Genomic DNA, 57671 nt, shown 5'->3' with positions numbered 1-57671 from the left:
TGTTCGCCTTCCCACAACAGGCCGCCCAACCACAGGGGACAAGGGTCATCCGCCGGCGCGAAAGCGTGCACATCCACCCCGATGCCGGTCCGCGGAAGAATCATTCCGGCTCCAGCCATCAGCCTTCCACCCACCTGATGCCCAGGGGACCTTCGAGCAGCCCTTCGGCAATGATCAGGTCAAGCGGCGTGGTGATCTTCAGGGACTGGCTGGCACCGCGCACAACATGGACCGGCACCCCCTGGAGTTCCACCAGCATGGCGTCGTCGGTGACCGCCGCGGACTGCTTGTCGTCGAACATGCCGGCGGCGTCATGGGCGCGGCGCAGGGTAGCCACATCAAAACCCTGTGGAGTCTGGACAGCCCGGAGCTCTTCCCTGGGCGCAGTTCCCGTGACGACTTCAGGGGCGATCCGGGTGTCGGAATCGTCGGTGGCCTTCACGGTTTTGATGGTGTCCACTACGGGCATGGCTGGAATGACGGCTTTCGCACCGGAAGCGAGGGCTTCGGAGACGCGCTGGAACACGCGCTCCGGAGTGAGCGCACGTGCAGCATCATGGACCAGCACGGCCTCCGTTCCGTCCTCCAGGGCAGCCAGTGCTGCCCGGACGGAATCCGCACGGGTGCGTCCGCCGTCGACCACCGTCACCTCAGGTCCGCCGTCCACCAACTCGACGGTGAAATCGGCTATGAGCTCGCGCAGTTCCGTATCGCCCTTAGGCACGGCGATGCAGATCTGGCGGGCGACATCCGCCGCGACCACTCCGCGCAGGGCGTGCATCAGGATGGCTTCGCCACCCAAAGGGACCAAGGCCTTGGGCTTGCCATAGCCGAGGCGTTCACCGGAACCGGCGGCGACAATGACCACAGCCGTGACGGAACGCTGCGTAGGGTTACTCATGCTGACAAGCGTACTTTGTGGCAAAAAGAAACCCGGCGGCGCTTTCGCACCGCCGGGGATCAATTCTTAGGAAGCCAAGACTTCGTCGAGAACGCTCGCTGCCTTCTCTTCATCTGTCTTTTCAGCCAGGGCAAGTTCCGAAATCAGAATCTGCCGTGCCTTGGCCAGCATGCGCTTCTCGCCTGCGGAAAGGCCGCGATCGTGATCACGGCGCCAAAGATCGCGGACGACCTCCGCCACCTTGATGACATCGCCCGAAGCAAGCTTCTCCAGGTTTGCCTTGTAACGACGTGACCAGTTGGTGGGTTCTTCAGTGAACTCAGCGCGGAGTACGTCAAATACGTGCTCCAGGCCTTCCTTGCCCACTACGTCCCTGACCCCAACAAGGTCAACGTTCTCTGCTGGAACTTCAATGGTCAGATCACCCTGAGCCACCTTGAGCTTGAGATACATCTTCTCTTCGCCCTTGATGATGCGCATCTTGATTTCCTCAATTTTTGCTGCACCGTGGTGAGGGTAAACTACTGTCTCGCCGACCTCAAAAACCATGTGGACTTTCCCCTTTCCCGCAGACTAGTCTATCACGATTAAGGCATACGACTGGCATCGAGGGGCCACTCCTGCCGCGTAAATAAAGGGAAACAGGCCTCATGGGGTCACAAACCACCCCTTGACGAAAACCCTGAAAGATGCTTGGAGCAACCACCTGACAGGCTGGTCCTCCCTCGTTGCGTCCGCCACAAAGGCTTCCCGAATCCTTGTTTCGGCCTCTTTGCCGATAGGCTATGGCTGAAAAGTTTTCCAATGACTCTTGAGGAGTAGGTGTCGTGCGCAATTCTGCGATGAACACTGTCCAGCGCGGCAAGCTGGCGATTGCGGCGGCTGCAATCGGCGTCGGCCTTCTGTCCGTTACCGGCTGTGGCTTCGTCAACGCCCAGCAGACCAACCACCAGTACTCGGCTTCGGACGGGATCAAGGCAGATCTCGGCCAGCTGCAGCTGCGCAACATCCTGATCGTCGCTTCGGGAGAGAACGAGCCCGGCCGTGTCATCGGCGCCGTGTTCAACAACGGCAGCTCCGACGCCACGCTGACCATCAACGGCGCGAACGGCGCACAGACCGAGATCCCGGTCAAGGCCAACTCCGAGACCTACCTGAACACCGGCGCCGACGCCGCGATCCTCAGCACGGCAGGCACCATCCCCGGCGGTCTCACCCCAGTGACTATCCGCAGCGGATCGGATTCCGCCACGGTCAACGTCCCCGTTGTTGACGGCACGCTTCCCGAATACCAGGAATACCTGCCTACCACCCCGAGCCCGACGGCCACGCCGTCCTCCACCGCAACCTCCACGGAGTCCGCGGCAGCCGGCCACTAAGGACCGGCCCCACCAGGCACACCAACAAAAGGAAGGGTTCCGCCGCGGCGGAACCCTTCCTTTTGTTGTAGCTTGGGACGCCTACGGCTCGAACTTGTAGCCCAGGCCGCGCACGGTTACCAGGTAACGGGGGGCCGAGGGATCGGGCTCCACCTTGCTGCGCAGCCGCTTGACATGAACGTCCAAAGTCTTGGTGTCGCCCACGTAATCGGAGCCCCAAACCCGGTCGATCAGCTGGCCCCTGGTCAGGACCCGGCCAGAGTTGCGCAGCAGCATTTCCAGCAGCTCGAACTCCTTCAGGGGCAGGGACACCTGTTCACCGTTAACGCTGACCACATGGCGCTCGATGTCCATCCGCACGGGACCGGCCTGCACGGTCGAGGTGATCAGTTCCTCCGGCTCACCCTGCCGGCGCAGGACTGCCCGCACCCGGGCAACCAGTTCGCGGGACGAGTACGGCTTGGTGACGTAGTCGTCGGCGCCGAGCTCCAGGCCTACCACCTTGTCGATTTCGGAATCCTTGGCCGTCAGCATGATCACCGGCACACTGGAACGCTGGCGCAACTGGCGGCACACCTCGGTGCCCGGGGTTCCCGGCAACTGGAGGTCCAGCAGCACGAGGTCGGCTCCATTGCGGTCAAACTCCACCAGTGCGTCGCTGCCGTTGTCCACTACCTCGACGTCAAAACCCTCTTTGCCCAGGAGGTAGGACAGGGGGTCGCTGAAGGACTCTTCGTCCTCCACTATCAAAATCCGGCTCAAGCGCTGGCTCCTTGTTCTTGGGCGCCCGGTGCGCCCTTGGTGTGAATCGCCCGGGGTTCATTGGCGGCCGGGGCCGCCGAGAGTTCTGAGGCGGCCGGTGCGGTGTGGGCCGAAGCCGGCGTCCCGCCGTCGTCATCCTGCCCTTCCATCTCCGGCAAGCGGATGGTGAACGTCGATCCCTGGCCCGGCTGCGACCAGACGGTCACCTCGCCGCCATGGTTGGAGACCACGTGCTTGACGATGCTCAGGCCCAGCCCGGTTCCGCCGGTGTGCCTGGACCGGGCAGCATCCACCCTGTAGAAGCGCTCAAAGACGCGTTCCTGGTCTTCGGGAGTGAGGCCCTCGCCCTGGTCGGTGACCGAGATAGCCACCACGCCCTCTTTGCTGCGGACCCCCACCCCTACGCGGGTATTGTCCGGCGAGTACCGGATGGCGTTGTCGATCAGGTTGCGCAAGGCGGTGACCAGGAGATCCCGGTCCCCGAACACCATGGCCTCCGAGTGTCCGCCCACCACGATCTGGATGTTCTTGCTTTCGGCCGGAAGCTGGGAGCGGTCCACGGCCTCCGTGATGACTCCGTTGATGTCCACGGGCAGGCCCTGCTGTGCCACGTTGGCGCCCTGCAACCGGGAAAGTTCGATGATGTCCTGCACCAGCGCAGCCAGGCGGCCGGACTCCTTGTGCATGCGCTTGGCGAATCTCCGGACGGCATCCTCGTCGTCGGGAGATGCCTCCAGCGCCTCGGCCAGCAGGGAAATCGCCCCCACAGGCGTCTTGAGTTCATGGGAGACGTTGGCCACGAAGTCGTTACGGATTTCCTCGGTACGGGTAATTTCCGTGCGGTCGTCTGCCAGCAGCACGATGTATTCCTGGCCGAGCATCGCTGCCCTGACCTGGACCACAATGGCGCCCTTGCCCAAGGGTCCGCGGGGCAGCTCGTACTGTTCTTCCAGGATCACGCCATCGCGGCGGACCTTCGCTGTCATGTCCAGAAGCTGTTTGTGGACAACGGTGTGGCCACGCACCAGGCCATACGCATAGGCGGCAGGGCTGGCCCGCACGACGCCGTCAATGGCATCCACCACCACGAACGCCCTGCCTACCACGGACAGGACTTCGGCCGCGCCCTCGGGAAGCAGCGGTTCGGTGACATCCAGGTCAACGATCCGGCGCTGCCGTTCACTGATGCGGAACGCGAGCATGCCAAAGACGCCAAGGGACAGGCCAACCAGGCCTGCCACGACACCTATGAGCAACGGATCCACCTGTCCAGCTTATGCTCTGGAAACAGGACAAAGCATGGATTCCATGCCAAACGCGGGCGGTTCAACTAACGTTCATCTAAAGATGCGCAACCGTTCACGGTTGGCTGTCAAAGTTACTGGTTGGATTGCCAATGGTCTGAAATCCACCGCCCGCCGCGGGAACCGGATTTCCAAAGAAAGGACGCCTTAGTGCGCAAGGTTTTTCAAGAGGAGCTCACCCAGGTAGGTGACGACCTCATCGAGATCTCCAAGCTCGTCCACGAAGCCATCACGAAGGCCACCACTGCCTTCGAGGGCGCCGATGTCGATCTGGCCCAGGACGTCATCGCTGCCGACGCCCGCATCGATTTCCTCCAGAACAGCCTGGACGAGCGCGCCATCGATATCCTGGCGCTCCAGGGTCCGGTAGCCAGCGACCTCCGCATGATCGTCGGTTCGCTCCGGATGAGCGCTTCGCTGGAGCGCATGGGTGACCTGGCCCGCCACGTGGCGCAGCTGGCCCGCCTCCGCTACCCCGCCACCGTCATTCCCGCGTCGCTGACCCAGACCTTCAAGGCCATGGCCCAGCACGACATCGACATCACCGCCAAGGTGATCGAGCTCCTGGAGACCCGCAACCTTGAGGTTGCGCGGGACATCCTGAAGATCAACATCGCCGTGGACGACCTCCACCTCAGCGTCTTCAAGGCCATTGCCGCCCCGGAGTGGAACGAATCCGCCTCCACAACCGTGGACGTAGCCCTTGCCAGCCGTTACTTCGAGCGTTTCGCCGATCACGGCGTCTCCGTAGCGCGCAAGGTCACCTACCTGGTGACCGGCGAATGGCAGCCCGAGGGCTTCTAACCCAAGCAAGTTAAATACGACGGCGGCCGGGTCACGCAAGGTGACCCGGCCGCCGTCATTGGTACTACTTTTTGCCCTGGTTGGCGACGGCGAGGATGGCTTCGGCCGCGGCGTCGGGGTCCAGGTAGGTTCCACCGGCGGTGACGGGCTTGAAGTCCTCGTCCAGTTCATAAACCAGCGGGATGCCCGTAGGAATGTTCAGCGAAGCGATGGCGTCGTCGCTGATGCCGTCCAGATGCTTCACCAGTGCCCGCAGCGAGTTGCCGTGGGCGGTAACCAGGACGGTCTTGCCGGCCTTGAGGTCTTCCTTGATGTCCGATTCCCAGTACGGGAGCAAGCGGACCAGGACGTCCTTGAGGCATTCGGTGCGCGGCAGGGCGTCGCCGAGGTCCTTGTAGCGGACGTCGTTGGCCTGGGAGAACTCGCTGTCGTCGGACAGGGGCGGCGGCGGGGTGTCGTAGCTGCGGCGCCATTCCATGAACTGCTCTTCGCCGAATTCGGCGAGCGTCTGGGCCTTGTCCTTGCCCTGGAGCGCCCCGTAGTGGCGTTCGTTGAGGCGCCAGTCGCGCTTGACCGGGATCCAGCCGCGGTCGGCCTTGTCCAAGGCGATGTTGGCCGTGTTGATGGCCCGCTTGAGGAGCGAGGTGTAGAGGACATCCGGGAGGATGTTGTTCTCCACCAGGAGCTCACCGCCGCGTACTGCTTCCTTGCGGCCTTGGTCGTTCAGGTCAACGTCCACCCAGCCGGTGAACAGGTTCTTTGCGTTCCATTCGCTGTGGCCGTGGCGCAGCAGAATCAGCTTGTAAGTCATGGTTTTCATCCTAGCCGAGGGGTCCGATTCCCTGCCGGGCGTTACGTTTGCCGACGTACTCGGCCGGGGCGGTACGCGGGCCGCGCCCGTTCCCGCTGAGCGCACCCCGTGTGCACACACACCGCACCCGTTCCCGCTAAGCGCACCCGTAACCGCGGGGGCGGAAGGCGGCAAAGGGTGCGCCGGCCACGCTGAACGTACACACGCCGCACCCGTAACCACTGCAGGATAAGGTTGGGGCCGTGGTACAGAAAGCTGAACGGGTAAGCCCGGCCCGCAGTCGAAGCGGCAAACCGGTCGGCAACATCACCCGCGGCACCACGAATCCCAACCGCATGCGACGTCTGGACAGGTGGCTTGCAGGTCCGCAGGCGTGGCGGCTCCGCACCGCCGTCGAGCCCTTGGTAGTGGACCTTGGCTACGGCGCGTCGCCGGCCACCGCGGTCGAACTCTTTGAGCGTCTGCAGGCGGTGCGCCCCGACGTGCGCGTGTGCGGCATCGAGATCGAGCCGGAACGGGTCCGCAATGCCAAAGCCCTGGAGCGTCCTGGCTTGAGCTTCCACGTGGGCGGATTCGAGATTCCGATTGCCGGGCAACCCGTCCTGGTCAGGGCTTTCAACGTGCTGCGCCAGTATGAGGAGACGGACGTCGCCGCCATCTGGCAACTGGTCCAGTCCCGGTTGGCACCGGGCGGGCTGTTCATCGACGGCACCTGCGACGAGATCGGACGCCGGGTCACCTGGGTAGCTTTGGACCACGAACGGCCGCTGAGCCTCAGCTTGTCCGTCCGCTTCGGAAGTTTCGATGTTCCCTCCGATGTAGCGGAGCGGCTTCCCAAGGCGTTGATCCATCGCAACGTTCCCGGTGAGCCCATCCACACTTTCCTGCAGGCCATGGACAAGGCCTGGCTGGAGGCGGCGCCACTGGCGTCTTTCGGGAACCGGCAGCGGTGGACGGCCATGTGCCGTTCACTGCGCGACGCCGGATGGCCGCTTCAGGACGGGCCGTCGCGGTGGCGTTTGGGTGAAGTGACAGTGGCCTGGGACGCGGTGGCACCGGGCCAGGCCGCGGGTTGACGGTCCAGCGGCCGGAAACGCGGTTTACCAGGGCCACCGGCCCGAAACGCGGTTTACCAGGGGCCGTAGGGACCCACGTTGCGGTTGCCGCCACTGCCGGCCTCCCGGAGTGCGGGGCGGACGTCAGCCAAGTAGACACATGCTGCCGTGACTGCGGCGATGCCGAACAACCCAAGGCCGCTGCCGCCGGTCAGGACCGTCAAGGCACCGATCGCGAAAGCGATGCCGGTGAGGGCTAGCCAGAACGTCTTGGTGCGCTTGGATGCGGCGACGAAGAGCGAAGGCCTGTGCCGCAGGCAGTCAGCGAAGGCCCAGATCTCCAGTGCGAGGGCCACCAAGCCAAGGATGAAGTAGACCGCGTTGGTGACAATCGCGATCAAGAATTTTCCGTCCACGCCCTTTAGCCTAACCGTCCAACTGCTTGAGCGCTTGCTCCAGGTCCGACCAAAGGTCCTCGACGTTCTCGATGCCCACGCTCAGGCGGACCAGATTCTCCGGAACGCTGAGCGGCTCGGCCGTGTGCCGCCGTCGGCGTTCAATCAGGGACTCCACGCCACCCAGGGACGTTGCGGGCAGCCACAGCCGCAACGCGGCCACCAGTTGATCGGCCGCTTCGGCGCCAGTACGGGCGTCGTCCCCGGCAATCTGGATGCAGAGGATGGAGCCGAAGCCCTTCATCTGGACCTTCGCCCGCTCGTGGCCGGGGTCCGATGCCAGGCCCGGGTAACGGATGACTTCCACGCGCGGATGGGTGCCCAGTCGCTCGGCAAGGACAGCGGCAGAAGCCTGCGACCGCTCAATCCTCAGCGCCAAGGTCCGCAGCCCACGCAGCGCCAGCCATGATTCGAACGGTCCCGCAATGCCGCCGTGGATGATCCGGTGATGAAGCAGGCTGGCCCGCAGGTCAGGATTGGAGGTGACCAGGGCGCCGAGGACGACGTCTGAATGTCCGGCCAGGTACTTGGTCACCGAGTGAAGAACGACGTCGGAACCCAGGTTCAGGGGCTGCTGCACCAACGGCGTGGAGAACGTATTGTCCGTCACCACCACTGCGCCCACGGCGTGTGCGGCGTCGGTGAGTGCGCGGACGTCGGCGATCCCGAGCATGGGGTTCGTGGGGCTCTCCAGCCACAGCATGTCCGCGGGCTTGCCGCTTTCCGGGGAAATGAGCGCCTTCACCGCTTCCGTGTCCGTGATGTCCACAGTGCGGAGCTCCAGGAAGCCCTTCTCCGCCAGCTCGGTGGCCATCACCAGCGAACCCGCGTAACTGTGCGACGGCATGACCACGACACCACCGGCAGGCACCAGGGACAGGGCCGAACTGACCGCGGCCAGGCCCGAGGCATAGAGCAACCCAGGGAGCGTGGCGCCTTCGAGCTTGGCCAGGGCGTCCTCGAACGGATCCCACGTGGGGTTCGCGTATCGTCCGTAGCCGCGGTCCCCGTCGCCGAGGGGTCCCGTTCCGAAGTATGTGGAGGACAGGACGATCGGCGGATTGACCGGTTCATCATGTGCGCGCTCGGGGCGGCCTGCGGCCACCACAACGGTTTCAGGGGACAGATCCGCAGCATGCTGGTCCGGGAGGCTCATGGTTTCAGCGTAGCCGCGCTGCGGGTTGTGGATGAAAGAGATGACGTGGGCACGTGATCGGTAGGCTAGTCAGGTGAGTATTCAGAGCCCAGGTCTTTTCATCGCTTTTGAAGGCGGGGACGGAGCAGGCAAGTCCACCCAGGCCGCCCGGCTCTTCGACGCCCTGGAGGCACGCGGGCTTTCCGTGCTGCGGACCCGGGAACCCGGCGGCACGCCTATCGGCGAAAAGCTGCGATCCCTTGTCCTGGACCATGGCCACGGAACCATCGACGCACGCACCGAAGCCCTCATGTTCGCAGCTGCCCGTGCAGCCCACGCCAGCCAGGTCATCCGGCCCTCGCTGGCTGCCGGAACGATTGTCATCACCGACCGTTACATCGACTCGTCCGTGGCGTACCAGGGCGCGGGACGGGGCCTGGGGGCCGCTGAAGTTCTTTCCCTTAACCAGTGGGCCACGGAAGGCCTGCGTCCTGACCTCACGGTGCTGCTCGACGTCGAACCTTCACACGGCCGCCAGCGCCGCACGGCGGGCGACGCCACCGAAGACCGGTTGGAATCGGAGCCTGACGATTTCCACCTTGCCATCCGCAAAGCGTTCCTCGACCTCGCAGACCAGGAACCGGCACGCTACCTGGTGCTGCCGGCCAACCAAGGGATCGACGCCCTGGCCACCCGGATCCTGGAGCGGGTGGAGTCGCTGCTGAACCAACCCGTGGGCGATCGCCGGTGACTGTTTGGGACGACCTCCAGGGCCAGGCTCCCGTGGTGGCGCAGCTCCAGCAGGCGGCGCAAGGGGAAACCGGGCTGACGCATGCGTGGCTGTTCACGGGTCCGCCCGGGTCCGGCCGCTCCAACGCTGCCAAAGCATTCGCGGCTGCGTTGAACTGCGAACAGGACGACGTCACCCTGCGCGGCTGCGGTGAGTGCGCAGCCTGCCACACCATCCTTGGTGAAACCCACTCCGACGTGACCTTCGTGCGGACGGAAAAGGTCACCATCACCATCGACGAAGCCCGCGAACTCGTGTCCAAAGCCGGTGACCGGCCCTCCACGGGCCGTTGGAGGATCATCGTCGTCGAAGATGCGGACCGTATGGCCGAGCGCACCACCAACGTGCTGCTCAAAGCCATCGAAGAACCCACGCCCCGGACCATCTGGATGCTGTGCGCCCCCTCCCCCGCGGATGTGCTGGTCACCATCCGGTCCCGGTGCCGGCCCGTCAGTTTGCGCCTTCCGCCGGCCTCTGACGTCGCAGCCCTGCTGGTGCGGCGCGACGGCGTGGACCCCCAACTGGCCGACCGGGCAGCGCGGGCAGCCCAAAGCCACATCGGGATCGCCCGCCGGCTTGCCCGGGACGCCGATGCCAGGGAGCGACGCCTGGAGACTGTGCGCATCCCGTTGGGACTCCGGGGTGTCACCGCTGCCGTCATGATGGCGGAGAAACTGGTGAAAATCGCCACCGATGAGGCCAACAGCTCCAACGAGGAACGCGACGCCGCAGAGAAAGCAGCCCTGCTGGCCAGTTTGGGGGCTCCCGATTCCGGGACGCTTCCCCCGTCAATGCGCAGCCAGGTCAAACAGCTTGAGGACGACCAAAAGCGCCGCGCCAAGCGTTCCATCACGGACTCGCTGGACAGGACGCTGACCGATCTGTTGTCGTTCTACAGGGACGTGCTGATCATCCAGCTGGGGAACGCCGTGGAACTGGTCAACGTTGAGCTCAAGAGTGAGCTCGAAGAGTTCGCCGGTCGTTCCACGCCGGAAACCACCCTGGCGCGGATGGATGCCATCAACACAGCCCGTGTCCGAATCACTACCAGCAACGTGGCGCCGCTCCTGGCGGTCGAGTCCATGGCAACCAGCCTGATCCAGCAATAGGAGAACGCATGATGTCCGCACCCCGCCGGCCTGCCGGTGCCCCGTCAAGGGACCGGTCCGACCAGCAGCTCGCGGGCTCCGACGCCGCCGTCAGAAGGGGCACACGGCGGGGGTTCGCGGCGCTGTGCCTTGCCATCGCTTCCATGCTGGTCCTGAGTGCCTGCTCGTTGCCGTTCCTTCCGCAGCCCACAGCCAAACCCACCACCAGCACGGTGGACCCGTCCATCGCGGCATCGGCGCCTGAAGGCCTGGAGAAGTACTACTCCCAGACCGTGGAATGGAGCTCCTGCGAAGGCGGCATGCAATGCGCCACCATCCAGATACCCATGGACTACGACGACCCCGACTCCGCGGACATCGAGCTCGCCGCCATCAAGATGACCAGCACAGGGACCAAAAAGGGGTCCGTGCTGGTCAATCCCGGCGGACCTGGCGGGTCCGGCGTCGATTTCGTCAAGGACGCCGGCAACACCCACTTCACGCAGAAACTGCGCACCAACTTCGACGTGGTGGGCTTCGACCCGCGGGGCGTCAAGCGCTCGTCCCCCGTCACGTGCCTGACCGATTCGGAAAGGGACGCCGCCCGCGAGATGGTTTTCCGCAAGGAAACCGACGCCGGCTTGGCCGATGCCCTGGCCTTCAACAAGTCCGTGGCGGATAAATGTGCGGAAAAGACCGGCCCGGTGCTGGGCGAAATCGACACCGTGAGCGCAGCCAAGGACCTGGACATTCTGCGGGCCGTGGTCAACGACGCCAAACTCAATTACCTGGGCTACTCCTACGGCACGTTCCTGGGATCGACCTACGCGACCCTCTTCCCGGACAACGTAGGCCGGCTGGTGCTGGACGGTGCCGTGGATCCCTCCATCAGCAACGAGGAACTCACCGCCGGGCAGGCACGGGCCTTCGAGAAGGCACTGCGCGCCTACGTCGCCAGCTGCCAAAGCCAGAACCAGTGCCCGCTCAGCGGTTCCGTGGACAACGGCATCCAGGAAATCCGGGAACTGATCAACGCCGTGGAGCAGAATCCTCAAACGGCCAAGGACGGCCGCCTGGTCACAGGGTCGGAGTTCGTCAACGGCATGTACTTGCCGCTCTACGACGACCAGAGCTGGCCTGCCCTCACCCAGGCGCTGGAGAGTGCCTTCTCCGGTGACGTCTCCCAGATGCTGCGCATCGCCGACCTCGGAGCCGACCGCGACCAGTCCGGCAAGTACACCTCCAACTCGGCCTTCGCATTCAACGCCATCAACTGCCTGGACTACCCGATGGTGTCGGACACAGCAGCGATGCGGGCCGAAGAAGCACGGCTGAAGCAGGAGTCCCCCACGTTTGGCTCCTACTTCGCCTACGGCGGCATCAATTGCCAGGATTGGCCTTACCAGCCCAAGCGGACGCCCGCACCCGTGGAGTACACGGGTTCGGAACCGATCGTGGTCATCGGCACCACGGGCGACCCAGCGACCCCCCTCGAATGGTCGCAGTCGCTCCGGAAGCAGCTGGACAACGCTGCCTTGGTCACCTGGGAGGGTGAGGGGCACACAGCCTACGGGCGCTCCAACACCTGCGTCAGCACCGCCGTCGACGATTACTTTGTTGACGGCAAGCTGCCGCAGGACGGGCTGCAGTGCTAGCCGCTTAGCGGCAACTCAGAAGTGCCGGGCCTCGTGCTTCTCCAGCAGGAGCGGGAGCTGCTTGATGGAATCCACGACGGCGGTGGCGCCTGCAGCGCGGAGCGTCGCCTCCGAGTGGGAACCAGTGAGGACACCGGCCATCAGTGAGGCCCCGGAACGGACGCCGGACAGCATGTCCGAACTCGTGTCGCCCACCACTGCAACTTCGCGGACATCGTCCAGGTCCAGGGCCAGGACAGCGGTAAGGATCATGTCCGGGTACGGCCTCCCCCGGCCGGCGTCTGCAGGGCAAAGGCTAAGGTCGGCCAGGCCCATCCACCCCAGGGACTCAAGCACCATGTTTTGCGTGTGGCGGCCAAAACCAGTGGCAAGGCAGACCTGCATCCCGGATTCACGCATCCACACGATCGCTTCTTCGGCGCCTGGAATGGGCCGGACGCCACCATCATCGATCATCTCGTCGTAGGCGCCCTCGAAGACCTTGTTGGCGCTGGCAGCTGTCGCTGGGTCCTCAAAAAGATGGCCGAATACCGTCAGCTTGGAGAACCCCATGGTGTCCCGGGCATAGCCGAGCATGCTTTCAAAACGGGCGCTTCCGGGCTCGATGCCATGTTCCACGAGCGCGCGTGACATGGCCCGTTCTGTTCGGCCGTCGTCGGTGATGGTGGTGCCCACCATGTCCACGACTGCCAGCCTCAACCGGTTCGGCCCTGTAATGGTGTCCCTGATCGATGCTTCCCCGGTCATTGCGCGGCCCCTTTGAGTGTGTGCCGGCTACCCGGCGACGGTTTGATTCCCCACAGCTTGCGGCGGCAGGGAGAAGCCGGCCTGAACCCGGCCCGACAACCGGGTGAACATCCCCGCAACGGCCGCCTTCGCCGTCGTTTTGACCGCGGCGCAGTGCCTCCATTACAGTTATGTCTTGCGTGATCGCCCGGGAAACCGGTAGATGGACGCGGTGCTTCCTTAGCTCAGTCGGTAGAGCGTTTCACTCGTAATGAAAAGGTCATCAGTTCGATTCTGATAGGAAGCTCGGTTGAACCCCCGGAAATCTGCGGATTTCCGGGGGTTCTGCTTTTCCTGCCGTCGCGCTTCAACGCCGCAGTCCGGCGCACAACGTTCAGCCTTGCCGGCAGGTTCCGGTTTCAGCCTCCGGCGCACAAGCGTCCGACGGCGGACGGTCACCCGGTAGACTGGGCCACACTATGGATGACCCTCCTTCACATATGCCCAGGCCCCTCTGCTCATTGACCGGACTGCCGGTTTCCACGGGAGAGGGGCGCCCGAATGTATGAGTGGATCATGCTCGGCATAGGCCTTGTCCTCACTGTCGGCACCGGATTCTTTGTTGCTTCCGAGTTCGCGCTGGTCAATCTTGACCGCGCTGAATTGGAGGCACGCCAAGCCCGCGGCGAAAAGCGGCTGGGGCCAACCATCAAGGCCCTGAAAATCACCTCCACGCACCTCTCCGGCGCGCAGCTCGGTATCACTTTGACCACGCTGCTCACCGGATACACCTTCGAGCCAGCCATCAGCAGCATGCTCAGCGGACCCTTGCAATCGCTGGGCCTGCCCGCAGCCTTGGTTCCCGGGGTCGGTGCCGTGGTGGGCATCTTCGTCGCAACCGTGTTCTCCATGGTGATCGGCGAGCTGGTTCCCAAGAACTTTGCGCTGGCACTGCCTTTGGCAACTGCCAAGGTTGTAGTTCCCTTCCAGGCCCTGTTCACCGCGGTGTTCAAGCCGGCGATCCTGCTGTTCAACAACACTGCCAACAAGATCATCCGTTCCTTCGGCATTGAGCCGAAGGAAGAGCTTTCCGGCGCCCGCTCGGCAGAAGAACTTTCATCGCTGGTACGCCGTTCTGCGACTGAAGGCCTGCTGGACCAGGACCACGCCGAACTGCTGAACAGGACCCTCCGTTTCTCTGAGCACACTGCCGGTGACGTCATGACACCGCGTATTCGGATGGTTGCCGTGGACGCTGATGACACGGCGGCGGAGATCGTAGCCCTCGCATCAGCCACTGGGTTCTCGAGGTTCCCGGTGATTGGCAGGGACCGGGACGAGGTTCTGGGTGTCCTGCACGTGAAGCAGGCCTTCGCCGTTCCGTTGGACCGGCGTGAAGCAGTGACCGCCACGGACCTGATGACCGAACCGCTGTATGTACCTGAGTCAAAGGACGTGGACGCTTTGCTGGTTCTGCTGCGCAAGCAGGGCCTGCAGGTGGCCATCGTCTCGGACGAGCACGGCGGAACCGCGGGAATCGTCACCCTCGAAGACCTGGTGGAAGAAATCGTGGGCGAACTCGAAGACGAACACGACCGTGCCCGCGCCGGTGTGGTCCGTGTTGGCCGATCCATTACCTTTGATGCCTCGTTGAGGCCCGATGAACTGCTCGACCGGACGGGCATTGTGGTTCCGGAAGGCGATGAGTACGACACCGTCGCCGGTTTCATGTCCGACCAGTTGGACCGCGTGCCGGAGCTCGGCGACGAAGTTGCCGTCTCCGGAGGCGTCCTTCGTGTGGAACGCGTAGCGGGCGCCCAGTTGGGACGGATCCGTTTCACGCCGGATCCCGACGCGGTAGAAACCAGCAGACACGACCAGATCGTTGACAAGATCTCCGAGGAGCTCGGCCATGAGTGAGTACCTTCCCGGCATCATCTGGCTGGTGATCCTGCTGGTGGTCAACGGCTTCTTTGTTGGCGCCGAGTTCGCTGTGATCTCGGCCCGTCGTTCACAGATCGAGCCCAAGGCCGAGGCCGGCAGCAAGGCCGCAAAGACGACCCTGTGGGCCATGGAACACGCCACCCTCATGCTGGCAACCAGCCAGCTGGGCATCACCGTGTGTTCCCTGGTGATCCTTAACGTCTCCGAACCTGCCATCCATCACCTGTTGGAGATCCCGCTTGGGCTGACGTCACTTCCGGCGGAGGCCATTGGCATCATCGCATTCGTGGTGGCCTTGCTGCTGGTGACGTTCCTGCACGTGGTCGTCGGAGAGATGGTCCCGAAGAACATTTCCTTCTCCGTGCCGACCCGGGCAGCCCTGATACTCGCTCCCCCGCTGGTCCTCGTGGCCAGGATCTTCAAGCCCGTGATCTGGACCCTGAACGGGATCGCCAACTCGGTGCTCCGCCTCTTACGGGTGGAGCCGAAGGACGAGGCCACCAGCGCCTACACGCTGGACGAAGTGGCCAACATCGTTGAGCAGTCCACGCGTGTAGGTACGTTGAATGACACCAGTGGAACGTTGACTGCGGCCTTCGAGTTCACGGCCAAGACCGTGGGTGACGTTGAAGTGCCGATCGCCAACATGGTGCTCCTGCCCGCTACGGCTTCGCCGGCGGACATCCGAAGGACGGTCGCGGAACACGGCTACTCCCGGTACATCCTGACCGACGCGAACGGAGAGCCGTCCGGGTATCTCCATTTGAAGGACGTCATGGACCTGACGACACCGGAGAAGTTCAACCGACCGGTACCCGAGAAACGGATCCGTCGCCTCGCCTCGGTGTACGTGGGAAGCGAACTTGAGGATGCTTTGGCTTCCATGCGCCGCAGCGGTTCGCACGTGGCCCGCGTTTTCAACTCCGAAGGTGCCACCACCGGCATGCTGTTCCTTGAGGACATCATCGAAGAGCTGGTCGGTGAAGTCCAGGACGTGACGAGCGCCTGATAACGCATTACAGCCCCGGAAGACGTCAGCAGACCAGGGCGCGGTACTTTGCCCGGCGGGCCTGCAGTCCGGGCGTCCCGGCACGGAGCCCGTGAAGTTCGACGGCGATCGCCTCACCCACGCGGCGGCAGAAGGAAACGGGTTCCTGCGCGGCATCCGGCACTTCGGAAACCACCACATCCACCACGCCCGCGGCGGCCAGCGCACCAGACGTGATGCCCTGGCTTTCGGCGAGCGCCGGGGCGTGGGATGTGGTCCGGTGAACGATGGCGGACGCCCCTTCGGGAGGCAGCGGAGCCAGCCAGGCATTCCGGGCCGCAATGGTCCGGTCTGCAGGCAGGAGCGCGAGGGCCCCTCCTCCTGTTCCCTGCCCAAGGAGGACGGACAGGGTGGGTGTTGCGAGGCTGATCAGGTCGTGGAGGGACCGGGCGATTTCTGCGGCGAGCCCGCCCTCCTCGGCTTCCTTGGACAGCGTGGCGCCTGGAGTGTCGATGACGGTGACCAGCGGAAGCCCGAGTTCCCGGGCCAGCCGCATGCCCCGCCGGGCGTCACGGAGGGAGGCAGGGCCCATGGCCTTCCCGGACACCCCGTGGCGTCCATGCCCGACCACCACGCAGGAGCTGCCGCCGAACCGGGCCAGGGCAATCTCCACGCCGTTCTCCTTGGCCCCATCCCCGGCGCCCCGCAACAGCACCACACCGTGGGCCGCTTCGCGCAGCAACTCGGCGGTGGACGGCCGGAGCGGATCCCGTGAGGCCACAACGGAATCCCAGGCTGGGCGGTCCTCAACGCACAGGGGTGTGGCAGTGGCTTCCAAACCCGCGGTCGTATCCGCTCCGGAGGCAGGAGTGCACAGCACCTCCAGCACCCGGCCAAAGTAGCTCCCAAGTTCCTCCGGGGGAACCACGGCATCCACCAGCCCATGATCGAACAGATTTTCCGCGGTCTGAACGCCTGCGGGGAACACCTCACCGTGCAGCGCCTCATAGACCCGGGGACCGAGGAAGCCCAGCAGGGCACCTGGTTCGGCTGCGGTCACGTGGCCCAGGGACCCCCAGGAGGCCATGACCCCGCCAGTGGTTGGGTGCCGCAGGTACACCAGATACGGCAGGCCCGCTGACCGGTGGGCCTGGACCGCCGCGACAATCTCCACCATCGCAAGGAAGGCGGTGGTTCCCTCCTGCATGCGGGTACCGCCGGACGCCGGCATGGCCACCAGCGGCAGGCCACGTTCCGTTGCGCGTTCGACGGCGGCCACCAGCCTTTGTGCCGCATCGCGCCCGATGGAGCCGGCCAGGAAAGCGAAATCGGAAACCACCACGGCAACGCGATGGTTCCGGATGAGGCCTTCGCCGGTGAGGACCGATTCGTCGCTGCCGGACTTCTGCGCAGCGGCTGCAAGGTCGGCAGCGTACCCCGCCGCGGAGTCAAAGCCGGCCGCCCCCCGAACGGGACGGTCCCACGACACGTAGGTCCCGGCGTCGAGCATGACATCAAGCAGTTCCCGGGCGCCGAGGCGGCGGGCGGTAGCGGTGGCGGTCATTCAGTGCTCCTCCCCCGCAGCGAGCCATGCCCGAATGCCGTCATTGTGCTGGTTGAGCAGCGGCGGCGCGGTATGGGTGCGGCGGGTGGACTCGGCCCCAACCACGTTGTCGAAGAAGCGCAACGGCGATCCGGGCAGGGTGACGGGGCCCAGCACCGGATGGTCAACCTCCGCCAGCAGGCCCTGGGATGCTACCTGCGGCCATTCGTAGACTTCCTTCAGGGAGCGGACCTTCCCCGCCGGAATCCCGGCAGAAGCGAGTTTGGCGAGGAGCGGTTCGGCCTCGTGTCCAGCGAAAGCCGATTCCACGAGCTCAATGACCTGCGTACGGTTCCGCACCCGGTCGGCGTTGGTGGCCAGGCCGTCGGCGGCCGGATCCAGCCCGAAGGCCTGGGCGAAGGCGCTCCACAGCTTCTCGCTGCCCACGCTGATCTGGACACTCCCGTTCCGGCAACGGAAGAGCCCGTAGGGGGCGATGGACGGGTGGTGGTTGCCCTGGGCTTCCGGCGCTTCTCCAGCGACGGTGACCTTGGTTCCCTGAAACGCGTGCACCCCCACGAGCGATGCCAGCAGCGATGTCCGCACCACTTGTCCCTGGCCCGTCCGTTCTCTTTCCAGCAGGGCGGCGACCACCCCGTAGGCTCCGTACATTCCGGACAGGAGGTCGGCTATCGGCACGCCAACGCGTTGCGGATCGTCGGGACCGGAACCCGTGAGCGACATGAGCCCGACTTCGCCCTGGAGGATTTGGTCGTAACCGCTGCGATGGGATTCAGGGCCGTCATGGCCGAACCCTGTGATGGACAGGATCACCAGTCCCGGATTGATGGCGTGCATGGCTTCCGTGCCGAATCCGAGCCGGTCAAGGACGCCTGGCCGGAAGTTTTCCACCACCACGTCGGCGCGCTCCAGGAGCTGCCGCAGGATGGTCCGTCCGTCATCGCTCTTGAGGTCAAGGGCAAGGGACTCCTTGTTGCGGTTGCAGGACAGGAAGTAAGTTGCCTGCGGGTCGTCCCCGGGGCCTACAAAGGGTGGCCCCCAGCCCCGGGTGTCGTCACCTGTGCCGGGATTTTCGATCTTGATGACCCGGGCGCCGAGGTCGCCCATCATCATGGCCGCGTGGGGTCCTGCGAGCGCACGGCTCAGGTCCACGACGAGCCGGCCGGCAAGCGGGCCGCCCGTCGCCTGCCGGACGGGTGCAGTTTCCAGGGTTTCGGTTGGTGCAGTCATGGGAATCCTTGATGTTCAGTTGCCCAGGCGGGACAGGAGGACAGCGACGGCGGCAGAGACTCCGCCGGCCAGGGAGCCTTCCAGCTCCGGGGCGAAGAACGGCGAATGGTTGATGGGGACCGGTCCCGGGCCATCGAAGGCCGAGGCGGGTGTGCCGCCGAACATCCAGAACACGGACGGCACGCCGATGGCTGTCCCCAGGTGCCCGAAGTCCTCGCTGCCCATCATGGGCGGCGTCACCTCGACCGAGCCGTCCCCGAGCTCGAGGCGCAGTGCGTCGAGAACCGCAGGGACGGCGTCGGGATCGTTGTAGCACTGAGGGAAGCGGTACAGCTCCTCGATGTCCGGCGAGGGCGCGCCCGAGGCGGTTGCCTCTGCCTCGATGATCCGGCGGACTGCGGACAGGACCTGCCCGCGCACGTCTTGGTCGAAGGTGCGGATGTTGAGCGTGAACTCGGCTGCCGCGGGGATGATGTTCTCCTTGAGGCCCGCGTGGAAGGTGCCCACGGTGACGACGGCAGACTTCCGCGGGTCCACTTCCCGGGACACGATCGTCTGAAGCCGGGTGACCATGTGTGCGGCCATGACGATCGGATCGATGGAATCCTGCGGCTGGGATCCGTGGGACTGTTGGCCTCGCACCGTCACGCGCAGCGAATCAGCCATGGCAGCTACCGGGCCGCTGGAGATGGAGATGGTCCCCACAGGCCGGGGCATGACGTGCTGCCCGAACACCACCTCCGGGCGCGGCGCCTTGTCCCACAGCCCGTCCTCCAGCATGGCCAGGGCACCTGCTGCGGTTTCTTCGCCAGGTTGGAAGATCAGCACCAACGTCCCGGACCAGGCGTCCGGGTTTCCGGCCAGGACTTCTGCTGCACCCAACAGGCTCGCTACGTGGGTGTCGTGGCCGCAACCGTGCATCACCGGGACGGCAGCTCCGTCCAGCACACCGGTGTCCGTGCTGGCGTAGTCCAGACCCGTGGCTTCTTCGATGGGCAGCCCGTCCGTGTCTGCCCGGAAAGCGACCACCGGCCCCTCGCCGTTGCGCAGGATGCCCACCACGCCTGTGCCGCCGCAGCGGAAGTGGTCGATGCCGAGCCGGTCCAGTTGCTCTTCGATCAGAGCTGCCGTGGCATGTTCCTGCATGGAAAGCTCCGGATGCGCATGGAGCCGTCGATACAGGGCGTGAAGGGCCTGGGTCTGGACTGCGTCCAGGTGGAGAGCGGTTGCTGTGCTGGTCATGTGGTTTTCCTTCCGGTGCGTGCGGGGTCTGATCGGGGCGGCGGTCTACTCGATGTGGATCGGCTTGGCCTCGCTGACCTGCTTGCCGCGGAAGAACCACGCCAGCAGGATGGTGCCGAGAACCGCAATGGCCGTGGACACCATGGCGAGCGATGGCACCAGCGGCAGGACCACGAACACCACGACGGCGGATACAAGCAGGGCGAATACGGTGGTGCGCGGCTGCTTCATGGACACGATCGCCTGCACCAGGACCGCACCCAGGACCGTGGGCAGGACATACAGGCGGGTGACCGTCAGGACTGACGGCGGGATAACGCTGATCAGCCAGCTGCCCAGCAGTCCCACGAAGATCGCCAGCGAGACCAGGTGCACCACGGCGGCACCGCAGATGGCAACGACGGCGGCGAGTTCGGCCCGCTTGCTGCCTGGCTTGGCACCGATGTTGGTTTGGGCGATCAATGCCGCCGGAAGGAGCTTGTTGGAGATGTTGCCGATCATGAACGCCTGGTACATGGCCGCCGGCCCCAGGATCGGGTAGTACGTCAGGGGTTCGACGATCCAGATGATGCCGAAGGTGGCCGCCACTGCGGCGAAGGCGATCCACAACTGGGCGGGGCCAATGTCCAGCCCGGTGCCGAAGACCAGGTACAGCGGTCCTGCCACGGAGACCAGCAGTCCGCCGATCATGGTGATTTGTCCCCAGCGGGAGGTGGTCCGGTTGAAGTCGGCCATCGCCGTGCCGGTTGTTGTTGCGGGAGTGGAAGTCAGGGAAGACATGGGAGGTGTTCCTTTCAGTGCCTGGGTTTTCTCGAGTGAAGGACGACGGCGGCTGGTTGCCTTAGGCGCCCACGGCAGGACCGGCGGCGGCAAAGGCAGCACCCAGGCCGATCACGATCGAGAAGCCCAGGCCCCACTCACGCAGCCAGCTTTTGCCGAGCTTCCTGGCCAGGAAAAGGCACAGGCCCATGACGGCTGCTGAGACTGCGAAGGACAGGACGTGGATGGTGGACTTGGGCAGCTCAGTGAGGCCGAGGCAGGAAAAGGCACCGATCAACGCAGCGGCGGGAACGATGGCCATGGCTGCGGGATTCACGGACCGGATCTTGGCATCGCCCTTGCGCAGGATTGGGGTAAGGATCAACGTGGCCAGCATCCACATGGCACCGCCGATGCTCATTGCGAAGAACGCCACCGCGAAAACGCTCTGGGTGTAGCTCTCGTCGCCGAGCTTGGCGCCCATCGAACCGGCTGCGATGCCCGCGGCGGAAACGTCGTACGCCGCGGAGCCGATCAAGCCGATGCGGGAGAGCACTGCCGGGGCTCCGAAGAGGCCCAGGAGGGCGATCGCCACCAGGGAGACCGCCAGGGAGGGGCCGATCGCGGACACGGCACCGGAGCGGAACGACGTCCTGATGTCCTGGGTGCTCATGTCCACGGAAGGGGCGGCTTTGCGGGCCGCTTTCATGAAGATGACGGATTGGATGATGATGACGCCGAAGACGCCGGCCACGCAGATCCAGAGGACAGGATTGTTGGCGATGGCCAGGATATCGGCGGAGTCGGCAGCGAGCGGCTGTGGTGCGAAGGGTTGGTGCATGGGAACCTCCCGGTGAAGCCCAGAAGCAGGCATTTTTTCGAACCTCGTTGTACGGCGTGTGCTGAACAGCACGGCATGCGTCTGGGGAATCCTGCCCGAGGACCGAATCGGCCATCGGGTTGAGAACAGCTTTGACTATGAGCCTGATCACAAACAATGGTTGACGGAATCAGCCAGCTCCGTGGCCGAATCAGTCAAACTGCGGGTTTGCCCGGCCGCATGCTTCCACCCGTGTTGTGTGACCGGGCACACTTTCACGCAGTACACCCAGCAAAGGAGCACCATGCCTGACACCATTGGCGGGCTGTCCGCCGTCGAACTCACCGCCGCCATCCGCGCGAAGCGGATTTCAGCGCGGGAGGCCCTGGCCGCCCATCTGGACCGCATCTCGGAAGTCAACCCGGTCATCAACGCCGTGGTGACGCTGGATCCGGAAGGTGCCCAGGCGTTGGCGCACCGTGCAGACCAACTGACTGCCTCCGGAGCGGACCTGCCCCCGCTGCACGGACTGCCCATGACCCACAAGGACACCAACAACACCGCAGGTATGCGTACCACGCAGGGGTCCCTGGCCCTGCGGGACTTCGTGCCCGGCACGGACGACCTCATCATTGCGCGCCTGAAGTCAGCCGGCGTGGTGACCACGGGCAAGTCCAACGTCCCCGAGTTCGGCGCCGGTTCGCACACTTTCAACGACCTCTTCGGAACCACCACCAACCCCTATGCGCCCACGTTGAGCGCCGGCGGCAGCAGCGGCGGGGTTGCCGCCGTCGTTGCTTCCCGCATCCAAAGCATCGGCGACGGCAGCGACATGGGCGGCAGCCTCCGCATCCCGGCCTCCTTCTGCAACGTGGTGGGCTTCAGGCCGTCGACGGCGGTCATCCCCATGCCGTCCGACGTCAACGCCTACGCGTGGCTGGGCCGGACCGGGCCGATGGCGCGCACAGTGGAGGACATCGCGCTGTTCATGTCCGTCACCGCAGGTCCGGATGCCAGGGTTCCGCACCCCGCAGGCCTGGACCCCGAGGTTTTCCGGTCCTCATTGGACACGGACATGCGTGGCGTGCGGATTGGCTGGTCCCGGGATTTTGGGATCGGCATTCCCGTGGAACCCGAAATCCTGGAACATCTGGAACGGCAACTGGCGGTATTTGAGGACCTTGGGGCGATCGTGGAAGAAGCCTCACCGGATTTCAGTGAGGCAGACCTCGTCTTCGGGAACACCCGGGCCTTGGATTTCGCCGCCGGGCTGGGCCCGATCCTGGAGCGTGCCGGGGACGTCATCAAGCCCGAAGTCCATTGGAACGTGAACAAGGGCCTGGCATTGACGGCCGAGGACCTGATTGAAACAGCCGCTGCCAGGACCCGGCTGGAGCTCGGTGTGCAGGAGTTCTTTGGACGCTATGACATGTTCGCGAGCCCCTGTGCACAGGTACTGCCGTTCGATGCCGCCCTGCGGTACCCGGCCTCGGTGGCAGGGGTGGAGTCGGAGACCTACCTCGACTGGATGCGTTCGGCCTGCGTCCTTTCTGCCACCGGCCTTCCCGTGCTGAGCGTTCCCGCCGGATTCAGCTCTGCCGGACTGCCGATCGGACTGCAGTTGGCCGGCAACCACTACTCGGACATGCAGCTGCTTCGCTGGGGCCGGGCGTTCGAGCAGCAGACGGGGTACGCCGCCGTCGAACCTGCTGTTGACGCTACCGGTTCCACCACGACGGCGGCACTTACGACCGCGTGATCCGCCCGCCGCGCTTGCGGGCATCGAGGAGGATGGAAACGTCCACCCCGGCCGCGAACTGTGCCCAATCCGAGGCGGTAATGAAGCGGTACAGGGCTGACATGTCCCCCACGGTGACGTCCGCAACGATCTGGTAATCACCGGCGATGGCCGCGGCATAACGGACCGTGGGCAGCTCGGCCAGGCTTTTTCCGAGCTGCTCCACGTGCTGCGGCGAGGCCCGGATCCACAACAACGCCTCGACGGCCAGCCCAAAGGCAGTCGGTTCAACCACTGCCCTCAACTGGACCTGGTTGTTGGACAGAAGCCATTCACTGCGGCGTCGGGCAGTCGCCTCGGACACCCCCACCCGCCGGCCCAGGGCCTCGAAGCTCATCCGGCCGTCCACACACAGGGCATCGACCAGTTCGGTATCCTGGCGGTTCAGTTGCTGCTGGGCTTCCAGGATGCCGGAGTCCTGGGTCAGGACCGAACGGAGCGCTTCTGCCCGCTCCGCGCTAAGGACCTCCGGGCGCCAACCGCGGATCGTACGGAAGTACCGCAGGACGGGGTAGCTCGTGGAATCCCGCAAACCGATGGTGGAGGGAAGTTCGTCGGACAGCACGTCGCCCATCCGGTTCGGATCGGTGAGGATCTCCGCCACACAGTCCCCCGTGCCGGTGGTGGTGTAGACGAACGTCGTGTCGTGGCGCTGCGCCAAAGCCTGGGCCGCGGCACGGACCGTTCCCGGGTTGCAGCGCATTTCCACGAGCACCGCGGCCGGGCGCGGCCTCACCCCGACCACCGCCACGGCGCCGGACTCAAGGAGCTGGGCACCGCGACGGGCAACAGTCCGCTCGGCCTCCCCCAGGACAGCTGCCATCTTGCGCCACGGGCAGCGCGGATCCAGCTGCAGGGCCGCAACGATTTGCCGCTCCAAGGGGTCAAACAGCACTGCTCGCGCTCCGTTCGGTTGGCCCTGGCCACTGGATCAGGGGTCTCAGGACAGACTATAGGCGCGGCTGGGTCGGTTGTGGTCCCGGGGCGAGACCCGGCAAACGCGGTGAATAGCCGGTAACCCAAAGTGCACCTCCCACCCCTTTGGCAATAGGGTTGCCACATGGGGACGAATACGTTGAACTCCGGTGGTCAGCTCGACAAGCAGTCCCGCATCCTTGACGCGGCGATGGAGCTGCTCTCCCGACACGGCATTTCAGGTGTGAGTATGCGTGCTGTGGCGCGTGAAGCCGGCGTCGCGCTGGGTCTGGTCAACTACTACTTTGACGACAAAACGACCCTGATCCGGGCCGCGCTCCGACGCGTTGACGAGCACGATCTCCTGCTGGTGGCCGTGGACCAGGCCACCGACCCCCAGGAACAACTCCGCCAGGCCCTCCGCCGCGTGGCCGGCGCGGATCTGCTGACCACCGGATACTTGTCCCTGCGTCTACACCTGTGGGCCTTGGCGCAGGCTGACGAAGGCTACGCCGAAATCAACGCAGCCGCGTTCGACCGGTACATCGACGGCCTCGCCACCCTGGTCTCCAACGCCAATCCAAAACTTTCCTGGGAAGAGTGCCGGGACCGCGGTGCGGACATTGTCGTGATCCAGAACGGCATGTGGTTGACGTCTCTCCTGGGCATCGACAAGGCCGCCATCCAGCGAAGCATCGCACGCACGGAAGAAATCGCCTTCGCTCCGGCCCGGGACGCCAAGTAGCACCAGCAAGCCCCGCAGGTCACAAACCGGCAGATTGATATATCTCGCTTCAAAACCCTTGAACGATCGTTCAAAGTGCTCTACTGTCTTTCTATGACCTACGACACACTCGTTCCTGGCTCTTAGCGAAAGCACCACCCACCTCCCGGCAACGTTTCAGTACGCAGGCCGGGATCGCGCCGCACCACACGACGGCCGCGCAGCAATACCCGCCCCACAGCAACGGCCCCACCAGGCGCAGCTGTGCCGTGCCCACATTCAGGGACGCGCGGGACGTCAACACCCCAGCCCACGCTCTCAGCCGGGCATTGGCACCCACTACCGAGGGAGAACCATGTCAACAACAGCATCCACGCTCTTCATCAACGGCTCATGGGAGGCGGCCGCCTCCGGTGCTTCACGGGAGATCCGCAATCCGGCAGACGGTGAAGTGGTCGCCACAGTGTCAGAAGGTGGCAAGGAAGACGCCGAACGCGCCATTGCCGCGGCCCGCGCCGCGTTCGACTCCGGAGTCTGGTCCGGAACACCTGCCCCGGAGCGCGGGACGTTCCTCTTGAAAGTGGCAGCGGGACTTCGCGAACACCGCGAAAAGTTCGCCCGTGCCGAGTCGCTGGACACGGGAAAGCGGATCGTGGAGAGCCGCATCGACATCGACGACATCGCAGCCTGCTTCGAGTACTTCGGCAGGCTTGCCGGCCAGCAACCGGGCCGCGTGGTTGACGCCGGGAATCCCGATATCGTCAGCAGGATTGCCTATGAACCCGTAGGCGTGTGCGGCCTCATCACGCCGTGGAACTACCCCCTGCTCCAGGCCGCATGGAAGATCGCCCCGGCCTTGGCGGCCGGCTGCACCTTCGTCCTCAAGCCGGCCGAATTGACTCCGTCCACCAGCATCCTATGCATGCAGCTCATGAAGGACCTGGGCCTGCCCGACGGCGTCGCGAACCTCGTCACCGGACCCGGCCGCAAGGTGGGCGCACCGCTGACGGAACATCCCGACGTCGACCTCGTCTCCTTCACCGGTGGCCTGGAAACCGGCAAGAGCATCGCCGCTGCCGCCGCCGCAACTGTCAAGAAGGTCGCGCTGGAACTCGGCGGCAAGAACCCCAACGTTGTCTTCGCTGACGCGGACTTCGATGCCGCCGTCGACAACGCCCTCAACGGCGCCTTCCTCCACTCAGGCCAGGTCTGCTCGGCAGGTGCCCGACTGGTGGTGGAGGAGTCCATCGCCGAACGCTTTGTGGACGAGCTGGTGCGCCGCGCCCAGGCGATCCGCTTGGGCGGCCCCTTCGACGAGGACGCCGAGACCGGTCCGCTGATCTCCGCAGACCACCGCGACAAGGTCCACGAGTACGTCCAGCGCGGCATCGCCGAAGGCGCGCGGCTGCGGACCGGCGGTTCCGCACCTGAAGGCGGAAAGTACGACGCCGGGTTCTACTACCAGCCGACCATCCTGGACCGCGTCACCCGGGGAATGTCCGTGGTCACCGATGAGGCGTTCGGCCCGGTGGTGACGGTGGAGACCTTCCGCACCGAGAACGAGGCCGTGGCCATCGCCAACGACACCATCTACGGACTGGCCGGTGCCGTCTGGACGCAGGACGCCGGAAAAGCACAGCGCGTGGCAGGCAGGCTGCGCCACGGCACGATCTGGATCAACGACTACCACCCCTACCTCCCCCAGGCGGAGTGGGGCGGGTTCGGCGCATCGGGAGTGGGCCGGGAGCTCGGCCCCACCGGACTGGCCGAGTATCAGGAAGCCAAGCACATCTACCAGAACACCAACCCCCAGGTCACTGGTTGGTTCGCTGACCACGGCAAGGAGAACTAGATGCACTTCGACAACATCGAGAACCTCGGCGAGCGCTCTTTCGACTACATCGTGATCGGCGGCGGGTCCGCCGGGGCAGCGGTAGCCGCCCGGCTGAGCGAGGATCCGGATGTCACGGTCGCGCTCGTTGAAGCAGGCCCGGACGACCGCAATCTGCCCGAAATCCTGCAGCTGGACCGCTGGATGGAACTCCTCGAATCAGGCTACGACTGGGACTACCCGATCGAACCGCAGGAAAACGGCAACTCCTTCATGCGCCACGCCCGTGCCAAGGTCATGGGCGGCTGCTCCAGCCACAACTCCTGCATCGCCTTCTGGGCTCCCCGCGAGGACCTGGATGAATGGGAATCCAAGTACGGGGCAACGGGATGGAACGCCGATGCCGCCTGGCCGCTGTACAAGCGCCTGGAAACCAACGAAGACGCCGGTCCGGATGCCCCGCACCACGGGGACTCGGGTCCTGTACACCTGATGAACGTCCCTCCCGCCGATCCCGCCGGCGTCGCACTGCTGGACGCCTGCGAACAGTCGGGCATACCCCGCGCGAAGTTCAACACGGGCGCCACGGTCATCAATGGAGCGAACTTCTTCCAGATCAACCGCCGGGCGGACGGCACGCGCTCCTCCAGCTCAGTGTCCTACATCCACCCGATTATCGACCGGCCCAACTTCACCCTCCTGACCGGTTTGAGGGCCCGGCAACTGGTGTTCGACACGGACAGGCGCTGCACCGGCGTCGATGTTGTGGACTCCGCTTTTGGCCGCACGCACCGGCTCTCCGTGAACCACGAGGTGATCCTGTCCACCGGCGCAATCGACTCCCCCAAGCTGCTCATGCTGTCCGGTATCGGCCCGGCCGCACACCTTGCCGAACACGGTATTGAAGCACTGGTGGACTCCCCCGGCGTGGGCGAAAACCTGCAGGACCACCCTGAGGGCCTGGTACAGTTCGAGGCCAAGCGGCCCATGGTGGAAACCTCCACCCAGTGGTGGGAGATCGGTATCTTCACGCCCACGGAGGATGGACTGGACCGCCCCGACCTCATGATGCATTACGGCTCGGTGCCGTTCGACATGAACACCCTCCGCCACGGCTACCCCACCACCGAGAACGGCTTCAGCCTCACCCCGAACGTCACGCACGCCCGCTCCCGCGGCACCGTGCGGCTGCGCAGCCGGGACTTCCGCGACAAGCCCATGGTGGATCCTCGCTACTTCACTGACCCTGAGGGCCACGACATGCGCGTGATGGTTGCCGGCATCCGCAAGGCCCGCGAGATCGCCGCCCAGCCAGCCATGGCTGAGTGGACGGGACGGGAACTCTCACCCGGCATCGATGCGCAAACCGACGAGGAGCTGCAGGACTACATCCGCAAGACCCACAACACGGTCTACCACCCGGTGGGGACCGTTCGGATGGGAGCGTACGACGACGACATGTCACCTTTGGATCCTGCGTTGCGGGTCAAGGGGGTCACCGGACTCCGGGTCGCCGATGCGTCCGTCATGCCGGAGCACGTGACCGTCAACCCCAACATCACCGTCATGATGATCGGCGAGCGCTGCGCCGACTTGATCAAGGCTGCACGTGGCGAGGCCAACGCTGCCGCCGCTACTACCGAAGAGGAGGAATTCACGCCGTCGTACGCCTGAGAAGGGTGCCCTCCGGGGCCCCTTCCATTGGGGGAAACCACCACAGCAAATCCTGATTCGCCGCGCCCCAGGGCGGCCGATCCCATCTTGCTTTTCTGATAAGGAGTCCATAGTGGAACCCAGCAAGAGTAATGATTCAAGCGGCATGGATGAGTTTGGCTATACGCAGACCCTGGACCGCAGCATTGGCAAGTTCGCCAGCTTTGCTGCCGGCGTCAGCTACATCTCCATCCTCACCGGTGTTTTTCAACTGTTCTATTTCGGCTTCTCCATGGCCGGCCCTGCCTATGCGTGGTCCTGGCCAATCGTCTTTGTCGGCCAGCTCATGGTGGCCCTCTGTTTTGCCGAGCTTGCGGGCCGATATCCCGTGGCCGGGTCTGTCTATAACTGGGCCAAGCGGCTGGCCTCGGGGACGTCGGCGTGGCTTGCCGGGTGGCTGTTGCTTCTCTCCTCCATCATGGCCCTGGGTTCTGTAGCACTGGCGCTGCAGATCACCCTCCCGCAACTCTGGTCCGGCTTCCAGATCGTGGGGGACGGAACCGGGCCGTTCGACTTCGCCATGAACGGTGTGGTTCTGGCGACGATCATGATCACCATCTCAACGCTGATCAACGCCTTCGGAGTGAAGCTCATGACGCGCATCAACAGCATCGGTGTCTTCGTTGAGCTGATTGCGGCCGTGCTGTTGATCCTTGCGCTTGGCTGGCATGTGGTGCGCGGTCCCGAGGTATTCTTCGATACCGCCGGCTTTGGAGAAGGCACCGACCTGGGCTTCTTCGGTGCCTTCCTTATCGCCGCCATGGCCTCCGGCTACGTGATGTACGGATTCGATACGGCCAGTTCCCTGGGCGAGGAGACGAAGGACCCCAAGAAAACGGCCCCCAAGGCCATCATCCGGGCCGTGACCGCCTCCTTCCTCCTGGGTGGGTTGATCCTGTTCTTCGGCATCCTTGCCGCACCGGACCTCACTGACCCCAAGGTTGGTGCGGCCGATGGCGGGCTCCAGTACATCGTCCTCAGCGTCCTGGGCGGCCCTTTTGGCAAGGCGTTCCTGGCGTGCATTGTGGTCGCTGTGATCGTCTGCACCCTGGCCGTCCATGCAGCGGCGATCCGCATGATGTTCGCCATGGCCCGGGACAACAACCTGCCCTTCAGCCGGCAGCTCAGCAAGGTTGATCCCGTCCGCCGCACCCCCACCGTGGCCGCCATCGTCATTGGAGTGCTTGCCATCCTCCCGTTGCTCATCAACGTCATGCAGCCCGCGATCTTCACCATCCTGTCCAGCATCAGCATCGTGCTGATCTACCTGTCCTACCTGCTGGTGACAGTACCCCTGCTGCGCAAACGGTTCCTGAAGAAGTGGCCCCTTGCCACCGCGGACGGCTCGGAGCCCGGGTTCAGCATGGGCAAGTGGGGGCTGCCGGTGAATATCCTGGCCGTGCTCTGGGGCGGCGCCATGACAATCAACTTGATCTGGCCGCGGCAGGAGATCTACAACTCCGTCCCGCCCTTCGAGTGGTACCTGCAGTGGGGCGGAGTGATCTTCGTGGCCGCCGTGACCGTGGGAGGCGCGCTGCTGTACCTGCTGAAGATCAGGCACCAGACGGGCGTTCTCGCCGAGCACGCCGCAGCGGTCGCGGCCCATCCCTCATCGGGTGAGGAGCCGCAGCCCGCAGGCCAGTCAGCAAACCCGCCCGCCGCCGTCGTGCCTTAACAACAAGTGCCCCGCCCCCAACTAGGTCGCAGAAGTGCGCGTTATGAGCCCTCATAACGCGCACAAATGCTACTTAGTTGGGGCGGGGCACTTGCGTGCTGCGGCTTAGGCGAAGTCGGAGACAGCCGGGTCCGGGCCGATACGGCCTTCGTCGCCACGGTCCAGGCCGTTGATGGCCTGGACGTCAGCGTCGTCCAGCTTCACGGAGAGGGCCGCGAAGTTTTCCTGGATGCGCGATTCGGTGACGGACTTGGGGATCACCACGTTGCCGATGGCCAGGTGCCAGGCGATAACCACCTGGGCAGGGGTGGCATGATGCTTTGCAGCAATCTCGGCGACCGTAGCGTTCTCGAGCAGCTCGCCGCCCTGGCCCAGCGGGGACCATGCCTGGGTCAGGATGCCCTTGGAAGCATTGAACTCACGCAGCTCGGACTGGTTGAAGAACGGGTGCAGCTCGATCTGGTTGATGGCCGGGACAACGCCGGTCTCATCGATGATGCGCTGCAGGCCTTCGATGGTGAAGTTGGAAACACCAATGGACTTGACGCGACCGCGCTTCTGCAGCTCGATCAGGGCCTTCCAGGTGTCCACGTATTTGTCCTGCTTGGGCTGCTGCCAGTGGATCAGGTACAGGTCCAGGGTCTCCAGGCCGAGGCGGTCCAGGGATTCCTCGAAGGCAGCAAGAGTGGACTCGTAGCCCTGGTCTGCGTTCCACAGCTTGGTGGTGATGAAGATGTCCTCAGCCGAGAGACCGGAGGAAGCAATGGCACGGCCGACGCCGGCCTCGTTGCCGTAGATCTTGGCGGTGTCGATGTGGCGGAAGCCGGCCTCGAATGCCTGGCGGACAACCTTTTCGGCTACATCGTCTTCAACCTGCCACACCCCGTAGCCGAGCTGGGGAATGGTGTTGCCGTCGTTGAAAGTAAGTGTTGGTGAGGAAGTCATGTCTGCCATCCTGCCAGCATGAAGTTGCTCAAAGCACCAAATATTACGAGAATCAGCTATCCGCTTAACTTATTGCCACAGGGGAATATCGGCGCGCGCTGGTAGTTGCTTACGCGCTATACCTTGAGGGCGAAGGGTTAGGGGTTGAGTTGGCGCTCGGCATCCGACACTTGCTCGAAAACCGACTCCGCACGCCGTCGGACGGACAACGCTCCTACCGGCACGGGGCCAACTGCCAGCCTGAGCATCGCAGCGGCTTCTGCCGTGGTGGCCAGTGAATTACCGGCCTTGGACAACGCGCGATGCACCCCTGCCAAGGAGCCGGGCACATCCAGGCCATCGCTGGGAGCGCGTTTCTGGGCCTCCACACAGACAGCCCTGACCCGCGGCAGCAGTTCGGCCAGCTGGTTGGCGACGTCCACAAGTTCTCCGTAGAGCTGGTCGTCATCCACGCCTTCAAGTACCTGGTGGTACCGGTCCAGGCCACGGTGAAAGCGGTCATGGGCCCGGCGCCAAAGCCCCTTGCCGAGCTCGAGATCGTCCTTCCGCCCTTGCCGGACGGCCCCAAAGAAACCCACGGATCAGCTCAGAGGTACTGGCCCGGACCGTGGTCGGGGTCCTCCGGGCGGGCCTGCTGTGCAGCCCCAGGTGCCGGAGCACGCTGGGGCTGGCCGTTCTCGCCGATGACAATGCCAGGGGCTATAACCGTGCCGGGCGGAAGCTGGCGCAGCTGCATTTGTGCGGCCGCGTGGCTCTGGGCCGCCTGCTGGGCGGCGATAGCCGCCTGGATGCCGTGGAACAAGCCTTCCAGCCAACCAACCAACTGTGCCTGGGCGATGCGCAGTTCCGCGTCGGACGGAGCCTTCTCCTCAGGGAAGGGAAGGCTGATGCGCTCAAGCTCCTCGATGAGCTCGGGAGCCAGCCCGTCCTCGAGTTCCTTGATGGAGCGTTCGTGAATTTCAGCCAGCCGGCCACGCGCGGCATCATCCAATGGCGCGCTTTTGACCTCTTCCAGCAACTGCCGGACCATGGTGCCGATCCGCATGACCTTCGCGGGCTCGTCAACAAGTTCCTGAAGCTTGGTTCCCCTGGGCTTGGTTTCTTCCACCGACGTTTCCTGCGGGGCCGGGCCGGCGCCGGAGGTGGCAGTGTCCTGGTCCAGGGTTGTCCCCTCTACAGGCGTGTCGTCCGAAGCCGCAACCTCAGGCTGGGTGTTGTTCAGATCGCTCATGCGTTTCATACTCTCACGTGGTTCACGCCAGCCGGCCGCCGGGGCCGGATTTTGGACTTCGTTCGTAGCGAAACCCGCATCCGGACCCGGTCAGCAGCATCTGCCCTGCGGATTGGTGTCCTGGCGGTCCATCCGGTCCCGCCAGAACTCGCGTTCAGTCATGGCAGGACCGGAATGTCCGGTGTTCTCGAAATGCTCCAAGTACTTCTGGTAGGCGTCCGCACCCATCAAGGCGCGCATGTACGCGGAGAAGTCCTTCAAGCCCTTCGTGATTGCGTTCATCAGTGGTGTGCTGCCTTCTGGAGGCGCTTTTCCGGCGGCAGGGCGTTCCACTGGGCCAGCAGTTCCTTCTCCGCCGGGCTGGCAATCAAACCTGCGGGTGCATAGACCTTGGATGGCACTGCCGTGTCTTCGTGGTCGTGGCCTCCACCCGTACGGAAAGCCCGCACAGTGGCCAGGATGGCAGTCACAATCACGATGATGCTCAGGGTCACGAAGATGACCGAGAGGACGCCCTGGATCATGGTGTTGCGGACCACGGCTTCCATGGCAGCCACGGTCTTCGCGGTTCCGAACTCGGTCTTCCCTTCTGCCAGTGCCTTGCTGAACGCGGCGTTGTTGGCGAAGTAGCCTACAGCTGGAACGGAGGAGAAGATCTTGTGGAAACTCGCCGTAATGGTCACTACGGCTGCAAAAGCCAGCGGGACTGCCGGGATCCACAGGTAACGGAACGCTCCGCGCTTGGCCGCGATGGCCAGGCATACTGCCAGGGCAATGGCCGCCAGCAACTGGTTGGCAATACCAAACAGCGGGAACAGCGTATTGATGCCACCCAGGGGGTCCGTGACGCCCATGAGCAGTACCGCTCCCCAGGCACCGACCATGATGGCGGTGCACAGCCAGGCACCCGGGCGCCAGGAGGCTTCCTTGAACTTGGGGATGAAGTTGCCGATCGAGTCCTGCAGCATGAAGCGCGCAACGCGTGTGCCGGCGTCCACTGCGGTCAGGATAAACAGTGCCTCGAACATGATCGCGAAGTGGTACCAGAACGCCATCATGCCCGGGCCGCCGATGAACTGCTGCATGATGTGCGCCAGGCCGACAGCCAGGGTCGGGGCACCGCCTGAGCGGGAGATGATGCTTTCCTCCCCTACGTCCGTGGCAGTCTGGGCCAGGACATCGGGAGTGATGTTGACGTTGGCCAGCCCGAGGCTGTTCACCCACTGGGCAGCCGATTCCACGGTGCCGCCCGTGAGGGCCAGTGGTGCGTTCATGGCGAAGTAGATGCCCCGGTCAATCGAGATCGCCGCAACCAGCGCCATGATGGCCACGAAGGACTCCATGAGCATGCCGCCATACCCGATGAACCGAGTCTGCCGTTCCTTCTCGATCAGCTTGGGCGTGGTGCCGGAGGAAATGAGGGCGTGGAAGCCGGACAACGCACCACACGCGATGGTCACGAAAAGGAACGGGAACAGTGCACCGGAGAAGACGGGACCGTTCTCCCGGCTGGCAAACTCACTGAACGCAGGAACGTTGATCTCCGGGCGGACCACGATGATGGCCACTGCCAGCATCACGATCACGCCGATCTTCATGAACGTGGACAGGTAGTCACGCGGAGCAAGGAGCAGCCAGACGGGCAGGATCGCGGCGATGAAACCGTAGACGATGATGCCCCATGCGATCGTGACCTTATCCAGGTGGAAGAACGCCGCACCCCATTCCGTCCCGGCCACGGCACCGCCGCCGATGATGGCTGCCATCAGCAGGACGAAGCCAATGATGGAAACCTCCATCACCTTGCCCGGACGAATGAAGCGCAGGTACACACCCATGAACAGCGCAATCGGAATGGTCATGCCCACGGAGAACACACCCCACGGGCTCTCACCCAGGGCGTTGACAACCACCAGGGCCAGGATGGCCACGATGATGATCATGATCAGCAAGGTGGCGATCAGGGCGGCGGTGCCGCCAATGACGCCAAGTTCCTCGCGGGCCATCTGGCCCAGCGACCGGCCGCCGCGCCGCATCGAGAAGAACATCACCAGATAGTCCTGCACGGCACCGGCAAGAACGACGCCGATAATGATCCAGATAGTGCCCGGGAGGTAGCCCATCTGGGCCGCGATGACCGGACCCACCAGCGGACCCGCCCCTGCAATGGCCGCGAAATGATGGCCGAAGAGGACGTTCCGGTCCGTGCGGACATAGTCCTTGCCGTCGGCCTTGTACTCGGCCGGGGTAGCCCTGCGGTCATCGGGCTTGAGGAGGTACCGCTCAATCACCTTGGAATAGAACCGGTAGCCGATCAGGTACGTACAGACGGCCGCGAAAACGAACCAAATGGCATTGACCGTCTCTCCCCGGACCAGGGCCAGCATGACCCACGCAACGCCGCCCAGCAGGGCAATTGCTATCCAGAGTCCGATCTTGGCCGGGGTCCATTTGCGGTCCTCGGCCTCAAGGACGGAATCGTCCACGGCCGGTGGCGGCAGGCTTGGGTCCAGCCCTTCCGCCGTAATGGCCTTGCCAGGGATCTTGTCCATGTCTCCTCCTTGAGAGCTGCGGGTGGGTGCTTCATGCACCCTAGCAACGCGCACGGACAGGAAAGAAGGACCCACGCCAACCACCGCCTAACACGCGGTAAACGGTTGCTCCCGTGCGGCAGGCGTGTGCGGCAGCGGTATCCCGGGCCACGGTCACGGGAAGTCAGGACTGGGCCCGAGCCTGCACCATCCGTGCTTCGCACAAGTCAAGCCAGCGGACTTCCGCCTCCGCCTGGAAGATCAGGGAATCAAGGACCAAAAGCATCGCGGTATCTGCGGTTTTGGGATGTGTGGACAAGCTCTTCCGTGCCAGCGTGTGCTCCTGGAGGGCCCGGACGGAAACCTCACGCTGGGACTGGATCACGGCCGACGCATCCACCCCCGGCAAGGTAACGGCGAGCGCCAGCTTGATCGCGATTTCGTTCCGGGGCGGATTGCCCCGCTCCACGGCCCCCGCAAACCAGTCCCCGACTGCCTCAACCCCCGCGTCGGTGATGCTGTAGACCACGTGCCCGCCGCCGTCGTCGCCGTCCTTGCTGACCAGGCCGTCGCGCTCGAGCCGGTCCAGTGTCGTATAGACCTGGCCGATGTTCAGTGGCCAGGCGGCGCCAGTACGGTCCTCGAATTCCACGCGCAACTCATAGCCATACCGGGGCCGGTCCTGCAGCAGGGCCAGCAAACTGTGCCGGATGGACATGAGCCTCCTTCCTCGTGGGCGTGCGCGGTCAGGCGAGCAGCAGGACCTTCCCTACGTGCTCGCCGGAGTCGAAGTATTCATGGGCTTCCCGTACCTGGTCCAGGGGAAAAGTCCTGGCTACCAGCGGCTTGATCCGGCCATCGGCGAGCATGGGCCACACGGACTCCCGCACTGCGGACATGATGATGCCCTTTTCCGCGACGGGACGCGGACGCAGCGCCGTTCCGATAACTGCCGCGCGCTTGCTGAGCAGTTGGCCAAGGTTGATCTCCGCAGTGGTGCCGCCCTGCAGCCCGATGACGATCAGCCTGCCGTAGTCGGCGAGCGCATCAAGGTTCTGCTGGAGGTACTTGGCGCCCACGACGTCGAGGATCACGTCAGCGCCCCGCCCGCCGTTTTGTGCCTTGAGGCTCTCCGGAAAGTTCTCCTCGGAGTAGTTGATCGCGATGTCGGCACCGAGGAAGGCCTTGGCGGTGCCTGCCTTCTCGTCAGTGCCGGCAGTGGCGGCAACGTTGGCGCCGTAGGCCTTGGCGAGTTGGATGGCCATGGTTCCGATGCCGCCCGTGGCTCCGTGGACCAGGACGGTCTCACCGGGCTGCAGTTGCGCGGTCATGATGAGGTTGGAGTACACGGTTGCCGCGGTCTCGGGCAGGGACGCGGCCGTGATGAGGTCGACGCCTTCGGGCAGGCGAAGCACCTGTTCGGCGGGAACAGCCACTTGCTGTGCGTAGCCGCCTCCGGCGAGCAGCGCTACGACTTTGTCGCCGAGGGAGAATGCCTTGGTCACGCCGGGCCCGAACGCGGCGATGCGCCCGGAGACTTCCAGCCCCGGAATGTCGGACGCGCCGGGAGGCGGCGGGTAGAAGCCGCGGCGTTGCTGCACGTCAGCGCGGTTCAGGCCGGCAGCTACGACGTCGATCAGCACCTCGCCCTCGCCGGGCACCGGAGCCGGTACGTCCCGGACCTCAAGGACCTCAGGTCCGCCCGGTTCTGAGATGTAGACGGCTTTCATGACGAACTCCCGGTTTCTTGCTGGTCCTGCAGGGCCGGGGCGGGGCCTGCGGGACGTGATGTTTTGGTAGAGCCAACTCCCTATGAAACACTACTAGGCAGGGAAGGTTGTCCGAGCGGCCTAAGGAGCTGGTCTTGAAAACCAGTGTGCGGTAACCCCGTACCAAGGGTTCAAATCCCTTACCTTCCGCAAGGCAAATGCCCGGGTCCATGGACCCGGGCATTTTTTGTTGAAAAAGTGTCAGAGCCCCCGCATAGTGTTCTTCGTGTCTCCACCACTACACCATCAGCCGCGGAGTATGCCGCGGCCTGACTACAGGAGCTCTGCACATGCCTACGCCTGATATCACTGCCGGTTCACCGTGTTGGATCGATCTGATGACGTCCGATCCTGAGAAAGCGAAATCCTTCTACAACGCGCTCTTCGGCTGGACCTACGAGACTGGAGACCAGGAAAAGTACGGCGGCTACATCACTGCTTCCAAGGACGGAAAGCTCGTAGCCGGAATCATGCAGAAGCAGGAAGACATGGGCGCCATGCCTGACCTCTGGTCCACCTACCTGCGTACGGATGACATCAAGGCCACCACTGAGGCTGCCGCCGCGAACGGGGGCCAGATCTTCCTGGAGCCGATGGAGGTTCCGGAGCAGGGCAGCATGGCCATGTATGGAGACTCTTCAGGAGCCTCCGTCGGAGCCTGGCAATTCGGAGAGATGAAGGGCTATGAGGTCGCAGCAGAGCCCGGCACGCCGGCCTGGCACGAACTGTTGTCCAAGGACTACGAGTCGGCGGTGTCGTTCTACCAGAACGTCTTCGGCTGGCAAACGGAGGTCATGAGTGACACCCCGGAATTCCGGTATACGACGCTGGGCGCCGGAGACAATGCCAAGGCCGGCATCATGGACGCCTCCGGTTTCCTCCCGGAGCAGGTCCCGTCCATGTGGAGCGTCTATTTCGCTGTCGAGGAAACGGACGCCACCGTGGAGAAGGCACTGGCTTTGGGCGCCACGGTCACCCAAGCTGCCGAGGACACACCGTTCGGACGTTTGGCCACGCTGACGGACCCGACGGGTGCCGTGTTCAAGGTGATCCAGGACCTGGGTCCCACGCCTTAGACTTTGATTTTCGGGTCGCGTCGGCCGCCACCTACCCAAGGGCGGCCGGCACGGTCTGCCCGTTGCCGATCCTGGGGGATCGTTCGGCACGGGTGCCTGTATCCGGTCCCTCATCGACCGACCACGTGTGCCGGATCTCAGTCCGGACCGATGTGGTCCTTCTGGGGAACGAGGACCGGAAATGCTCCACCTTTCACAAACCATCAAAGCCGCAGCCGTGCTGGGCGCTGCCGCTTTGGCGCTGGCAGGCTGTGCCTTCATCAGCAGCGGGGATGCCAAAAGAGACGAGTCGGGCCGGCCGACGGAGACCTCGATTGCGGACGCTTTCAAGGTCAAGGTGGGCGATTGCATCGCCGAGCCCGACGGCACCGAAGTCAAGGACGTAGCCGTCATCCCCTGCGGACAGAGCCACGATCTTGAGGCTTACGCCGCCAAGAACATCGTGGCCGACGCCTATCCCGGCCAGTCCGAGGTGGAGGCTCAGTCCGAGGATTTCTGTGGAGCCGAGTTCGCCACGTTCGTAGGCCTGCCCTTCGACCAATCGTCCCTGGAACTGACGTACTTCTACCCCACCAGTGAGACCTGGAAGGCCAACGACCGCGAGATCGTCTGCCTCATCGGTGGTGCCGCAGGGGAACCAACCACTGGTTCCTTGAAGGGGGCCGCCAAGTAAGTTTCACTTGGCCGCCTGTCAGGCGGTGACCAGCCGGTGGCCTGCCGGTGACCGGAGCAACCCCCCGGCCACCGGCGCGCCATCCCCTATTCATCCGTTCGTGTTCAGCTATGCCCGAGGCAGCTTTACCCGGGAGTAACTTCCGGTACATCGTCCACTTCACAAGACAGTGGGCGCCGTCCATGGAGCCCCACAGGGCTCACTAATGAAAGTTAGAGCGGATGCACCAAAAGCACTGGAAACTATTGGCGGGGACCATCCTGTCAGCGGGATTGATAGCGGCCCCGCTGACGGCGGTCCCGGCCATCGCAGCCGATGAACCGGCGGCCGGCACGTCGCCGGTGGTCATCAACGAGGCCTACTTGAGCGGAGGCAGCAGCGGGGCTGCGTTCAAGAACAAGTTCGTAGAGCTCTACAACTCCTCGGATACGCCGGTCAGCCTGGCCGGCTGGTCCCTGCAATACCGATCGGCGACGGGATCGGGAGCCCCCACCGGCATCACCGCCCTGGCTGGCACGATCCCGGCCAAGGGCCACTTCCTGATCCAGGGCGCTACGAACAACGGCACGTCCACTGCTCCTGCCCTGCCCGCGGCGGACGTCCAGGCCAGCGGCACCCTGAACCCGAGTGGCACGGCGGGAACCTTGATCCTCGCCAAGCAGCCAACAGCCGTCTCTCCGCTGGCCGCAGGCTCCGTGACGGGCGACGCCGCCATCGCGGACCTCCTCGGCTACGGTACGTCCAATACGTTCGAAGCGGCGCCGGCCCAGGCTCCGTCCGGGAACACGGACGTGCGGAGCCTTAACCGCACCAACGGCGTGGATACCGACTCCAACGCCGCCGATTTCAGCCTGAACGCCACCATCACGCCCACGGCGGCTGGAGGCAGCGGAACGCCCTCGGATCCACAGCCCGAACCTGGCACCAGGACCATCGCGGAAATCCAGGGCACGGGCGCAGCCAGCCCCTTCGTCGGTGCCACGGTGACCACCCGTGGCAAGGTCACCGCGGTCTACGCCACCGGCGGTTTCAACGGCTACTACGTCCAGACCCCCGGAACCGGCGGCGACGGCAGCGGGGCGGCCAGGACGGCGTCGGACGCTTTGTTCGTCTACTCCCCCACGATGGCGGGTTCCGTCCATCAGGGCGAGTATCTGGAACTGACCGGTCCCGTGAGCGAATTCGCCAAACAGACCCAGATCACGGTGGAAGCTGCCGGGCTGAAGAAGCTCACGGAAGCCGCACCCGAAGTGAAAGCCACGCCGTTCGCGCTGCCGGCCAATGACGCCGCGCGCGAGGCTTTCGAAGGCATGCTCGTGGCGCCCGAAGGCAATTTCACGGTCACCGACAACTACTCGTTGAACCAGTACGGCGAAATCGGCCTCGCTGCCGGGACGTCACCTTTGGTACAGCCGACGGCGGTAGCCGCCTACGGTTCGGCGGAATATGCGGCGGTGGTGGCCGACAACGCGATGCGCGGGATCAAGCTCGACGACGGCGCCTCCACCAACTTCCTCAAGGACGCCACCACCAAGGCCCAGCAGCTCCCGTACCTCACCACCACGGATCCTGTCCGGGTGGGCTCACCGGCAAACTTCACCACCAACGTGATCCTGGGCTACGGCAACAACGCCTGGAAGTTTCAGCCGCTCACTGCACTGACTCCGGCCAACGCCGACACAGTCCAACCGGCGACGTTCACCGCCAGCCGCCCCGAGGGTCCGGCAGATGTTGGCGGCACGCTGAAGTTGGCGTCCTTCAACGTGTTGAACTACTTCCCCACCACCGGCGACCAGCTCAGTGGCTGCGTGTTCTACACCGACCGGGAAGGCAACCCGATCACGGTCAAGGAAGGCTGCAACGCGCGAGGTGCTGCCAACGCTGAGAACTTCGAGCGCCAGCAGGCCAAGATCGTCGCAGCCATCGCCAAGTCCGGCGCCGACGTCGTGTCCCTCGAAGAGATCGAGAATTCTGCGCAGTTGGGCAAGAACCGCGATGATGCCCTGTCCAAGCTGGTGGACGCCCTCAACGCCCAAACGCCGGGAATCTGGGACTACGTGCGGACACCGGCCAACGCCCCGCCACTCAGCGACGAAGACATGATCCGCACGGCGTTCATCTACAAGAAGGCCAACGCCGAACCTGTGGGCGAATCCATTATCCACAATGACACTGTGGCTTTCGCGAGCGCGCGCAAGCCACTGGCCCAGGTCTTCAAGCCGGTGGGCGCGGCCGATGACAAGAAGTTCATCGCAATCGTCAACCACTTCAAATCCAAGGGATCAGCGGCCACTCCGGACGACACGGACAAGGGCCAGGGTGCGTCCAACATTGCCCGCACCAAGCAGGCCGAATCGCTGCTCGCCTTCTCCAAGGACCTCCAGGCTTCCAAAGGCACAGACAAGGTGTTCCTGATCGGCGACTTCAACGCCTACGCCAAGGAAGACCCCATCAACGTCCTCACTGGTGCCGGTTACGTGGACCTGGAGGCGGGAACCAACAAGCACTCCTACCTGTTCGGTGGAATGGTCGGTTCCCTGGACCACATCCTGGCTTCCCCCGCTGCGCACAAGACCGTGACGGGAACCGACATTTGGAACATCAACTCCGTGGAGTCCGTGGCGCTGGAGTACAGCCGGTATAACAACAATGTGACCAACTATTATGCTCCGGACGAGTTCCGGGCCAGCGACCACGATCCTGTGGTGGTGGGCCTCAACCTGGCTCCGGACGCACCGGCAACCGTTGACCTGCAGTTCCTGGGCATCAACGATTTCCACGGCCGGATCGACACCAACACCGTGCTGTTCGCGGGGACCGTTGAGAAACTCCGTGCTGCGGCAGCTCCTGGCGCCACGGCCTTTATCTCGGCAGGTGACAACATCGGGGCGTCCCTCTTCGCCTCCTCGGTCGCCAAGGACCAGCCCACCATCGATGTCCTGAACGCGCTTGAACTCCAGGCCTCAGCAGTGGGCAACCACGAGTTCGACGGCGGCTGGGCTGATCTGCGCGACCGCGTTGTCGCAGGGGGCAACAACGCCACGTTCGCCTACCTCGGTGCCAACGTCTACCAAAAGGGCACCACTACCCCGGTCCTGCCGGAGTACAAGGTCCTGGACATGAACGGCCTCCGGGTGGCCGTCATTGGCACGGTCACCCCGGAGGTGCCCACCCTTGTCACGCCCGCAGGCATCGCGGATCTGGATTTCGGTGATCCGGTGGACGCCATCAACCGCGTTGCGGCCAGGATCAAGGCTGACAACGCCGCCGACCTGATCATCGTCGAAAACCACGACGGCGCAGCCTCCGGAACACCGGAAGGCGCCACCCTGGAACAGGAAGTCGAGGCCGGCGGACCATTTGCCAAGCTGGTCAACGAGACCACTCCCGACGTTGCCGCGATCTTCACCGGGCACACGCACAAGGAATACGCCTGGGATGCTCCCATCCTGGACAGCAACGGCCAGCCAACCGGCAAGACCCGTCCGATCGTCCAGACCGGAAACTACGGCGAAAACGTTGGCACCGTGACCCTGACGGTGGACACTGCTTCCAAGTCCGTGACGGCGTATAAGGCAGCCGTCGTGGACAGGACAACCGAAACGGCAGAAAGCCTCGTCGCCGCCTACCCGCGCGTCGCCGCGGTCAGGACGATTGTTGACAAGGCACTGGCCAATGCTGCAGAAATCGGCAACCAGCCCGTGGGTGCAGTGACCGCTGATATCACCACAGCCTTCACCCCTGATCCGGCCGGCGGTGCCCCCAAGCGCGACGACCGCGCGAACGAATCCACCCTTGGCAACCTCGTGGCGGACTCCCTGGTGGACACGCTCAAAGCACCGGAACTGGGCGGGGCGGAGATCGGCGTCGTCAATCCGGGCGGTCTCCGGAACGAGCTCTACTACGCACCCGACGGCACCATTACGTACGCAGAGGCCAACGCCGTGCTGCCGTTCGTGAACAACCTCTGGACCACGTCACTGACCGGTGCCCAGTTCAAGACCCTGCTGGAACAGCAATGGCAGACCAACCCGGACGGCACCATCCCCAGCCGCCCCTACCAGCAATTGGGCCTCTCCAAGAACGTCAACTACACCTACGACGCTTCCCGCCCTGCCGGTGACCGCATTACCGGCATCCGGATCGACGGCGAGGTCATTGATCCGGCCAGGCAGTACAGGATCGGGACGTTCAGTTTCCTCGCCACCGGCGGTGACAACTTCCGGATCTTCAAGGAAGGCAGCAACACGAAAGACACCGGACTGGTGGACCGCGACGCCTGGATCAAGTACCTCCAGGGGAACAATCCGGTCTCTCCGGACTTCGCGCGACGTTCCGTGGCCGTGGCCAACTCCACCGCGGCGGAAGTCAAGGCCGGCGACGCCATCGCCCTGGCCGTCTCCAAGCTGGACCTGACCTCCATCGGCAGCCCGGCCAACAAGACCCTCAAGGCTGTCTTCATCGACGCGAAGGGCGCCAACACAGCCCTCGGCGATGTGCCGGTATCCGGGGGTGCCGCGGTGGTCGACCTCAAGGTTCCAGCCTCGGCAGCTGCAGGACCGGGCACGCTGGTGCTGACCGCCGTCGAGTCCGGGACCGTAGTGAAAACGCAGGTCACGGTGGCTGACAGCGGACCCACCCAGCCCCAGTGCACGGCTCCGGTCAAGCCCACCAAGTGGTACGACGTCGTGGGATGGTTGAAGTACGCCATCGCGTGGCTTGAATACCAGCGGTGCCTGAGGGGCTAGCCGCTCCCCCGCCGTCGTCATGCCCCCAAGCCCGGCTTGGGGGCATGACGCGCTTAAATGCCGAGGATGCTCCGCGCGATTTCGTCGGCATCGCGCAGGGTTCGCTGGCCGCTGGCGTAAACCCTGCCGGTGCGCGGACGCGCTTCGGCGGCGATGGCGGTCCCCCACTGGGAGGCCGACAGCTGCAGCCCCAGGACATACATGCCCTTCGTGACGGAACCGTTGGCAGCGACTGGACGGTACGGGTGCGGCTGGACGTCCAGGCCCGTGGTCTGCATCGGTGTGCCTTCCACGCTCATCATGATCCTGGTGCGCACCAGGCCGTCAGCCATCAATTGCTCCAACAGCGGCGAAACGTTGAAATTGACCCGGTTGGCCGGCGACATCGCCTCGATCAGCGTGCGGGCTTCCGCGGGAGCGTCGTGTACCCAGGGTGAATCGGCCCGGAAGACTCTCGCGGTCCTGTCTACGCTGAACTTGGGGTCGGGTCCTACGAAGCTCACGACGCCGGCCCGCGCCAAGGCGGCCAGCTGTTCCGATCGCAGGGCGGGAGGACCGCTTGCCAGCCCCTCCACGAACGACTCAAACCATCCACGGAGTCCGGCAAGCCAGGACTCGTCGGTGATCCCCCCGTCCGCGACCACGGACTTCAAAATCGCACGGCCGGTATGAAGGGCGCCGATCGCCATCTTCACCGGGTCCGACTCCCCCAGGGCGGACCGCCGCGCGTCATCATCCAGGTATGCAGTGATCGCCGCATCCAGCTCACGGCGGGAACTGAAAGACCTGCCGGCTAATGGCGCGGCAAGCGCGCGCAGATTGAGGCGGCGCGAGGCTACGACATGCTTCTCCACGAGCTCACCAACGTCGCTCTCCCAGTTCGCCGTGGAGTGGGCGTGCGGCTGCATCGCGTCCCCCAGGTCCGCCAGGAACTGTTTCGGGTCGCGGATGGCTGCCGGTTGGGACCTCGCCAGCGTCGAGTAGTAAGCCCACAAGGCATCCCGGTGGAGCAGCGGCCACAGATCGTGGTCAAACGCCGGCTGGATTCCTGCCGCCCGAAAACGGTCCATGGCCGCCTCCGTCAGGTACCGCATGGTGACGCTGCTGGGGTAATACCCGGTCAGGCCGGCTTTCGCGCGGTACGGCGTCCCCCGCCGGGAGGCAGCAATGATCTTCGGTTCGCGGCCCGATGGCCGGTACTCAAGAGCGGCGGCTCCGGGTGAGCCGGCGTCCACAAACTTGCCCCCACGCCCTTCGGTGAGCTGCCCCATCACATCGAAGAAATTCAAACCCATGCCCCGGACCAGCACGGGCTCATTGTCCGGCACGCGCTGCCAGTCAACATCGGCAGGAGGCGCAGGAGGGAAATAGAGCAGGCCATGTTCGGCTGCCGCCTGGTCGAAGGAACGCTGCTCCGGGTTCAGCCGCGAGTCGACATGGCCCAGCGCCAGGACCACCGAACCGACGGTGAGGACCGCGCCGTCCGCAAGTTCGACGTCGAACTGGTCGCCTGACGGACGCGCAGCAACAGCCTCTGTCTGGTGGAAGGTGACCTCAACGGCGTCGGGCTTGCGCTCCAGCACCTCCGCGAGCGTCTGCCGCAGATAACGCCCGTACAGCGCCCTGCTCGGGAAATCATGGGACTCAAGCGTGGAAAGCTCCGCCTTTTCGGCCTCGTCCAGTCCGCGGCCATCACGACGGCGGGACTCCCGCCACTGGTCGAACGAACCACCCGCGAGCGGCGGCGCAAGTTGGGGATCCTCAGGAATCAGCGTGGGATAGAACGATTGGGTGTTCATCAGGAACAGCCGCGACTGCTCCGGCTGCCAGACATGCCCTGAACCCGCGGGGTAAGGGTCTACGACGTGGATATGGAGCGACTGGAGGGCTGTCGGGGTCGCCGTCCAGTTGGCGAGCAGGCGCTCAAGGACACTGGTCCCGCGGGGACCGGCCCCGATCAGGGCGACACTGCGTGTTTGCTTTATATCCACGCTCCAGCTTAACTTCCGTGTGACTTGCTTCCCGTTGACGGGAGTTGCTTGGATGGGGCGATGACCACCACAGCAGAGACCGGTCAGGGACCGGCCGAACCGATCGCACCTGAACCCACGGACGAGAACGCGTGGCTGGAAGACATCCACGGCGAGGAGCAGCTGGCCTGGGTCCGGGAACAGAACGCGCGTACCGAAGACCTGCTCGATGGTGACGACTACGCTGCCGTGGAGGCCGGAATCCTGGAAGTCCTCGACTCCACGGACCGCATCGCCATGGTGGGCAAACGGGGCGGGTACTACTACAACTTCTGGAAAGACCAGGAACACCCCAAAGGCCTGTGGCGCCGCACCACCTGGGACAGCTACAAGGCTGACGAGCCTGAGTGGGATGTGCTGCTCGATATCGACGCGCTGGCCGCTGCAGAAGACCAGGAGTGGGTTTTCCACGGAGCCACTTTCCTGCGCCCCCGGGACGGCGACGACTACCGGCACGCCATGATCGCGCTGTCGCCCGACGGCGGAGACGCCAACTGCTACCGCGAATTCGACGTAGCCACCCGCAGTTTCGTGGATCCTGTTGGCGGTGGCTTTGATATTCCCACGGCCAAGGGCAATATCAGCTGGCTCGACGCCGACACCCTGCTCGTCTCCAGCACGGCCGCCGGACTCCCTGCCACGTCCTCTTCGTATGCCCGGACCGGCGTGAAGCTTCGCCGGGGCCAACTGCTGGACGATGCCGAACGGCTTTTCGAGATCCCCGAAGACCACATGCTGGCCATGGTGGTCCACGACGCCACTCCGGGCTTCGAACGGACCTTTGCCGTTGACTACATCGATTTCTACAACCGCCAGACCTGGTTGATGCAGGACGGCCGGTGGCTGGCCATCGATGTGCCCACGGACGTCAACATCAGCGCCCACCGCGGCTGGCTCCTGTTCCGCCCCCGGAACGACTGGGAACCGGCCGGCACCGTGCATCCCGCCGGATCCCTGCTGGCCGCCAGGTTCAATGACTGGCTGGCGGGTTCCCGGGAGCTCACCGTCCTGTTCACCCCGGATGAACGAACGTCACTGCAATCCTGGAGCTGGACCCGCGACTACCTCCTGCTGAACCTCCTCCGGGACGTTTCATCGGAAATCCGGGTACTGGATCCTTCCCAGGCCGGCCCGGACGGTTCCTGGGCGTCCACCCTGCTGGATGCCTGCCCGCCCCTGCATGATGTCAATGCCTACGCCGTGGACGACGAAGACTCTCTCCCCGGGCCGGGCGACGATGCGTCTTTGGACGCCGCCGGCAACGACTTCTGGCTGGTGGCCACCGGTTTCACGACACCTACCACCCTGATGCGCGGAACCCTGACGGCCGCTTCCGGAACCCCCACCGTGGTGAGCAGCCACGCCGTCGTCAAACAGTCGCCGTCGTTCTTCAACGACGAGCTCTACGAGGTGCAACAGCACTTTGCCACCTCCGCCGACGGCACCAAAGTCCCGTATTTTCAAGTCGCCGCCAAGGACCTGGTGCTGGACGGCCGGAACCCCACCCAGCTGTCCGGATACGGCGGGTTCGAAGTCTCACGCACTCCTGCCTACAGCGGAACCATTGGACGCGCCTGGCTGGAACGCCGCTTGACCGGTGCCGATGCACGCGGCGGTGTGTACGTGGTGGCGAACATCCGTGGCGGCGGCGAGTACGGACCGTCCTGGCACCGGGCGGCCCTGCAGGAGAACAGGCACCGCGCCTATGAAGACTTTGCAGCCGTGGCCAAGGACCTGGTCACCCGCGGCGTCACCAGCCGCCGGCATTTGGGCTGCGTGGGCGGCTCCAACGGCGGACTCCTGGTTGGGAACATGCTGACCCGTTACCCGGAGCTGTTCGGTGCTGTGTCCTGCGGCGTACCCCTGCTGGACATGCGCCGGTACACCAAGTTGTCCGCCGGATACTCCTGGATCGCCGAGTACGGCGACCCCGACGTGCCCTCGCAGTGGGAATTCATCAAGACTTTCTCCCCCTATCACCTGCTCAGGGACGGCGTGGACTACCCGGAGACGTTCATCTGGACGGCAACCTCGGATGACCGCGTCGGGCCTGTCCAGGCACGCAAAATGGCCGCCCGCATGCAGGCCATGGGCATACCGAACGTGTGGTTCCACGAAGCATTGGAGGGCGGACACGCGGGAGCCTCGGACAACCGGCAGGCCGCAGCATTGCAGGCCCGCAGCAATCACTTCCTCTGGCAGGCCCTGGCCGGAGCCTGAGTGGCTGGGCGGCTGTTTTGCACTGGGCCGCACGTTCTGCGTATCCTTGGTGGGCTAGCAATAGCGGATTGGAGACGTGCCAGAGCGGCCGAATGGACTTCACTGCTAATGAAGGGTCGGGGTTAAACTCGACCGGGGGTTCAAATCCCCCCGTCTCCGCGAATTGGTCCCGGTTCTTTTGAACCGGGACCTTTTGCGTTCCAGGTGTCCGCTGAGGGCTTCAGCCGGACGCCGCAAGCTACCTCCGGGCCGACCCGGCGCTGACCTCAGCACCTGCATCGCGGTGGAGGGCGAGGCTGTCGGCGGCGCTCACCAGCATCAGGACCGCCATGGCAATGAACGCGCCCTTGTAGGCGGCAATCTGGTCTGCGCCGAAGACCGGGGCGGTATCGAACAACCGCAGGAACAGGGCGCCCACCGCAATGCCTGCCCCTGCGGCCAGTTGGACCAGCGTGGCGGAAATGGCGTTGGCGGAGGGCAGCTCGTCCGGGATGATGTCCGCGTACTGCACTGAGGCGTAGGCGGAGAATCCTATGGAGCGGAACGCCCCGCTGAACAGAAGCAACGCAAAGATGATGGGTTCCGGTGTCTGCGGGGTCAGGAACGCGCAGAGGGCAAAGGTTGCCGCCGACGCCAGCGAGGCAAACACGAGCACCGGCTTGAAGCCAAAACGCCGAATGATGGGCGTGGTGGCTGGCTTGATGCCGATATTGCCGATGAACACGGCGGCCACCATCACCCCGGCCTTCAGGGGATCCCACCCGAACCCGTCCTGGAACATCAAGGGCAGCAGGAACGGGACGGAACTGATGGTCAGGCGGTAAATGAAACCACCCGTGGACGTCGCCCTGAACGTCCGGGTCCGGAAGACGCCGAGGTTGAACAGCGGCACGCGGGTCCTGCGCATCCACCAGACTGCACCTCCCAGCGAGAGGACTCCGGCAGCAACCACGACGGCGGCCAGCAGCCCGGGCGCGTGGCCGCCCAGGGTTTCCAGGCCTACCACCAAGGCACCAACGCCCAGCGTGGTCAGCAGCAGGCCAAACCAGTCCAGCTTGCGCTTGCCCTGAGGTTTGGTGCCCGGTACCAACCGGAGGGCTGCGATAAACGCCGCGATGCCCAGCGGCAGGTTGATGAGGAAGATCCAATGCCAGGACAGGAACGTGGTCAGGGCTCCGCCCACCATCGGAGCGAGGACGGGCGCAAGCAGGCCAGGCCACACCAGATAGGCGGTGGCACGCAGGAGCTCGGACTTGGGCGTGCCGCGGAGGACCACCAGGGTCCCGACCGGCACCATCATCGCCCCACCGGCTCCTTGGGCCACGCGGCTCAGCGTCAGCATGGTCAAGTCCTGACTGAGTGCGCATAGCAAGGATGCGACCGTGAACACCGCGATGGCCGCGCAGAACACCGTTCGGGCGCCCATCCGCTCGGCCAGCCAACTGCTGAGCGGAATACCCATGGCCACGGTCACCAGGTATGCCGTCATGGTGATGTTGACATCCGCCGCAGCTACGTTGAAGTCTGAGGCGATACTGGGAATGGCCGTGGTCAGGACTGTGCCATCCAGGAACTCCATGAAAAACGTCGCTGCCACCAGCAAAGCCAGGCGTGGCTGCCAGGTGCCTTCCTGTCCTGCTGTGACGTCCGTGCTGCTGGAAGGTGTACTCATGACTTCCGTCCGGGATCTCTGGGGTGGTCCGCTCCGCTCATGCGGGTTTGCCTAGATCCTATAGAGGCAGAGTGGGAGCGATCACAACATGACGTTCATCGTAGGGGTTTCATTGCAGTTGGACGTTCATATCGGGCGTCCATACGGGCGCCCCGCAACATCCCCGCGCTATTCCGGCGCTATCCCGCCTGCGCCAGGGCCAGTGGAAGCACCGCGCCGGCCCCAGCATGCCGAAGCGCTCCTCCCGCCACTGTCATGGTCCACCGTGAGTCGATCAGGTCATCCACCAGGAGGACAGGCTGTCCCTGCAAGGCTGTCAATGCGTGGGCCAGCTCCGGGCCTACGACCAACCGGTCCCAGACTCCCGCGAGCCTGAAGGCACTGTTGCCGCCACGTGATCCCGTGGGTCCACCGAACTGGGGCTGGAGCTGACCCAGATACGGCATACGGCCGATGCCTGCGATTCCTTCCGCCAACGTCGCCACCAACTGCGGTTTGCTTCTTGAGGGAATACTGATCACAGCGGCGGGGCGCCCGGCTCCGCTCCACGGCGTTCCGCCTTCGGCCCCGGACCATTCGCGCAGCACCTGGACGCAGCCCTGCAACATGGCGGGGTCAACAGCGCGGTCTGTCGCTCCTGCTGCAAACAGCTCCCGCAGCGGACCTCCCCAGCCCAGATCAGTCAACCGCGCAAGGACGCGTCCTTCCGAAACGCTTGTGTCCGGCTTGATCTTTCCCTTCACCGCGACCCCCAGCCGGTCCATGCCACTGGGCCACTGCAGCCGGGGCTCCACTGCGACTCCTGCCCGGCGCAGCGTCTGGCCGGCTGTATCCATGGCGGAGTCGGCGATATCCGACGGGAACCAGCGGCCGGCGCAGTTGTCGCAACGGCCGCAGGGAGCAGCCGTAGGATCATCCAGCACCGACGTGATGAACTCCATGCGGCAACCGGCGGTGTCCTGGTAGATCACCATCGAGTCCTGCTCATCCACGCGGGCCTCCGCGATTCGTGCGTACCGCTCAGCATCGTAGCTCCAGGGGTGTCCTGTTGAGCGCCAGCCGCCTCCTACGCGTTCCACTGCTCCGTCCACGGCCAAAACCTTGAGGAGGAGTTCCAACGGGGTGCGGCGAAGGTCCACCCGGGCTTCCAGTGCCACCGTGGACATGGCCGCACCTGCTTCCGACAGGACGTGCAGGACATCCGAGGCCTTTTCTTCGGAGGGCATGGACGCTGTCGCAAAGTACTGCCAGATCTCACGGTCCTCGGGTCCCGGAAGCAGGAGGACGTCAGCGTTTGCTGCGCCACGACCGGCGCGACCCACCTGCTGGTAGTACGCAACCGGGGACGACGGGGCGCCAAGGTGGACGACGAAGCCCAGATCCGGTTTGTCGAATCCCATTCCCAAAGCGGACGTGGCCACCAGTGCCTTGACCTGGTTGTCCTTAAGCAGTTGTTCGGCCCGCTCACGGTCCGCAGGATCAGTTCGGCCCGTATACGGAAGCACGTTGTGGCCGGCCTCGGACAACAGACGGGCGGTATCCTCTGCAGCGGAAACCGTGAGCGCATAGATGATGCCGCTTCCCGGAAGGTCGCCCACGTGCGTCAGAAGCCACCCAAGGCGGTCCCTGGAGTTGGCCAGCTTGAGGACGCCAAGCCGCAGGGACTCCCGCCCCAAGGCCCCGCGAATGGTCAGCACTCCTGCTCCGAGCTGTTCTTCAATATCGTGCACCACACGCGAGTTGGCTGTGGCGGTGGTTGCCAGCACGGGGACAGACCCCGGAAGTTGGGCGATGAGGTCCGCGATCCGGCGGTAGTCGGGCCGGAAGTCATGTCCCCAGTCCGAGATACAGTGCGCTTCATCAATGACCAGCAACCCCGTCCGGCGGATTAACTCCGGCAACTGGTTTTCCCTGAAGGCAGGGTTGGTCAGACGCTCCGGGGAGACAAGGAGTACGTCTACCTCGTCAGCGGCCAGCTGGGCCCTGACTGTCTCCCACTCAAGGGCGTTCGCGGAGTTGATTGCAACCGCACGGACCCCCGCCCGCGCGGCCGCCGCGACCTGGTCCCGCATCAGGGCCAGCAACGGCGAGACGATCAGCGTTGGACCTGCACCACGGCGACGCAGGAGCAGCGACGAGACGAAGTAGACCGCAGACTTCCCCCAGCCGGTCCTCTGCACCACCAGGGTCCTTCGCCCGGCATCAACCAGGGCTTCGATGGCCTCGAACTGCCCCTCGTGGAAGTCCGCCTCTGGATGTCCCACCAGCTCCCGGAGGCAGGCCAGGGCGTCCTGACGGGTAGATGTTTGCACGGAAGCGGCGGCGTTCGCGGGGTGATTGGCCATGGATTCCAGTATTCCAGCCAGCCCCGACAGCCATCACCATGCAACCGGCCTATGTGGAAAACGGGTTTCCACAAGCACTCCTCCCGGTTCCTGCCGAATTGCCCTCCCGCAGTAGGATTGAGCGCGTGACTAGCGAGCAGAACCAGAATTTCGACCTCTCGGCTTCCTTCAAGGCGTATGACGTCCGGGGAATCGTGGGGGAATCCATCACGGCTGAAATCGTTGAGGCCGTGGGTGCTGCCTTCGTTGATGTCCTTGGCCTGGAAGGCCAAACCGTCCTGGTGGGCGGGGACATGCGCCCTTCCTCCCCGGAGTTCAGCCGGGCGTTTGCCAATGGGGCTGCCACCCGTGGGGCGGACGTGCAGCTGCTGGACCTGATTTCCACGGATGAGCTCTACTACGCCAGCGGCGCGCTCAACGCCGCCGGGGTCACGTTCACTGCAAGCCACAACCCGGCGGAGTACAACGGGATCAAGATGGCCAAGGCCGGTGCGGTGCCGATCTCCTCGGAAACGGGTTTGAAGGAGATCCAGGCCCTGGCAGAGGAATACTTGAACAGTGGTTCCATTCCTGCCGCTGCCGTGCGCGGGCAGATCGGTGTCCAGGATGTCTTGAAGGGTTATGCCGAGTACCTGCGCAAGCTGGTGGACCTGTCCGGTTCGCGCCGGTTGAAGGTCGTGGTGGATGCCGGCAACGGCATGGCCGGGCTGACCACTCCCGCGGTGCTCGGTGACAAGCTGTTGCCTGCCCTGCCCTTCGAGATCGTCCCGCTGTACTTCGAGCTTGATGGCTCTTTCCCCAACCACCCGGCCAACCCTTTGGAGCCGGAAAACCTCCGGGACCTGCAGGCAGCGGTGATCGAGCACGGCGCGGATATCGGCCTGGCCTTTGACGGCGACGCCGACCGTTGTTTCGTGATCGATGAGACCGGCCAGCCGGTGTCCCCGTCCGCGATCACCGCATTGGTGGCCCGGCGGGAGATCGCCCGGGCCAAGGCAGCCGGTGAAGAAACCCCGGTGATCATCCACAATCTGCTCACGTCCAAGGCTGTGCCCGAGCTTGTCGCCGCTGATGGCGGCCGCGCAGTCAGGACCCGTGTGGGCCACTCGTTCATCAAGGCCGTCATGGCCGAAGAAGGCGCAGTTTTCGGTGGCGAACATTCGGCCCACTTCTACTTCCGCGATTTCTGGAACGCCGACACCGGGATGCTTGCCGCGATGCACGTCCTCGCAGCGTTGGGTGAGCAGGACGGGCCACTGTCGGAGCTGGGCCGGCAGTATGAGCCCTATGTCTCCTCCGGTGAGATCAACTCCGAGATCGAAGACAAGGCCGGCGCGATCGCGCGCGTACGTGAAGACTTCGCCGCAGAAGACATCGACGTCGACACCATGGACGGGTCCACCTTCATCGCCAGGAACGGATCCTGGTGGTTCAACCTGCGCCCGTCAAACACCGAACCGTTCCTGCGCCTGAACGCCGAAGCCAAAGACCAGCCCACCATGGAAAAGATCCGCGACCGCGTCCTCGCCATCGTCAGGGGATAAGGAACACAGACCATGAACCAAACACCTCAAGCAGCGGGGAATCCGGCCGAAGACCACACGCAAACCTCCACGCCCGGCGCGGAAGACGCCGGGATCGTCCAGGAGCGTGAACTCCGGGAGACCCTTGGTACAGCCCTGGGCACCGCGCAGGAACACCTGCTCCAGAACGGTGGATTCCTTCCCTTCGGCATCACACTGTCCCATGACGGTGAACTCAGGATCGTCATGGTGACGCCCAACGAGCCGGACGAGAACGGCGAGCTCGATGCCGGGCAGATGCTGGACGACGTTCAGCACCTCCTCCGCCAAGGCCGGGACGACTACCGCGCGGTAGCCATTGCCTACGACGTCACCCTGCCGGAACATGGATCGGACGGGATTACGGGAGCAGCGGAGCACCGCGACGGTGGCGTGCTGGCAGCGATAGTTCCCTATCATGAAACAGAAGACGGGTTCACTTTTGGAGCAATGGAGCCCGACACCCACGAGCCGACGATCTGGGTGGACTAGACCTCGTCACGTAAGGGAAAGCCATGAAAATCAATGCTTTCGCGGATGTGAGCCTCCGCGCTGTCATGGTGCTTGCCGCCGCACCGGACGGCACGTTGTTGACCACCCAGGCTGTGGCCAATGCCGTAGGCACTCCTTACAACCACGTCAGCAAAGCCATGGTCCGGCTGCGCGAGATGGGCTTGATTGATGTTGAGAGGGGCAGGCTCGGCGGCTCACGCTTGAACACCGCCGGCCGCCGGGCCACCGTCGGCCAGATCCTGAGGCAGCTTGACAGCCGCCAGGACCCGGCCGAGTGCCAGTCCCCCAATGGCGATTGCCCCCTCCTGACCGAGTGCGGGCTCCGCCATGCCATGAAACGTGCACGAGAAGCCTTCTACCGCGAGCTCGATGCCGTAGTCATTTCCTCTTTGCCCCATGCGCGCCAGATGGCTCCGGTCTTTCAAACCATCGGCCTGCGTCCCGAATTCCAACACGCGTCTGCAGGAGAACCGGCAAGCTCACCACAGGCAGCCCCGGCCCTCCCGTCTTGATCGGCCCGCGCCGTCCTGATCGGCCCGCGCCGTCCCGATCGGCCCGCGCTCGGCGGATCGGACCGCGCTTGGCGGACTCAACTTGCATAACCCTTCTACAGGGCGTAGAAATTGAGCTGTGAATACAAGCATTAGAAATACTTGTATTCGGATGGTCCGGACAACCCGGCCGGATACCAACGTCAGGAGAACCATGCTCTCGGAAAAATCCCGCCCCATCATTGAAGCCACTCTCCCACTGGTCGGATCACGGATAGGTGCCATCACCACAGACTTCTACAACCGCCTCTTCTCCGCGCATCCCGAGCTGCTGGACGGCCTGTTCAGCCGATCCAACCAGCGCTCCGGCGAGCAGCAGAAAGCGCTGGCGGGAAGCATCGCTGCGTTCGCCTCCCACCTGGTCAACAATCCAGGCACCCTTCCGGAGAGGGTTCTTTCGCGGATCGCCCACAAGCACGCATCCCTGGGTATCGTCGAGGAACAGTACGGGGTAGTTTACGAGCACCTTTTCGCAGCCATCGCGGCCGACCTCGCTGACGTCATCACGCCGGAAATCGCCGAAGCCTGGACCGAGGTTTACTGGCTCATGGCCGACGCCCTCATCAAGCTGGAAAAGGACCTCTACGAGTCCCAGGCCAACACCCATCTGTGGATGCCCTGGCGGGTGGTATCCAAGGAGGCGGCCGGCAAGGATTGCATGACATTCACCCTTGAACCTGCTGATGATACGCCGGTTACCGAAGCCAAGCCCGGCCAATACATCAGCGTCAAGGTGGCACTGCCGGACGGCCTCCGCCAGGTCCGCCAGTACTCGCTCACCGGCGGCGCGGGAACCAGCCGGGTCTTCACCACCAAACTCAACGACGGCGGCGAGGTGTCCACCGCCCTGCACACCGCCGTCGAACCTGGTGACGTTCTTGAGATTTCCAACCCGTATGGCGAAATCACGCTCAAGGACGGGGAGGGACCGGTTGTCCTTGCCTCGGCGGGAATCGGATGCACCCCGACGGCGTCGATCCTGCGCTCGCTCGCAGACGCCGGATCGGACCGCGACATCCTGGTCCTCCACGCCGAGCGGTCCATGGACGGTTGGGCCCTGAGCGGCCAGATGACTGCGGACGCCGCGAAGATCGATGCCCGGTTGCACCTCTGGCTGGAGTCCCCGGAACCCGGAGCCAACGCCGGCTTCATGTCGCTGCGCGAGGTGGACCTGCCGGCCGACGCCTCGCTCTACTTGTGCGGGCCGCTGCCTTTCATGAAGAAGATCCGCGACGAAGCGATTGAAGCCGGCATCCCCGCCACCCGCATCCATTACGAGGTTTTCGGACCGGACGTCTGGCTTGCCAACTAGAAAAACCAACGACGGCGGCCTGTCACCTTTCCAGCGAATGGTGACAGGCCGCCGTCGTTCACTTAGGGACGCCGTTGTCCCTAAGAGGTCTAGGCCAGACGCTTCTTGAGGCCGTCCAGTTCAGACTGCAGTGCTGCCGGGAGCGAACCGCCGAAGTTGGCGAACCATTCCTCGATGGAAGCCAGCTCTGCAGCCCACTCGTCAGCGTCAACGCGGACCGCTGACTCAACCTCGGCCGGGGTCATGTCCAGGCCCTCAAGGTCGATTGAGTCTCCGGTCGGGACGAAGCCGATCGGGGTCTCCACGGCGTCGGCCTTCCCTTCAAGGCGCTCGATGGCCCACTTGAGCACGCGTGCGTTGTCACCGAATCCGGGCCAGGCGAAGCCACCCTCGGCCGTGCGCCGGAACCAGTTGACCAGGAAGATCTTCGGCAGTCGCCCGGGGTTGCCCTTGGCCGACAGGTTGACCCAGTGGTTCAGGTAGTCGCCCGCGTCGTAACCGATGAACGGGAGCATGGCCATGGGGTCGCGGCGGACAACGCCAACGGCGCCGGCGGCAGCAGCAGTGGTCTCCGACGAAAGGGTGGAGCCCATGAAGATGCCGTTGGACCAGTCGCGGGCCTCGGTGACCAGCGGGATGGTGGTCTTGCGGCGGCCACCGAACAGGATCGCCGAGAGCTCCACACCGTCGGGGCTGTAGTACTCGTCCGCCAGCATGTCGATCTGGTCGATCGGCGTGCAGAAGCGTGAGTTCGGGTGCGCAGCCGGGGTTTCCGAATCCGGAGTCCAGGAGTTGCCCTGCCAGTCGGTCAGGTGCGCCGGGGTCTCCTCGGTCATGCCTTCCCACCAGACTCCACCGTCGTCGGTCAGCGCGACGTTGGTGAAGATGCTGTTGCCCTTGGCGATGGCGCGCATGGCGTTGGGGTTGGTGCCCCAGCCGGTGCCCGGAGCGACGCCAAACAGGCCGGCTTCCGGGTTGACGGCGCGGAGTTCGCCTTCCTTGCCGAAGCGCATCCACGTGATGTCGTCGCCAAGGGTCTCCACCGTCCAGCCCTTGATGGTGGGATCGAGGAGCGCAAGGTTGGTCTTGCCGCAGGCGGACGGGAACGCAGCGGAGATGTAGTACGTCTTCTGTTCCGGGGAAGTCAGCTTGAGGATCAGCATGTGCTCTGCCAGCCATCCCTCATCGCGGGCCATCACGGAGGCGATGCGGAGTGCGTAGCACTTCTTGCCCAGCAGGGCGTTTCCGCCGTAGCCGGAACCGAAGGACCAGATGGAGCGCTCTTCAGGGAAGTGCACGATCCACTTCTCCGGGTTGCAGGGCCAGGCGACATCGGCCTGGCCGGGCTCCAGCGGAGCGCCAAGGGAGTGCAGGGCCGGCACGAAGAAGGCGTCGGTCTGGGTGATGCGCTCGAGGACATCCGAGCCGATGCGGGCCATGATGCGCATGGAGGCCACCACGTAGGCGGAGTCGGTGATCTCAACGCCGAACTTGGGGTCTTCGGCATCCAGGTGGCCCATGACGAATGGAATGACGTACATGGTGCGGCCGCGCATGGAGCCGGCGAACAGGCCGCGAAGCTTCTTCTTCATCTCCTCCGGCGCCATCCAGTTGTTGGTGAAGCCGGCATCGCGCTCGTTTTCGGAGCAGATGAAGGTCTGCTCTTCAACACGGGCAACGTCTGCGGGATCGGAGAACGCGGCAAAGGAGTTGGGGAACGTCTCCGGGTTCAGGCGCTTCAGAGTTCCAGCCTCGACGAGCTCGTCGGTCAGCTTCTTGTTCTCTGCTTCGCTGCCGTCAACCCAGTGGATGCGGTCCGGCTGGGTCAGTTCAGCAACTTCCTCAACCCAAGCCAGAAGGCGTGCATGCGTAGTAGGTGCCTTCTCAAGCAGCGGCAGTCGCGCCAGATCGCCCATTGCGGTTCCCTTCCTCGGGTTCAGTGGTGTGTCCTAAACGATAGGGGCCGCGGACCAGACCATTGGGCTTGTCAGACATCTGATCTGCAAAGGAACGAAGAGCAAAACCCCGGGAATTCAAGGATCTTGGCTTCGAGGAAGCGTATTTAAGTGACAAAGGTCACGTAGACCGGTCTAGTTGCGCAGATTACAGCTTCTCGATTTGGAACTTCACATGAACTTCTGTAAAGTTTATTGAGGTTCGAGGGGGTCAGAGAAACAGACCGCCGCGAATCACGCGAAATGCGCCCATAGCTCAGCTGGATAGAGCGTCTGTCTACGGAACAGAAGGTCAGGGGTTCGAATCCCTTTGGGCGCACAAATGAAGACCCGCACCGGTTCGCCGGTGCGGGTCTTTTTCTTTCCCCTGCGTACTAACCGAGCACCCAACCAGGTCGCAGGTTGTGGGGGGTTGTGGCCCCCAAAACCCCCCAAACGCCGGCCGGGGGGGTGGGGGAGGGCGGGGGTAA

General features: G+C 64.3%; 47 protein-coding genes and 4 tRNA genes (1 of these 51 running past the window's edge). 25 read left to right on the top strand and 26 right to left on the bottom strand.

Features of this window, described 5'->3' with window-relative positions; all coding sequences use genetic code 11:
- The 3 genes from ispF to ACSVIE_RS19130 all read right to left on the bottom strand — a co-directional run.
- On the bottom strand, positions 1 to 119 hold the start of the coding sequence (ispF, locus tag ACSVIE_RS19140) for a 2-C-methyl-D-erythritol 2,4-cyclodiphosphate synthase (RefSeq protein WP_442424866.1). Its footprint begins 406 nt before the window's first position; 119 of the gene's 525 nt are visible here — the first part of the coding sequence; it begins with the start codon at positions 117 to 119; its stop codon lies beyond the left edge, outside the window.
- A complete protein-coding gene (gene ispD, locus ACSVIE_RS19135; protein WP_426006070.1) occupies positions 119 to 901 on the bottom strand; it encodes a 2-C-methyl-D-erythritol 4-phosphate cytidylyltransferase in 783 nt (260 codons plus the stop codon). Before ispD ends, ispF begins: the two co-directional genes overlap by 1 nt.
- A gap of 66 nt (positions 902 to 967) precedes the next feature.
- The gene (locus ACSVIE_RS19130) at positions 968 to 1450 is read right to left on the bottom strand and encodes a CarD family transcriptional regulator (RefSeq protein WP_237429851.1); all 483 of its coding nucleotides are present in this window, start codon (positions 1448 to 1450) and stop codon (positions 968 to 970) included.
- A gap of 293 nt (positions 1451 to 1743) precedes the next feature.
- Between ACSVIE_RS19130 and ACSVIE_RS19125 the strand changes: the two genes are divergently transcribed.
- Positions 1744 to 2280 (top strand): hypothetical protein, encoded by a 537-nt coding sequence (locus tag ACSVIE_RS19125; protein WP_426007485.1) that lies wholly within the window; start codon positions 1744 to 1746, stop codon positions 2278 to 2280.
- Positions 2281 to 2361: 81 nt separating this feature from the next.
- Here the strand turns inward: ACSVIE_RS19125 and ACSVIE_RS19120 are convergent, their stop codons facing one another.
- Both ACSVIE_RS19120 and ACSVIE_RS19115 read right to left on the bottom strand, forming a co-directional pair.
- Complete coding sequence (locus tag ACSVIE_RS19120; protein ID WP_426006069.1) at positions 2362 to 3042, bottom strand: winged helix-turn-helix domain-containing protein; 681 nt, start codon at positions 3040 to 3042, stop codon at positions 2362 to 2364.
- On the bottom strand, positions 3039 to 4298 hold the full coding sequence (locus ACSVIE_RS19115) for a sensor histidine kinase (RefSeq protein ID WP_442424872.1): 1260 nt from the start codon (positions 4296 to 4298) through the stop codon (positions 3039 to 3041). The genes ACSVIE_RS19120 and ACSVIE_RS19115 overlap by 4 nt, the downstream gene beginning before the upstream one ends.
- A 198-nt stretch (positions 4299 to 4496) precedes the next feature.
- On the opposite strand from ACSVIE_RS19115, the gene phoU reads away from it, so the two are divergent.
- Entirely contained in the window at positions 4497 to 5150 is a 654-nt protein-coding gene (gene phoU / locus ACSVIE_RS19110) for a phosphate signaling complex protein PhoU (RefSeq protein ID WP_426006068.1), read from the top strand.
- A gap of 64 nt (positions 5151 to 5214) precedes the next feature.
- Here the strand turns inward: phoU and ACSVIE_RS19105 are convergent, their stop codons facing one another.
- A complete protein-coding gene (locus ACSVIE_RS19105; protein ID WP_426006067.1) occupies positions 5215 to 5961 on the bottom strand; it encodes a phosphoglyceromutase in 747 nt (248 codons plus the stop codon).
- 242 nt (positions 5962 to 6203) lie between these two features.
- Here ACSVIE_RS19105 and ACSVIE_RS19100 point away from each other — a divergent pair, with 242 nt between their 5' ends.
- Complete coding sequence (locus ACSVIE_RS19100) at positions 6204 to 7037, top strand: class I SAM-dependent methyltransferase (RefSeq protein ID WP_426006066.1); 834 nt, start codon at positions 6204 to 6206, stop codon at positions 7035 to 7037.
- Positions 7038 to 7090: 53 nt separating this feature from the next.
- Here the strand turns inward: ACSVIE_RS19100 and ACSVIE_RS19095 are convergent, their stop codons facing one another.
- Together ACSVIE_RS19095 and ACSVIE_RS19090 are read right to left on the bottom strand one after the other, a co-directional pair.
- The gene (locus ACSVIE_RS19095; protein WP_426006065.1) at positions 7091 to 7432 is read right to left on the bottom strand and encodes a DUF2516 family protein; all 342 of its coding nucleotides are present in this window, start codon (positions 7430 to 7432) and stop codon (positions 7091 to 7093) included.
- Positions 7433 to 7442: 10 nt separating this feature from the next.
- Positions 7443 to 8627: a trans-sulfuration enzyme family protein gene (locus ACSVIE_RS19090; protein ID WP_442424865.1), complete on the bottom strand. Its 1185-nt coding sequence runs from the start codon at positions 8625 to 8627 to the stop codon at positions 7443 to 7445.
- Between the two features lie 73 nt (positions 8628 to 8700).
- Here ACSVIE_RS19090 and tmk point away from each other — a divergent pair, with 73 nt between their 5' ends.
- The 3 genes from tmk to ACSVIE_RS19075 are packed head-to-tail and all read left to right on the top strand — an operon-like array spanning position 8701 to position 12139.
- Entirely contained in the window at positions 8701 to 9357 is a 657-nt protein-coding gene (tmk, locus tag ACSVIE_RS19085; protein WP_426006063.1) for a dTMP kinase, read from the top strand.
- Positions 9354 to 10505, top strand: coding sequence for a DNA polymerase III subunit delta' (locus ACSVIE_RS19080; RefSeq protein ID WP_426006062.1), 1152 nt, complete (start codon positions 9354 to 9356; stop codon positions 10503 to 10505). The genes tmk and ACSVIE_RS19080 overlap by 4 nt, the downstream gene beginning before the upstream one ends.
- Before the next feature lie 8 nt (positions 10506 to 10513).
- The gene (locus tag ACSVIE_RS19075) at positions 10514 to 12139 is read left to right on the top strand and encodes an alpha/beta hydrolase (protein WP_442424864.1); all 1626 of its coding nucleotides are present in this window, start codon (positions 10514 to 10516) and stop codon (positions 12137 to 12139) included.
- Between the two features lie 15 nt (positions 12140 to 12154).
- Here ACSVIE_RS19075 and ACSVIE_RS19070 read toward each other — a convergent pair whose 3' ends face one another.
- Positions 12155 to 12886 (bottom strand): HAD family hydrolase, encoded by a 732-nt coding sequence (locus ACSVIE_RS19070; protein WP_442424863.1) that lies wholly within the window; start codon positions 12884 to 12886, stop codon positions 12155 to 12157.
- 213 nt (positions 12887 to 13099) lie between these two features.
- On the opposite strand from ACSVIE_RS19070, the gene ACSVIE_RS19065 reads away from it, so the two are divergent.
- The 3 genes from ACSVIE_RS19065 (at position 13100) to ACSVIE_RS19055 (ending at position 15818) form a co-directional block, all read left to right on the top strand.
- Positions 13100 to 13172, top strand: a tRNA-Thr gene (locus tag ACSVIE_RS19065).
- A gap of 254 nt (positions 13173 to 13426) precedes the next feature.
- A complete protein-coding gene (locus ACSVIE_RS19060; protein ID WP_442424862.1) occupies positions 13427 to 14785 on the top strand; it encodes a hemolysin family protein in 1359 nt (452 codons plus the stop codon).
- On the top strand, positions 14778 to 15818 hold the full coding sequence (locus ACSVIE_RS19055; protein WP_442424861.1) for a hemolysin family protein: 1041 nt from the start codon (positions 14778 to 14780) through the stop codon (positions 15816 to 15818). The genes ACSVIE_RS19060 and ACSVIE_RS19055 overlap by 8 nt, the downstream gene beginning before the upstream one ends.
- 25 nt (positions 15819 to 15843) lie before the next feature.
- Here ACSVIE_RS19055 and ACSVIE_RS19050 read toward each other — a convergent pair whose 3' ends face one another.
- The 5 genes from ACSVIE_RS19050 to ACSVIE_RS19030 form a co-directional block, all read right to left on the bottom strand.
- Entirely contained in the window at positions 15844 to 17361 is a 1518-nt protein-coding gene (locus ACSVIE_RS19050; protein WP_442424860.1) for a carboxyl transferase domain-containing protein, read from the bottom strand.
- A complete protein-coding gene (locus ACSVIE_RS19045) occupies positions 17362 to 18591 on the bottom strand; it encodes a CaiB/BaiF CoA transferase family protein (RefSeq protein ID WP_442424859.1) in 1230 nt (409 codons plus the stop codon).
- 15 nt (positions 18592 to 18606) lie between these two features.
- Complete coding sequence (locus ACSVIE_RS19040) at positions 18607 to 19833, bottom strand: amidohydrolase (protein ID WP_442424858.1); 1227 nt, start codon at positions 19831 to 19833, stop codon at positions 18607 to 18609.
- A gap of 45 nt (positions 19834 to 19878) precedes the next feature.
- Positions 19879 to 20613 carry a hypothetical protein gene (locus ACSVIE_RS19035; RefSeq protein WP_426006054.1) on the bottom strand — a complete coding sequence of 245 codons (735 nt, stop codon included), beginning with the start codon at positions 20611 to 20613 and terminating at the stop codon, positions 19879 to 19881.
- Between the two features lie 61 nt (positions 20614 to 20674).
- The gene (locus ACSVIE_RS19030; RefSeq protein WP_442424857.1) at positions 20675 to 21433 is read right to left on the bottom strand and encodes a DUF5058 family protein; all 759 of its coding nucleotides are present in this window, start codon (positions 21431 to 21433) and stop codon (positions 20675 to 20677) included.
- Between the two features lie 283 nt (positions 21434 to 21716).
- Here ACSVIE_RS19030 and ACSVIE_RS19025 point away from each other — a divergent pair, with 283 nt between their 5' ends.
- Positions 21717 to 23171: an amidase gene (locus tag ACSVIE_RS19025; RefSeq protein WP_442424856.1), complete on the top strand. Its 1455-nt coding sequence runs from the start codon at positions 21717 to 21719 to the stop codon at positions 23169 to 23171.
- Here ACSVIE_RS19025 and ACSVIE_RS19020 read toward each other — a convergent pair.
- A complete protein-coding gene (locus tag ACSVIE_RS19020) occupies positions 23158 to 24105 on the bottom strand; it encodes an AsnC family transcriptional regulator (protein WP_442424855.1) in 948 nt (315 codons plus the stop codon). The two genes, ACSVIE_RS19025 and ACSVIE_RS19020, sit on opposite strands and share 14 nt — an antisense overlap.
- Before the next feature lie 165 nt (positions 24106 to 24270).
- On the opposite strand from ACSVIE_RS19020, the gene ACSVIE_RS19015 reads away from it, so the two are divergent.
- The 4 genes from ACSVIE_RS19015 (at position 24271) to ACSVIE_RS19000 (ending at position 30068) form a co-directional block, all read left to right on the top strand.
- Complete coding sequence (locus ACSVIE_RS19015) at positions 24271 to 24870, top strand: TetR/AcrR family transcriptional regulator (protein ID WP_442424854.1); 600 nt, start codon at positions 24271 to 24273, stop codon at positions 24868 to 24870.
- Between the two features lie 334 nt (positions 24871 to 25204).
- Positions 25205 to 26701, top strand: a complete 1497-nt coding sequence (locus tag ACSVIE_RS19010) for an aldehyde dehydrogenase family protein (RefSeq protein ID WP_442424853.1) — start codon at positions 25205 to 25207, stop codon at positions 26699 to 26701.
- Positions 26702 to 28354 (top strand): GMC family oxidoreductase, encoded by a 1653-nt coding sequence (locus ACSVIE_RS19005; RefSeq protein WP_442424852.1) that lies wholly within the window; start codon positions 26702 to 26704, stop codon positions 28352 to 28354.
- Between the two features lie 145 nt (positions 28355 to 28499).
- On the top strand, positions 28500 to 30068 hold the full coding sequence (locus ACSVIE_RS19000; protein ID WP_442424871.1) for an APC family permease: 1569 nt from the start codon (positions 28500 to 28502) through the stop codon (positions 30066 to 30068).
- A gap of 105 nt (positions 30069 to 30173) precedes the next feature.
- On the opposite strand, the gene ACSVIE_RS18995 is transcribed toward ACSVIE_RS19000, so the two are convergent.
- The 7 genes from ACSVIE_RS18995 to ACSVIE_RS18965 form a co-directional block, all read right to left on the bottom strand.
- Positions 30174 to 31013 (bottom strand): aldo/keto reductase, encoded by an 840-nt coding sequence (locus ACSVIE_RS18995; protein WP_442424851.1) that lies wholly within the window; start codon positions 31011 to 31013, stop codon positions 30174 to 30176.
- 137 nt (positions 31014 to 31150) lie between these two features.
- Entirely contained in the window at positions 31151 to 31591 is a 441-nt protein-coding gene (locus ACSVIE_RS18990) for a hypothetical protein (RefSeq protein WP_426006034.1), read from the bottom strand.
- 8 nt (positions 31592 to 31599) lie between these two features.
- Positions 31600 to 32244: a bacterial proteasome activator family protein gene (locus tag ACSVIE_RS18985; protein ID WP_442424850.1), complete on the bottom strand. Its 645-nt coding sequence runs from the start codon at positions 32242 to 32244 to the stop codon at positions 31600 to 31602.
- A 90-nt stretch (positions 32245 to 32334) separates the two neighbouring features.
- Entirely contained in the window at positions 32335 to 32526 is a 192-nt protein-coding gene (locus ACSVIE_RS18980; RefSeq protein WP_426006032.1) for a YbdD/YjiX family protein, read from the bottom strand.
- The gene (locus ACSVIE_RS18975) at positions 32526 to 34796 is read right to left on the bottom strand and encodes a carbon starvation CstA family protein (protein ID WP_442424849.1); all 2271 of its coding nucleotides are present in this window, start codon (positions 34794 to 34796) and stop codon (positions 32526 to 32528) included. The genes ACSVIE_RS18980 and ACSVIE_RS18975 overlap by 1 nt, the downstream gene beginning before the upstream one ends.
- Positions 34797 to 34959: 163 nt before the next feature.
- Positions 34960 to 35493, bottom strand: coding sequence for a PadR family transcriptional regulator (locus ACSVIE_RS18970; protein WP_426006030.1), 534 nt, complete (start codon positions 35491 to 35493; stop codon positions 34960 to 34962).
- 28 nt (positions 35494 to 35521) lie between these two features.
- Positions 35522 to 36505, bottom strand: a complete 984-nt coding sequence (locus ACSVIE_RS18965; RefSeq protein WP_426006029.1) for an NAD(P)H-quinone oxidoreductase — start codon at positions 36503 to 36505, stop codon at positions 35522 to 35524.
- 101 nt (positions 36506 to 36606) lie between these two features.
- Here ACSVIE_RS18965 and ACSVIE_RS18960 point away from each other — a divergent pair.
- The 4 genes from ACSVIE_RS18960 to ACSVIE_RS18945 all read left to right on the top strand — a co-directional run bounded on the left by ACSVIE_RS18960 (position 36607) and on the right by ACSVIE_RS18945 (position 43041).
- A tRNA-Ser gene (locus ACSVIE_RS18960) sits at positions 36607 to 36694 on the top strand.
- Between the two features lie 140 nt (positions 36695 to 36834).
- Positions 36835 to 37620 (top strand): VOC family protein, encoded by a 786-nt coding sequence (locus ACSVIE_RS18955; protein ID WP_442424848.1) that lies wholly within the window; start codon positions 36835 to 36837, stop codon positions 37618 to 37620.
- Positions 37621 to 37801: 181 nt separating this feature from the next.
- The gene (locus tag ACSVIE_RS18950; RefSeq protein ID WP_426006027.1) at positions 37802 to 38293 is read left to right on the top strand and encodes a septum formation family protein; all 492 of its coding nucleotides are present in this window, start codon (positions 37802 to 37804) and stop codon (positions 38291 to 38293) included.
- A 221-nt stretch (positions 38294 to 38514) separates the two neighbouring features.
- The gene (locus ACSVIE_RS18945) at positions 38515 to 43041 is read left to right on the top strand and encodes an ExeM/NucH family extracellular endonuclease (RefSeq protein WP_442424847.1); all 4527 of its coding nucleotides are present in this window, start codon (positions 38515 to 38517) and stop codon (positions 43039 to 43041) included.
- Between the two features lie 53 nt (positions 43042 to 43094).
- On the opposite strand, the gene ACSVIE_RS18940 is transcribed toward ACSVIE_RS18945, so the two are convergent.
- Positions 43095 to 45032, bottom strand: coding sequence for an FAD/NAD(P)-binding protein (locus ACSVIE_RS18940; protein WP_442424846.1), 1938 nt, complete (start codon positions 45030 to 45032; stop codon positions 43095 to 43097).
- A gap of 60 nt (positions 45033 to 45092) precedes the next feature.
- Between ACSVIE_RS18940 and ACSVIE_RS18935 the strand changes: the two genes are divergently transcribed.
- Together ACSVIE_RS18935 and ACSVIE_RS18930 are read left to right on the top strand one after the other, a co-directional pair.
- Entirely contained in the window at positions 45093 to 47291 is a 2199-nt protein-coding gene (locus ACSVIE_RS18935; RefSeq protein ID WP_442424845.1) for a prolyl oligopeptidase family serine peptidase, read from the top strand.
- A 70-nt stretch (positions 47292 to 47361) separates the two neighbouring features.
- Positions 47362 to 47450: transfer RNA gene (locus tag ACSVIE_RS18930), tRNA-Ser, on the top strand.
- Between the two features lie 79 nt (positions 47451 to 47529).
- On the opposite strand, the gene ACSVIE_RS18925 is transcribed toward ACSVIE_RS18930, so the two are convergent.
- Both ACSVIE_RS18925 and ACSVIE_RS18920 read right to left on the bottom strand, forming a co-directional pair.
- A complete protein-coding gene (locus ACSVIE_RS18925; RefSeq protein ID WP_442424844.1) occupies positions 47530 to 48963 on the bottom strand; it encodes an MFS transporter in 1434 nt (477 codons plus the stop codon).
- Positions 48964 to 49142: 179 nt separating this feature from the next.
- Positions 49143 to 51308, bottom strand: coding sequence for a RecQ family ATP-dependent DNA helicase (locus tag ACSVIE_RS18920; RefSeq protein WP_442424843.1), 2166 nt, complete (start codon positions 51306 to 51308; stop codon positions 49143 to 49145).
- A 125-nt stretch (positions 51309 to 51433) separates the two neighbouring features.
- Here ACSVIE_RS18920 and ACSVIE_RS18915 point away from each other — a divergent pair, with 125 nt between their 5' ends.
- The 4 genes from ACSVIE_RS18915 to ACSVIE_RS18900 all read left to right on the top strand — a co-directional run bounded on the left by ACSVIE_RS18915 (position 51434) and on the right by ACSVIE_RS18900 (position 55246).
- Positions 51434 to 52852: a phosphomannomutase/phosphoglucomutase gene (locus ACSVIE_RS18915; RefSeq protein ID WP_442424842.1), complete on the top strand. Its 1419-nt coding sequence runs from the start codon at positions 51434 to 51436 to the stop codon at positions 52850 to 52852.
- Positions 52853 to 52864: 12 nt separating this feature from the next.
- Positions 52865 to 53362, top strand: coding sequence for a hypothetical protein (locus tag ACSVIE_RS18910; protein ID WP_442424841.1), 498 nt, complete (start codon positions 52865 to 52867; stop codon positions 53360 to 53362).
- A 23-nt stretch (positions 53363 to 53385) separates the two neighbouring features.
- Positions 53386 to 53895, top strand: coding sequence for an RrF2 family transcriptional regulator (locus tag ACSVIE_RS18905; RefSeq protein ID WP_442424840.1), 510 nt, complete (start codon positions 53386 to 53388; stop codon positions 53893 to 53895).
- Between the two features lie 193 nt (positions 53896 to 54088).
- Positions 54089 to 55246, top strand: coding sequence for a globin domain-containing protein (locus ACSVIE_RS18900; protein ID WP_442424839.1), 1158 nt, complete (start codon positions 54089 to 54091; stop codon positions 55244 to 55246).
- Positions 55247 to 55335: 89 nt separating this feature from the next.
- Here ACSVIE_RS18900 and ACSVIE_RS18895 read toward each other — a convergent pair whose 3' ends face one another.
- Positions 55336 to 57162, bottom strand: a complete 1827-nt coding sequence (locus ACSVIE_RS18895) for a phosphoenolpyruvate carboxykinase (GTP) (protein ID WP_442424838.1) — start codon at positions 57160 to 57162, stop codon at positions 55336 to 55338.
- Between the two features lie 284 nt (positions 57163 to 57446).
- On the opposite strand from ACSVIE_RS18895, the gene ACSVIE_RS18890 reads away from it, so the two are divergent.
- A tRNA-Arg gene (locus tag ACSVIE_RS18890) sits at positions 57447 to 57520 on the top strand.
- Positions 57521 to 57671: the final 151 nt, after the last annotated feature.

The organism is Paenarthrobacter sp. NCHU4564, from assembly GCF_052156435.1.
In the GTDB taxonomy this organism is placed as follows: domain Bacteria; phylum Actinomycetota; class Actinomycetes; order Actinomycetales; family Micrococcaceae; genus Arthrobacter.
This window is presented reverse-complemented; position numbering and strand designations above follow the sequence as displayed.

What these genes read in the sequence shown, in the direction of transcription:
- ispD (WP_426006070.1), bottom strand. Translation starts at nt 901, where the DNA reads ATGAGTAACCCTACGCAGCGTTCCGTCACGGCTGTGGTCATTGTCGCC.
- ACSVIE_RS19130 (WP_237429851.1), bottom strand. Translation starts at nt 1,450, where the DNA reads ATGGTTTTTGAGGTCGGCGAGACAGTAGTTTACCCTCACCACGGTGCA.
- ACSVIE_RS19125 (WP_426007485.1), top strand. Translation starts at nt 1,744, where the DNA reads ATGAACACTGTCCAGCGCGGCAAGCTGGCGATTGCGGCGGCTGCAATC.
- ACSVIE_RS19105 (WP_426006067.1), bottom strand. Translation starts at nt 5,961, where the DNA reads ATGACTTACAAGCTGATTCTGCTGCGCCACGGCCACAGCGAATGGAAC.
- ACSVIE_RS19090 (WP_442424865.1), bottom strand. Translation starts at nt 8,627, where the DNA reads ATGAGCCTCCCGGACCAGCATGCTGCGGATCTGTCCCCTGAAACCGTT.
- ACSVIE_RS19075 (WP_442424864.1), top strand. Translation starts at nt 10,514, where the DNA reads ATGATGTCCGCACCCCGCCGGCCTGCCGGTGCCCCGTCAAGGGACCGG.
- ACSVIE_RS19070 (WP_442424863.1), bottom strand. Translation starts at nt 12,886, where the DNA reads ATGACCGGGGAAGCATCGATCAGGGACACCATTACAGGGCCGAACCGG.
- ACSVIE_RS19060 (WP_442424862.1), top strand. Translation starts at nt 13,427, where the DNA reads ATGTATGAGTGGATCATGCTCGGCATAGGCCTTGTCCTCACTGTCGGC.
- ACSVIE_RS19055 (WP_442424861.1), top strand. Translation starts at nt 14,778, where the DNA reads ATGAGTGAGTACCTTCCCGGCATCATCTGGCTGGTGATCCTGCTGGTG.
- ACSVIE_RS19050 (WP_442424860.1), bottom strand. Translation starts at nt 17,361, where the DNA reads ATGACCGCCACCGCTACCGCCCGCCGCCTCGGCGCCCGGGAACTGCTT.
- ACSVIE_RS19045 (WP_442424859.1), bottom strand. Translation starts at nt 18,591, where the DNA reads ATGACTGCACCAACCGAAACCCTGGAAACTGCACCCGTCCGGCAGGCG.
- ACSVIE_RS19040 (WP_442424858.1), bottom strand. Translation starts at nt 19,833, where the DNA reads ATGACCAGCACAGCAACCGCTCTCCACCTGGACGCAGTCCAGACCCAG.
- ACSVIE_RS19035 (WP_426006054.1), bottom strand. Translation starts at nt 20,613, where the DNA reads ATGTCTTCCCTGACTTCCACTCCCGCAACAACAACCGGCACGGCGATG.
- ACSVIE_RS19030 (WP_442424857.1), bottom strand. Translation starts at nt 21,433, where the DNA reads ATGCACCAACCCTTCGCACCACAGCCGCTCGCTGCCGACTCCGCCGAT.
- ACSVIE_RS19025 (WP_442424856.1), top strand. Translation starts at nt 21,717, where the DNA reads ATGCCTGACACCATTGGCGGGCTGTCCGCCGTCGAACTCACCGCCGCC.
- ACSVIE_RS19015 (WP_442424854.1), top strand. Translation starts at nt 24,271, where the DNA reads ATGGGGACGAATACGTTGAACTCCGGTGGTCAGCTCGACAAGCAGTCC.
- ACSVIE_RS19010 (WP_442424853.1), top strand. Translation starts at nt 25,205, where the DNA reads ATGTCAACAACAGCATCCACGCTCTTCATCAACGGCTCATGGGAGGCG.
- ACSVIE_RS19005 (WP_442424852.1), top strand. Translation starts at nt 26,702, where the DNA reads ATGCACTTCGACAACATCGAGAACCTCGGCGAGCGCTCTTTCGACTAC.
- ACSVIE_RS19000 (WP_442424871.1), top strand. Translation starts at nt 28,500, where the DNA reads ATGGATGAGTTTGGCTATACGCAGACCCTGGACCGCAGCATTGGCAAG.
- ACSVIE_RS18995 (WP_442424851.1), bottom strand. Translation starts at nt 31,013, where the DNA reads ATGACTTCCTCACCAACACTTACTTTCAACGACGGCAACACCATTCCC.
- ACSVIE_RS18985 (WP_442424850.1), bottom strand. Translation starts at nt 32,244, where the DNA reads ATGAGCGATCTGAACAACACCCAGCCTGAGGTTGCGGCTTCGGACGAC.
- ACSVIE_RS18980 (WP_426006032.1), bottom strand. Translation starts at nt 32,526, where the DNA reads ATGAACGCAATCACGAAGGGCTTGAAGGACTTCTCCGCGTACATGCGC.
- ACSVIE_RS18975 (WP_442424849.1), bottom strand. Translation starts at nt 34,796, where the DNA reads ATGGACAAGATCCCTGGCAAGGCCATTACGGCGGAAGGGCTGGACCCA.
- ACSVIE_RS18970 (WP_426006030.1), bottom strand. Translation starts at nt 35,493, where the DNA reads ATGTCCATCCGGCACAGTTTGCTGGCCCTGCTGCAGGACCGGCCCCGG.
- ACSVIE_RS18965 (WP_426006029.1), bottom strand. Translation starts at nt 36,505, where the DNA reads ATGAAAGCCGTCTACATCTCAGAACCGGGCGGACCTGAGGTCCTTGAG.
- ACSVIE_RS18955 (WP_442424848.1), top strand. Translation starts at nt 36,835, where the DNA reads ATGCCTACGCCTGATATCACTGCCGGTTCACCGTGTTGGATCGATCTG.
- ACSVIE_RS18950 (WP_426006027.1), top strand. Translation starts at nt 37,802, where the DNA reads ATGCTCCACCTTTCACAAACCATCAAAGCCGCAGCCGTGCTGGGCGCT.
- ACSVIE_RS18945 (WP_442424847.1), top strand. Translation starts at nt 38,515, where the DNA reads ATGCACCAAAAGCACTGGAAACTATTGGCGGGGACCATCCTGTCAGCG.
- ACSVIE_RS18935 (WP_442424845.1), top strand. Translation starts at nt 45,093, where the DNA reads ATGACCACCACAGCAGAGACCGGTCAGGGACCGGCCGAACCGATCGCA.
- ACSVIE_RS18925 (WP_442424844.1), bottom strand. Translation starts at nt 48,963, where the DNA reads ATGAGTACACCTTCCAGCAGCACGGACGTCACAGCAGGACAGGAAGGC.
- ACSVIE_RS18920 (WP_442424843.1), bottom strand. Translation starts at nt 51,308, where the DNA reads ATGGCCAATCACCCCGCGAACGCCGCCGCTTCCGTGCAAACATCTACC.
- ACSVIE_RS18910 (WP_442424841.1), top strand. Translation starts at nt 52,865, where the DNA reads ATGAACCAAACACCTCAAGCAGCGGGGAATCCGGCCGAAGACCACACG.
- ACSVIE_RS18905 (WP_442424840.1), top strand. Translation starts at nt 53,386, where the DNA reads ATGAAAATCAATGCTTTCGCGGATGTGAGCCTCCGCGCTGTCATGGTG.
- ACSVIE_RS18900 (WP_442424839.1), top strand. Translation starts at nt 54,089, where the DNA reads ATGCTCTCGGAAAAATCCCGCCCCATCATTGAAGCCACTCTCCCACTG.
- ACSVIE_RS18895 (WP_442424838.1), bottom strand. Translation starts at nt 57,162, where the DNA reads ATGGGCGATCTGGCGCGACTGCCGCTGCTTGAGAAGGCACCTACTACG.